The sequence below is a fragment of the Streptomyces sp. NPDC048566 genome, from assembly GCF_043199735.1.
Taxonomy (GTDB): Bacteria; Actinomycetota; Actinomycetes; order Streptomycetales; family Streptomycetaceae; genus Streptomyces.
The window spans coordinates 707,084-764,609 of the sequence record NZ_JBICWL010000001.1 but is presented as its reverse complement, the minus strand read 5'-3'; the positions used below and the strand labels follow the sequence as shown (position 1 = coordinate 764,609).

Below are 57,526 nucleotides of genomic sequence, written 5' to 3'. Positions count from 1 at the left end.
GCGGAGCCGCTCATGTACGCGATGACGATCTTGTCGTCGGACGTCTTCTGCGGGGTGGCGGCACAGATCTTCTGCGGGAACGTCAGCGGGTCCCAGGCGGGCTTGCCGCTGCCGGTCTCGAAGGCGAAGACCTGCTTGTACGCGGCCTTGACCGCCGCCTTGCCGGTGATCCACAGGCCGGGGGCCTCCGCGCCCGAACCGGGGGCGTCGGGCGCCGACTTGTACCAGAGCACCTTCGCCTCGCCCGGATTGCGGCCGGCGTTGAGGTCCTCGTCCTCCTCACGGCCGTCCCCGCTGCCGTCACCGGGGTTGACCGGGTCGTCCGACACGGTCGGCTTCGGGCTCGGGCTGTCCTGGGCGACGGGCTTCTTCGGGTCGTCGCCACCGCTGCCGACGGCCCACACGGTGCCGACGACGACGAGCAGTCCGGCGACGGCGGCCGCGATGACGAGGCCGGGCCGCCCCTTGAAGGGGTTCTTCGAACCGCCGGGCGGCGGGGTGCCGGGGCCGGGCTGCTGCGGGTGACCGTAGGGACCGGGCTGGCCGTACGGGCCGGGCTGGCCGTAGGGGCCGGGCTGACCGTACGGTCCCGGCTGCTGCGGCTGACCGTAGGGACCGGGCTGCGCGTACGGGCCCGGCTGCGCGTAGGGGCCGGGCTGCTGCGGGTACCCGTAGCCGGGCTGCGGGGCGGGCGGCGCGCCCTGCGGCGGCGGGGGCGTGCCGGGGGGTGCGCCCGGCGGCGGGTTCTGCGGGGCGGCCGGCGGGTTCTGCGGGGCGCCGAAGCCGCCCTGCGAACGCGGGTCCTGCGGCGCGCCGGCGGCGCCCGGCTGGTCCTTCGGCGGCTGGTCCTTCGGCGGCTGGTCCTGCGGTGCTCCGAACCCGCCCTGCGGCGGCTGACTCGGCGGCTGACTCATCAGCGCTTCCCCCTCTGTCACTGATGTGGCGCCCATCGGCGGCGTTGGATCCCCGCCACACCCGGTGGTTCTCAGATTGTTTCCAGACGGCTCTTTCTATCACTGAGGGGGGCGCGGGCCGGGGGCCGGTGCGCGCCCTGTTCCCAAGGGAGGACCGGGCTGTGATGCCGTCGTTACGCGCCTTCACGGGGCCTTCACCCCGGGCGCGCGGAGTGCGCCCGGGCCGGTGACGGGCCCCTCCCCCGGCCCGGCGGCGGGGGCGCCGGCCCGAACGGGGCCGCGCTCGCGACACCGGCGCACGCCGCCCCGGCGGGCCGTGCGCGCCCGGTGATCACGCCGGGCGGGCGCCCCCGTCGCTCACGCGTCCTCGGCCAGTTCCAGCCAGCGCATCTCCAGCTCCTCGCGCTCCCCGGCCAACTCCCGCAGCTCGCCGTCGAGTCGGGCGACCTTCCCGAAGTCGGTCGCGTTCTCCGCGATCTGCGCGTGCAGCCCGGTCTCCTTCTCGGAGATCTTGTCCAGCTGCCGCTCGATCTTCTGGAGCTCCTTCTTCGCGGCCCGGGCGTCGGCGGAGGAGGCGGACTTCGCGGGGGCCGGGGCGGCGGCGAGGACGGCCGCCGCGGCGACCTCCTCCATCTTCCTGCGCCGCTCCAGGTACTCGTCGATCCCGCGCGGCAGCATGCGCAGCGTGCCGTCGCCGAGGAGCGCGAAGACGTTGTCGGTGGTGCGCTCGACGAAGAAGCGGTCGTGGGAGATCACGATCATGGAGCCGGGCCAGCCGTCGAGGAGGTCCTCCAGCTGGGTGAGGGTCTCGATGTCGAGGTCGTTGGTCGGCTCGTCGAGGAACAGCACGTTCGGCTCGTCCATCAGCAGGCGCAGCAGTTGCAGCCGCCGGCGCTCACCACCGCTGAGGTCGCCGACCGGCGTCCACTGCTTCTCCTTGTTGAAGCCGAACGTCTCGCAGAGCTGGCCCGCCGTCATCTCCCGGCCCTTGCCGAGGTCGACGCGGTCGCGGACCGACTGGACGGCCTGGAGGACCCGCCAGGAGGGATCGAGTTCGGCGACCTCCTGGGAGAGGTAGGCGAGCTTGACCGTCTTGCCGGTGGTGATGCGGCCCGCGGCGGGCTGGCGCTCGCCGTCGCTGCGGGCGGCCTCGGCCAGGGCCCGCAGCAGGGAGGTCTTGCCGGCGCCGTTCACCCCCACCAGGCCGACCCGGTCCCCCGGGCCGAGCTGCCAGGTCAGGTGCTTGAGCAGCACCTTGGGCCCGGCCTGCACGGTCACGTCATCCAGTTCGAAGACGGTCTTGCCCAGCCGGGTGCCGGCGAAGCGCATCAGCTCGCTCTTGTCGCGCGGCGGCGGCACGTCGGCGATGAGTTCGTTGGCGGCCTCGACGCGGAAGCGCGGCTTGGAGGTGCGGGCGGGCGCGCCGCGGCGCAGCCAGGCCAGTTCCTTGCGGACCAGGTTCTGCCGCTTGACCTCCTCGGTCGCGGCGATCCGCTCGCGCTCGGCGCGGGCGAACACGTAGTCCGAGTAGCCGCCCTCGTACTCGTAGACCGCGCCCTTCTGCACGTCCCACATGCGGGTGCAGACCTGGTCGAGGAACCAGCGGTCGTGGGTCACGCAGACGAGGGCGGAGCGGCGCTCGCGCAGGTGCCGGGCGAGCCAGGCGATGCCCTCGACGTCCAGGTGGTTGGTCGGCTCGTCGAGGACGATCAGGTCCTGCTCCTCGATGAGCAGTTTGGCCAGCGCGATGCGGCGCCGCTCACCGCCGGAGAGGGGGCCGATCACGGTGTCGAGACCCTGCGGGAAGCCCGGCAGGTCCAGGCCCCCGAAGAGGCCCGTCAGCACGTCCCTGATCTTGGCGTTGCCGGCCCACTCGTGGTCGGCCATGTCGCGGATGACCTCGTGCCGGACGGTGGCCGTGGGGTCGAGCGAGTCGTGCTGGGTGAGCACGCCGGTGTGCAGGCCGCCGGAGTGCGTGACGCGCCCGGTGTCGGGCTCCTCCAGCTTGGCCAGCATGCGGATCAGGGTGGTCTTGCCGTCGCCGTTCCGGCCGACCACGCCGATGCGGTCCCCCTCGCTGACGCCGAGGGAGACCCCGTCGAGCAGTGCACGGGTGCCGTACACCTTGCTGACGGACTCGACATTGACCAGGTTGACGGCCATTTCTCTCCTGACAAGGGGGACGATCGACCCTCAAGGGTAGTCCGCGCGCCGGGCGCCGCCGCCCACGCGTGCCCCGGCCCCCCGGCGCCGCGCCCGGCCGGCACCGGGGCACCGCTCCGGGCGCGCCCGGCACCCGCCGGGCGCGGGGCGTGCGGGTCGGTCCGCGCGGCCGGCCGGGGACGGTCGCCGGCGGGTCAGCGCAGGACGTGCGCTCCAGGGGCCGGAGAGCGGGTGACGCGGACCTGGCGGCAGGTGCCGGACGCGTCGAGCGCCTCGGCGACGGCCCGCGCGGACACCGCGTCCGCGGCGAGGAACGCGGTGGTCGGTCCCGAACCGGAGACCAGCGCGGCGAGGGCGCCGGCCGAACGGCCCGCGACCAGGGTGTCGGCGAGCGCCGGGAAGAGGGAGAGGGCGGCCGGCTGGAGGTCGTTGGAGACCGTCCGCGCGAGCGCGCCGGCGTCCCCCTCGGCCAGCGCCGCCATCAGGTCCTGCGAGGCGGCCGGAGCGGGGACCGGCGTCCCCGCGTGCATCCGGTCGAACTCCCGGAAGACCGCCGGGGTCGACAGTCCGCGCTCGGCCATCGCGAACACCCAGTGGAAGGTGCCGCCGACCTCCAGCACGCGCAGCCGCTCGCCGCGGCCGGTGCCGAGCGCGGCCCCGCCCACCAGGCTGAACGGCACGTCGCTGCCCAACAAGGCGCAGATGTCCAGGAGTTCCTCGCGCGAGGCGCCGGTGCCCCACAGCGCGTCGCAGGCCAGCAGCGCGCCGGCGCCGTCCGCGCTGCCGCCGGCCATGCCGCCGGCGACGGGGATGTCCTTGGCGATGTGGAGGTGGACGGCGGGATCGAGGCCGTGGCGGCGCGCGAGTTCGAGGGCGGCGCGGGCCGCGAGGTTCGTGTGGTCCAGCGGCACCTGGCCGGCGTCCGGGCCCGCGCAGGTGACGCGCAGCTCGTCGGCCGGGGTGACCGTGACCTCGTCGTACAGGCCGACCGCCAGGAACACGTTAGCGAGGTCGTGGAAGCCGTCGGGGCGGACGCCGCCGACCGCGAGCTGGACGTTGACCTTGGCAGGGACGCGTACCGTCACCGACTCCGTCACGGCTGACCCGACTCCTCGTTCTCGGTGTGCGCGGACCGGTCGGCCCGCTCGGCGTCGTCGGCCCCTCCGGCCGCGGCCGGACCCTCGGCGTACCGGCGGGCGCCCGGGGGCCGCGCGCCGGCGCCGTCACCGCGGTTCTCCGCGATCCGGGCGAACTGCTCGACCGTCAGGGACTCCCCGCGGGCCTGCGGCGAGACGCCGGCGGCGACGAGCGCGGCCTCGGCGGCCGGGGCGGAGCCGGCCCACCCGGCGAGGGCGGCCCGCAGCGTCTTGCGGCGCTGCGCGAAGGCGGCGTCCACGGCCGCGAACACGGCGTTCTTGGGCGCGGCCGTGGAGATCGGCTCGGTGCGCCGGGTGAGCGAGACCAGTCCGCTGTCGACGTTGGGCGCCGGCCAGAAGACGTTCCGCCCGATCGATCCGGCCCGCTTCACCTCGGCGTACCAGTTCGCCTTCACGGACGGGACGCCGTACACCTTCGAGCCGGGCGCCGCGGCGAGCCGGTCGGCGACCTCCGCCTGGACCATCACGAGGGTGCGCTCGATGGTCGGGAAGGTGTCGAGCATGTGCAGCAGGACGGGCACCGCGACGTTGTAGGGCAGGTTCGCGACCAGCGCGGTCGGGGGCGGGCCCGGCAGCTCCCGGACGTGCAGGGCGTCGGAGTGCACCAGCGTGAACCGGTCGGCCCGCTCGGGCATCCGGGCCGCCACGGTGGCCGGCAGGGCGCCCGCGAGGACGTCGTCGATCTCGACGGCGACGACCCGGTCGGCGGTCTCCAGCAGGCCGAGGGTCAGCGAGCCGAGGCCGGGACCCACCTCCACGACCACGTCGTCGGACCGCACCTGCGCGGTCCGCACGATGCGGCGCACCGTGTTCGCGTCGATCACAAAGTTCTGGCCGCGCTGCTTGGTGGGCCGTACGCCGAGCGCCGCCGCGAGATCGCGGACGTCGGCGGGGCCCAGGAGGGCGTCGGGGGTGGGGCTCGTCACGCCCCAAGGGTACGGGTGCCGGCCGGCCCGTCGGGATCACGCCCCTCGGCGGGCGCGGGGCGCGCCGCGCGCCCGGCCCGGGCGCGGGGGCCCGCGGCACGGGGCGGCGGGGGCCGGCGCCGCCCGCCCGCCGGCGGCCTCAGCCGTGCAGGCGGGCTCCGCAGTGCGGCCAGGGGCCGGCCCCTCGGCGCACGTACAGCTTCTTCGCGCGCAGGGTCTGCTCCTCGGCGGACGCGTCCTGCGGCCGGCCGCTGCCGCCGAGGGCCTGCCAGGTGCGGGTGTCGAACTGGTAGAGGCCGCCGTAGGTGCCGGAGGGGTCGACCGCTCCGGGACGGCCGCCCGACTCGCACGCGGCGAGCCCGGCCCAGTTCAGGTGGTCGGCGCCGCCGACGGACGCCGGGCGCGGCTTCGTCCCGACGCGGACCAGCCGGTCCTGCGGCTCCCGCACCACCTCGGCGCGGATGCGCCGCGGCCTCTCGCGGACCCCGTTGACCGTGCGCAGCGCGTACGTCACGCGCCGGGCGCCGGGGCGGCCGGGGCGTTCGACGACCTCGGTGCCCCGGAACAGCGTGGCGTCGTCGCGGCGCCGGACCTCGAAGGGGATCGGCTCCTCGCGGACCTCCCGGGTCCCGGTGATGCGCAGGACGGTGACCGTCTGCCCGTCCCTCGGGAAGCTCCCGGCCGGGACGGACGTGGTGTCCTGCCCGTGCAGCGTGACGCCCGCCGCCTCGACGGCCTCGCCGACGCTGGCCGCGTTGGTGCGGATGGTCCGGGCCCGGCCGTCGGCCATGATCGTGACGGTGCGTTCGGTCCGCACGTCGATCTCCAGCCCCGCTCGCCCGATGGTCCGCGAGCGCGACGCCGACAGGTAGGCGCCCTCGGCGCGCACCCCGAGCTGCCGGAGCGCCTCCTCGACGGTGTCCCCGGTCGTCCACACCTGGCGCCGGGTGCCGTCGAGGGTGAGGCCCAGCGGGCGTCCGTAGCGCACCGCCACCTCGTCCCCGTCGGCCAGCGGGGTGCCGGGCGCGGGGGCGACCACGTCGTGCGGGCCCACCTCCACCCCCTGGTCGTCGAGCAGCTCCGTCACGTCGTCCGCGAAGGTGTGCAGCGTGCGCGGGTGTCCGTCGACGCTGAGCTCGATCGCCTTGTCGTCGGCCACGAACGCGGACGTGCCGCCGGCCAGGAAGGCGACGACCAGGGCCTGCGGGAGCAGCCGGCGCAGCGCGTCGGGCCGGTCGGTGACGCGTCTGCGGCGGGCCGCGCGGCGGGCGTCGGCCCGTCCGCCCCCCGGACGGGCGGCCTCGCCGGGCGGGCCGGCCGCCGGGCCGGGCAGGGTGACGGCCACGGTCTCGGCGCCGGCGATCGCCTCCGCGAGGACGACCGTGTCCGCCCACGCGGGCGCGCTCCCGTCGGCGACGGTGGCCGGCCACGCGCGCCCCGCGCCCTCCGCGGGGGCCGCGGTGCCCGTCCGGCCGGGTGCCTCGGCGGCCGGGCGCGGCAGGCGCGGCCCGCCGGTCGCACCGGGCCCGGGGAAGGCGGCCGGCCCGCCGGGTGCGTGCGCGATGTCCGGCGCCGGGTGTCCGGGGGTGCGGGCCTCGTAGGCGGGGCGGTAGGTGTCGGCGTACCCGTGGCCGAAGGGGTCCCGGCCGTCCGGGGCCCCGGCGTTCCGGGCCCGGACCCGGGCGAAGGCGGCGCCGAGACCGGGGCCGGAGCCCGCGGCGGTCCCGCCACGGAAGTCCCCGTCGGCGCCCGGGCCCGCGAACCCGGAGCGGAAGTCCCCGGCGGACCCGGTTCCAGGACGGACGTTCCCGGCGGATGCGGAGCGGACGTCTCGGGCGGACCCGGGACGGAAGTCCCCGGCAGCCCCGGTCCCGGGACGGAAGCCCCCGGCGGACCCGGTTCCAGGACGGACGCCCCCGGCGGATGCGGAGCGGACGTCTCGGGCGGACCCGGACCCGGAGTCTGCGGGGGACACGGGACGGAAGTCCCCAGCGGACCCGGGACGGAAGTCTCCGGCGGACCCGGTTCCAGGACGGAAGTCTCCGGCGGTTCCGGGGCGGACGTCCGGGGCGGGCCACGCGGGGTCCGCGCCGAAGCCGGGGTGGTCTCCGCGCGCCGCGTGCGCCGCGGGGGCGCCGTGCACTCCGCGTGGCGCGTGCACCCCGGGCGGCGTCCCGCGCGGCCCGTACCCCTCGTACGCCCCGTACGCCCCGTACGCCCCGTACGCCTCGTCGGCGGCGCCGCTCCGCGCGGGGGACGCGGCCGGGGACACGGCGGTGGCGCCGTCGGCGTCGGCGACCGTGGCGTCGGCGCCACCGGTCGGTCCGTACGTCTCGTATTGCTCGTAGCGCGAGCTGCTCACGACGACACGCTCCAGGGTCCGGATCGGGCGACCAGAACCTAGCGGAGCGGCCGCCACTCTCCCAAGCAACGCGGCTACGCTGTGTCGCGACACTCCCCCCGCCGAGCCCCTCCGCCGACCAGGGAAAACGCCGGGGACCGTTATCGCTCAGTAATCGAATGCGCGCGCGGTGTTGGCGGAGAGCGAGGTCGCGAGGGTGTCCTCGTCGATGCCGCGGACCGCGGCCATGGCGCGCACCGTGACCGGAACGAGATAGGGCGCGTTGGGCCGTCCGCGGTACGGCGCGGGGGTCAGGAAGGGCGCGTCGGTCTCGACCAGGACGAGGTCGAGCGGGGCCACGGCGAGCGCGTCGCGCAGCGGCTGGGCGTTCTTGAAGGTCATGTTGCCCGCGAAGGACATGAAGTAGCCGGCGCGGGCGCACACCTCGGCCATCGCGGCGTCGCCGGAGTAGCAGTGGAAGACGGTCCGCTCCGGGGCGCCCTCCTCCTTCAGGACGCGCAGCACATCGGCGTGGGCGTCGCGGTCGTGGATGACCAGGGCCTTGCCGTGCCGCTTGGCGATCTCGATGTGGGCGCGGAAGGAGCGCTCCTGGGCCGCCTTGCCCTCCGGGCCGGTGCGGAAGTAGTCGAGTCCCGTCTCGCCGACGCCCTTGACCTGCGGGAGGGCGGCGAGGCGGTCGATCTCGGCGAGCGCCTCGTCCAGCGCGGCGTCGCCGCCGGGCTGCCGGGCGGCGCCCCGGGCCCGGGGCCCGGCGGCGTCCGCCGGGTCGCCGTGCACGATGCGGGGCGCCTCGTTGGGGTGCAGGGCCACGGTGGCGTGGACGGCGTCGTGCGCCGCGGCCGTCTCGGCCGCCCAGCGGGAGCCGTCCAGGTCGCAGCCGACCTGGACGACCGTGGTGACACCGACCGACGCGGCCTTGGCGAGCGCCTCCCCGACCGTGCCGGACTGCATGTCGAGATGGGTGTGCGCGTCGGCGACGGGCACCCGCAGGGGCTCGGGGAGCGGGGGCGCGGCGTTCTTGTCGGAGGCGGCGGAGGCGCCGGAGACGGAGGAAGGCATGCCCCGATCCTACGAAGGGGGCATGCCGTCGCTCACCTCACCGCCCGCTCCGGCCGGTGCCGCGGGACGCGGCCGTCACCGCTGCCGGACGCGCCGGTCAGCTCGCCCTGCGGTGCTGGAAGGGATGCAGGAGGTCCGACAGGTGCCAGTGGTGCGGTTCCTTCGGCGTCTCGGCGGAGTCGTCGGGAGCCGCCCCCTCGGCTCCCTCCCCGGACTGCCGCGGCACCGGGGCCGCCTTGGCGACGGGGTGCAGCGAATCGAGGACGGAGGACACCTGGCCGGCGCGCATGATGCGCACCAGGTGACCGTCGCAGTTGCGGCAGCTCGGGCTGCTCAGCGGCGACGGCACCACCCGGCCGTCCGCCACGTACGTCACGAACTCCGTGCCGTCCGCGTCGTGGTGGTGCTCGATCGCGAAGGACTGCTCCCATCCGTGCCCGCAGCGCATGCAGGCGAAGGCGTACGACTCGTGGACGACCGCCGTCGCCGCACCGCGATCCTCGGTCCGTCCGGTGACCCGACCGTCGGCGCCGCCGCCGGTCCGTGCTGTGGTCTCACTCATTCCGACTGCTCCTCTTGTCCGCCGGACAAGCACCTCCGGCACACCCGTCGACGGGATTCCCCCTGGAGTCCGCCGGTGCGTCGAAGGCGAGGGACGGGTGCGTCCCTTCATCCAGTGGACGCCTCTCCCGGCGCGAACGCATCCGCCCTGTCGACTGTTGGAGCCGTTTTGGTCCTTCCCTTGCCGGGAGGTCCCGTCACGCGGCCCGCGCTTTGCCTTTGGCCGCGGCCCTTTGCCCTTCTATGGGGCGGTTCGGGCGGCGTTCTTTGCCGCGACGACGGCATCGAAGACGTCCCGTTTGGGAATCCCGGCCTCCGCGGCGACGGCGGCGATCGCCTCCTTGCGCCGTTCCCCCGCCTCCTCGCGCACCCGCACCCGGCGCACCAGCTCGGCGGCGTCCAGCTCCTCGGGCCCCTGGTCGGGGGCGCCCTCGACGACCACGGTGATCTCGCCGCGGACGCCCTCGGCGGCCCAGACGGCGAGGTCGCCGAGCGGGCCGCGCTTGACCTCCTCGTACGTCTTGGTCAGTTCGCGGCAGACGGCGGCCCGGCGTTCGGCGCCGAGCACCTCGGCCATCGCGGCGAGGGTGTCGTCGAGCCGGTGCGGCGCCTCGAAGTAGACGAGCGTCCGGCGCTCCCCGGCGACCTCGCGGAGCCGGGAGAGGCGCTCGCCGGCCTTCCTCGGCAGGAAGCCCTCGAAGCAGAACCGGTCGACGGGCAGCCCCGACAGGGCGAGCGCGGTGAGCACCGCGGAGGGCCCGGGGACGGCCGTGACCTTGATGTCCTGCTCCACGGCCGCCGCGACCAGCCGGTAGCCCGGGTCCGACACCGACGGCATCCCGGCGTCGGTCACCAGCAGCACCCGGGCCCCGCCGGCGAGCGCCTCGACGAGTTCCGGCGTGCGGGCGGCCTCGTTGCCCTCGAAGTAGGAGACGACCCGGCCCGTCGTCTGGACGCCGAGCGCCTGGGTGAGCCGGCGCAGCCGGCGCGTGTCCTCGGCGGCGACGACGTCGGCCCCGGCCAGTTCCGCGGCGAGCCGGGGCGGCGCGTCCGCGATGTCACCGATGGGGGTGCCTGCCAACACAAGGATTCCTGTCACGGGCCCATCCTCGCAGGGGTGCCGCCGGGCAGGCTCATCCGGCCGGAAGGGCCCGGGCACGGGACTCCCACAGACGGGTTCCCTACGATGGCGCGGTGACCAGTACCGCGTCCTCCACGGACACCCGGCAGGGCCAGGCCGCCGACGATCAGCGGCCGTCGTGGCAGCGGCGGCTGCGCCGATTCGGCTACACGGCGCCGCCCCGAAGCGATGTGCGCGACCGGCTCGTGCCTCCGTACCCCGAGCCGGGGTCGCGGATGTGGGGGGCCCTCGGACTGCGCCGGGAGGTCGCCGACCGCTTCCACCGCTGGTCGGGATGGGCCGGTCCGCTGCTGGTGACCCTGTTCGCCGGGCTGCTGCGGTTCTGGAACCTGGGCAACCCCAAGGCGGTGATATTCGACGAGACGTACTACGCGAAGGACGCCTGGGCGCTCATCCACCGCGGATACGAGGTCAACTGGGCGAAGGACGCCAACGACCTGATCCTCCAGGGGAACGGCAACGTCCGCATCCCCGGCGACGCCGCCTACGTCGTGCACCCGCCGGTCGGCAAGTACGTCATCGGGCTCGGCGAGTGGATGTTCGGCTTCAACCCCTTCGGCTGGCGGTTCATGACGGCGGTGCTCGGCACGCTGTCGGTGCTGCTGCTGTGCCGGATCGGGCGGCGGCTGTTCCGGTCGACGTTCCTCGGCTGCCTCGCGGGCACGCTCATGGCGGTGGACGGCCTGCACTTCGTGATGAGCCGCACCTCGCTGCTCGACGGCGTGCTGATGTTCTTCGTCCTCGCGGCCTTCGGCTGCCTGGTCGTCGACCGGGACCGGGCGCGGGCCCGGCTGGCCGCCGCCCTGCCGGTCGACGAGGACGGCGCGGTCCGCCCCGACGCGGACGCCGCCGAGAACACCCGCCTGGGCCTGCGGCCCTGGCGCTGGGGGGCCGGGCTCCTGCTGGGCCTGGCCATCGGCACGAAGTGGAACGGCCTGTACATCCTCGCCGCGTTCTGCGTGATGGCGGTCCTGTGGGACGTGGCGTCCCGCCGGGTGGCCGGCGCCCGGCACCCCTGGACCGCGGCGCTCAAGCACGACACCGGCCTCACCTTCCTCGCGACGGTCCCGGTCGCGGTGGCGGTGTACCTGGTCTCCTGGACCGGCTGGATCCTGTCCCCGGCCGACGGCAGCGGCGGCTACTTCCGCAACTGGGCGGCGACGGACGGCAGGGGCGGCAACTGGACCGTCCTCCCCGACTGGCTGCGCAGCCTGTGGCACTACGAGCACGAGGTGTACAAGTTCCACGTCGGCCTCTCCTCGCCGCACACCTACCAGTCCAACCCGTGGAGCTGGCTCGTCCTCGGCCGCCCGGTCTCCTACTTCTACGAGTCCCCGCTGCCCGGCAAGGACGGCTGCCCCGCGGACGCCGGCGACAAGTGCGCCCGGGAGGTCCTGGCCCTCGGCACGCCCCTGCTGTGGTGGGCGGCCTGCCTCGCGGTGCTCTACGTGCTGTGGCGCTGGGCGTTCCGCCGCGACTGGCGCGCGGGCGCGATCGCCTGCGGCATCGCGGCCGGCTACCTCCCCTGGTTCCTGTACCAGCAGCGCACGATCTTCTTCTTCTACGCCATCGTCTTCGTGCCGTTCCTGTGCCTGGCGGTGACGATGATGATCGGCGCGATCCTCGGCCCGCCGGGCTCCTCGGAACGCCGCCGCGTCGTCGGAGCCGCCGCGGCGGGCGTCCTGGTCCTCCTCATCGCCTGGAACTTCATCTACTTCTGGCCCCTGTACACCGGCACCGCGATCCCCATCGACCAGTGGAGATCGCGGATGTGGCTGGACACCTGGGTCTAGCCGCACGGACGGGACGCGACGGCGCATGGGGCCCGGCACACCGCCGGGCCCCATGCGCCGTCGACGGCCACCGGCGGTCGCCGTCGGGCCCCCGCGGTCGTCGCCGGCCCTCCTCGCGCCGCCCGTCGCGCAGCCTCCCCCCGGCACGGTGGGCCGCTCCCATCCGTCCGCCCGCCGGGCGTCGCCGGGCCCGGTCGGCGACGAGGGCCGTCTTCGACGGGTGGCCGAGATCAACTGGCCTGATTCCAGCGGCCGTTGACGGCGCCCGGAGAGGAGGACGGCTCCGGGCGGGCGGACCGGGCACCCCCGTACCGCCGCGCACCGCCCTCCGACGAGGGATGTTCTCCCACCTGAATCCGGTTCACATTCCTGACAGCTGGTCTGGGCTAACGATTCGGCGACACCCCTGTCACCTGCACCCCGCACGCACTTAGGGTGCACCCGAGTCCAGATTTTCTGAACGCGTTCAGAAGTTCGGGAGAGGTTCACGGGGAGGGGATCGCGCGATGCGCAAGGGGGCAAAGGCTGCCGTGATCGGCAGTGCGTTCGCCGTCATGCTGGGAGGCGCCGGATACGGCGCGTACAACTTCGTCACGGCGGTCAGCGGGGGCACCGGGTCGGGGACGGCCGGACCCGCGCCGGTCAGGACGGGGCCGCCGAGCGGCTCCGAGGTCAAGGAGACCAGCCGCGCGTTCTTCGCGGCCTGGGAGAAGGGCGACGCGGCGAAGGCCGCCGGATACACGAACTACGAGGCGGCCGCCGAGAGCCTGCTCTCCGGCTACGGCGACGCCGCGCACATCGGCCACCTGCGCATCACCCCCGGCAGGGCGACCGGCGCGACCGTGCCGTTCTCGGTGAAGGCGACGGTTTCGTACGAGGGCAGGAGCAAGGCGCTCGCGTACGACTCGTCCCTGACCGTGGTGCGCGGGGAGACGACCGGCAAGGCGCTGGTGGACTGGAAGCCGGCCGTGGTGCACCCGCAACTGAAGGACGGGGACACTCTGGTCACGGGGGAGTCGGAGAGCCCGGCGATCGAGGCGGTGGACCGGAACAACGTTGTCCTGACCAAGGACGACTACCCCTCGCTCGGGCCGATCCTGGACGCGCTGCGCGACAAGTACGGCGACAAGGCCGGCGGCAGCCCCGGCATCGAACTGGCCGTCCACCACGGGAACGCCGACACCCCCGACACCTCCCTCGTGACGCTCGCCGAAGGGCGCCCCGGCAAGGTCAAGACCACGCTCCAGGCGAGCGCGCAGGCCGCCGCGGAGAAGGCGGTGCAGCGGTACGCGGAGTCGTCGGTCGTCGCGGTCAAGCCGAGCACCGGCGAGGTGCTGGCCGTCGCCAACCACCGCCGGGACGGCTTCAACGCCGCCTTCCTCGGCAAGCTCGCCCCCGGCTCCACGATGAAGATCATCAGTGCGGCGACCCTCATCGACAACGGCATCACGACCTCGAACGGGCCCGCGCCCTGCCCGAACACCGCCACCTGGCAGAGCCAGACCTTCCACAACCTCAAGGGCATGCAGCCGCAGGCGAACGCGACGCTCTCGGACAGCTTCTCCCGCTCCTGCAACACGGCGTTCGTGAAGTACGCCGACGAGGTCAAGGTGGACTCCCTGACGAACGAGGCGCAACGGCGCTTCGGGCTCGGCAGGAACAACTGGAAGACCGGCATCGACTCCTTCGACGGCTCCGTTCCCGCCTCCGGCGGCCCCGACACGGCGGCCAACATGATCGGCCAGGGCCAGGTGCAGATGAGCCCGCTCGACATGGCCTCGGTGACCGCGACCGCCATGACGGGCGCCTTCCGGCAGCCGGTCATCGTGGCGCGCTCCCTCGACGGCCGCGAACTGGCCACCGCCCAGGGCCTGTCCGGCGGCACGGTCGCCCAGCTGCGCGCCATGATGAACCGCACGGCGGTCAGCGGGACCGCGTCGCAGGTGATGGCCGGTCTCGGCGGCAGCGTCGGCGCCAAGACCGGCTCCGCCGAGGTCGACGGGCAGGCCGTGTCCAACAGCTGGTTCACCGGCTACCGCAACGACATGGCCGCCGCCGCCATGACCCAGGAGGGCGGCCACGGCGGCGAGGCGGCCGGGCCGATCGTCGCAGCAGTGCTACGAACGGGTGGCTGAGGCCGCCGCACCCGGATCGGGACCCTAGGGTGGGGCATCTCGTCGAGGAGCGAGAGGCGCGGGGGCGCCACCGGGCAGCGCGGGACAGCCGAGGACGGTCAGCCATGGGCAAGAGAAGACGCGTCGCCGAGCGGCGGAGGACGAGGCGGCCCGCCGTGCTCGGCGGGGTCGCCGCGGTCGTCGTCGCCGGCGGCGCGTTCGGGGCGTACAGCCTCTACGGGGGCACCGCGGCCGGGGACGGCACCTCCCCCGGGACCGCGCACACCCGGGTGAGGACCGGCCCGCTGACGGCGAAGGAGATCCGCACCGCGTCCACCGCCTTCCTCGCCGCCTGGCAGCAGGGCGACGTCGCGAAGGCCGCCGCCGCCACCGACGACGCGACCGCCGCGAGGACCGCCCTCACCGGCTACGCCGAGGACGCCCGCATCACCGGCGTCGAACTGACCGGCGGCGCGCCGTCGGGCGCCGACGTCCCGTTCACCGTCAAGGCGAGCGTCGCCTACCGGGGCACGGCCAAGCCTCTCGCCTACTCCTCGGAACTGACCGTCGTGCGGCGCCCCGAGGACGGCGCGGCGCGGGTCGGCTGGAAGCCCTCCGTGCTCCACCCGGACCTCCGGGACGGCGACCGGCTCGTCACGGGCGCGTCCGGCACCCCGCCGGTCACCGCTCTCGACCGGGACGGCGGGGAGCTGACCGCCGCCCGCTATCCGTCCCTGGGCACCGTCCTGGACGGGCTGCGCGAGAAGTACGGCAAGACGGCCGGGGGCAAGGCCGGCATCGAGCTGCGCGTGGTGCGCAAGGCCGCGAAGAAGGGCGGCCGCAAGACCCCCGACAAGACGCTGCTGACCCTCACCGAGGGCAGGGCCGGCAAGGTGACCACCACGCTGAGCCCCGCCCTCCAGGCCGAGGCCGAACGCCTGGTCGCCGCCGAGAGCCGGGCCTCGGTGGTGCTGCTGCGCCCCTCCACCGGCGAGATCCTCGCGGTCGCCAACAGCTCCCACGGCTTCAACACCGCCTTCCAGGGCTCCCTCGCACCGGGCTCGACGATGAAGGTGATCACGGCCTCGCTGCTGTTCGACAAGCACCTGGCCTCCGCGGACAAGCCGCACCCCTGCCCGAAGACGTCCACGTACGGCGGGTGGAAGTTCCACAACGACGACGACTTCGAGATCAGGAACGGCACCTTCAAGGCGAGCTTCGCCCGGTCCTGCAACACCGCCTTCATCACCCAGGCGAAGAAGCTCGGGAACGACGACCTGACCAAGCAGGCCCAGCAGGTCTTCGGGCTGAGCCGGAACAACTGGTCGATCGGCGTGCCCTCGTTCGACGGCTCGGTGCCGGTGCAGAGCGCGGCGCCGATGGCCGCGTCGCTGATGGGCCAGGGCGGCGTCCGCATGAACCCGCTGAACATGGCCTCCGTCGCCGCCACGGTGAAGTCGGGCAGCTTCCACCAGCCGTACCTGGTCTCCCCCGACGTCGACCACCGCACCCTGGCCACGGCCTCCCGCACCCTGTCCGCGTCCACGCTCGCCCAGTTGCGCGAGGTCATGCAGTACACGGCCGCCGCGGGCACCGCCGCCGAGGCCATGTCCGGCCTCGGCCCCGACTACGGCGCGAAGACCGGCTCCGCGGAGGTCGACCACCAGAAGGAACCGAACGGCTGGTTCACCGCCTGGAAGGGCGACCTCGCCGGCGCGGGCGTCGTCCAGCAGGGCGGCCACGGCGGCGACACGGCGGGCCCGATCGTGGCGGCGCTGCTGAAGGCGGGCGGCTGAGGGCTGTCCCGTCATCCCCGGTGGATCGGCGCGCGGCGCCGGATGCGGTGCATCGCACGGCGCAGAGCCGTCCTCCCACCGGGTGCACTCGGGCGGTCCGACAACGCGGCGAGGTGCCGTGGCCGTCGCCGTGCGCCCGCCGGGGAGGACGGGACAGCCCTTGGGGTGAACCGGCGTGCCGCGCTCGCCCTCCGCTCCCCGGTGGCACCGGCCGGACCGCGCCGCGACGGGCAGGCCGGGCGCCGGTGCGCTGCACCGGCGCCGGTACCCGCTCGCGTGCCGCGCGTGCCGCCCGCAGCGGCCGCGGCGTCGCGCCGCTGATCGTCACCGTCCTCGATCGTCGCGGGCATCGGGCTGATGCTGCACGCCGGACATCCGCCGGCACGGCGCGGGTCGGCGGCGGACCCGGCCTACCGGCCGACCACCGCCGCCACCGCCCGCACCAGCGCCTGGGCTCGCGCGTCCGCCGTCACGCTGGTGCGGAAGCCGTTGGTGACGTAGCCGAAGCCGATGCCCGATCCGGGGTCGGCGAAGCCGAGGGCTCCGCCGCGTCCGGGGTGGCCGAAGGATTCCGGGGAGAGCAGCGGCGAGGCCGGGCCGTGCAGCATGTAGCCGAGGCCGAAGCGGGTGCCGACCACCAGGACGCGGTCCGGGCCGGCGGAGTGTTCCGCGCGCGCCGCGGCCACGGTGTCCGGGGAGAAGAGGCGGACGCCGTCCACCTCTGCGACGAGCCCGGCGTAGAAGCGGGCGAGGCCGTCGGCGGTGGCGATGCCGTTCGAGGCGGGCAGGACGGCGGCCCGGTGGGCGGGGTCGTTCTCGTCCGGCGTCGGGGTGATCGCGGCGAAGGCCCGGCGGGTCAGGCTCCGCGGGTCGGCGTACGCCTCCACCACGGCCCGCTTGGGGCGGGTGTGCAGGCCGCCGGGTGCGGGCAGCGCCTCGATCTGCGCGACCCGGCCCACCCGGTCGGCCCGCTCCGGCGGCAGCCCGATCCACAGGTCGAGGTCCAGCGGCCGGGCGATCTCCTCGGCCGTCCACGCGCCGATGGTGCGCCCGGTGACCCGCCGGACCAGCTCGCCGGTCAGCCAGCCGTACGTGTGGGCGTGGTAGCCGTGGTCGGTCCCCGGCTGCCAGGCCGGTGTCTGCGCCGCGACGGCCGCCGCGGCGATGTCGGGGTCGGCGGCCTCGGCGGGGGTGAGCGGGCGGTCCAGGGCCGGCACGCCCGCCCGGTGCGCGAGCACGTGCCGCACCCGGGTGTGCTCCTTGCCGCGCGCCTTGTAGGCGGGCCAGTGGGCGGCGACGGGCGCGTCGAGGTCGAGCAGGCCGCGCTGGGCGAGCAGCAGGATCACGGCGGCGGCGACGCCCTTCGTGGCGGAGCGCACGATCTGCGCGGTGTCGTGCCGCCAGGGCTCGGTGCCGTCGACGTCGCGGGTGCCGCCCCACAGGTCGACGACCTTGCGCCCGTCGCGGTACACGGCCACCGCGGCGCCCCGCTCGCCGCGCGCGGTGAAGTTGCGGGCGAACGCCTCCCGGACCGGCTCGAAGCCCTCGGCCACGGTGCCGTGGACCTCCACGGCCTGGCCCGGCGACCCGGCCGCGGCGGGGTCGGCGGTGTGCGGCCCGGCGGGCGCTGCGGCGTCCTGTCGTCTCGTCACGCCCCCATTGTCACGGACCGCGGATCGAAGCCGAACGGCAGCTCCAGGCGGTGGGTGCGCATCAGTTCGTCGTCGGAGAGGAGGTCTCCGGTCCGCCCGTCGGCGGCGATCACTCCGTCGCTGAGCACGAGGGCGCGGGGGCACAGTTCGAGGGCGTACGGCAGGTCGTGGGTGACCATGAGGACGGTGACGTCCAGCGAGCGCAGGATGTCGGCGAGTTCGCGCCGCGAGGCGGGGTCGAGGTTGGAGGAGGGCTCGTCCAGGACGAGGATCTCCGGTTCCATCGCGAGGACCGTCGCGACGGCGACCCGGCGGCGCTGCCCGAAGGACAGGTGGTGCGGCGGGCGGTCCGCGAAGGACTCCATGCCCACGCGCTCCAGCGCGGTGCGCACGCGCGCCTCCAGCTCGGCGCCCTTCACCCCGGCGGCGGCCGGACCGAAGGCGACGTCCTCCCGCACGGTCGGCATGAACAGCTGGTCGTCCGGGTCCTGGAAGACGATGCCGACCCGCCGGCGGATCTCGGCCATGTGCCGTGCGCCGACGGGGAGTCCGGCGACGGTGACCGTTCCCGCGCCGCCGGTCAGGATGCCGTTGAGGTGCAGGACGAGGGTGGTCTTGCCGGCGCCGTTGGGGCCGAGGAGCGCGACCCGCTCCCCGCGCCGGACGGTGAAGTCGACGCCGAACAGCGCCTGGTGGCCGTCGGGGTAGGCGAAGGCGAGGCCGGACACCTCCAGGGAGGCGGGCGCGGCGGCGCCGTCGGCGGGTGTCGCGGGGGGTTCGGCAGCTGTCACAGCGTCCATCCCAGCACACAGACGACCAGGGCGGCGAACGGGAGGGCGAGGGCGTACGACCACTGCGCCCGGGACGCGGTCACCTCGTCGATGACCGGCATGGAGCCGGCGTAGCCGCGGCTGACCATGGCCAGGTGCACGCGCTCCCCGCGTTCGTAGGAGCGGATGAAGAGGGCGCCCGCCGACTTCGCGAGCACGCCCCAGTGGCGCACCCCGCTCGCCTCGAAGCCGCGGGACTCGCGGGCGATGCGCATGCGGCGCATCTCGTCGGTGATGACGTCGCCGTAGCGGATCATGAAGGAGGCGATCTGGACGAGGAGCGGCGGGAGCTTCAGCCGTTGCAGGCCGAGGAGCAGTTCGCGCAGTTCGGTGGTGGAGGCGAGGAGGACGGAGGCGGCGACGCCGAGGGTGCCCTTGGCGAGGACGTTCCAGGCGCCCCAGAGCCCGTTGACGCTGAGGGACAGGCCGAGGACGTCGACGCGCTCGCCCTCGGCGACGAAGGGCATGAGCACGGCGAAGGCCACGAACGGGATCTCGATCAGCAGCCGTTTCAGCAGGAGGCCCGCCGGGACGCCGGCGCGTCCGGCGACGACGGCGAGCAGCGCCGCGTACAGCGCGAACGCCCACATGGCCTCGCGGGGCGTGGAGACGACCACGATCACGAAGGCGAGGGTGGCGGCGAGCTTGGTGTGCGGCGGCAGGCCGTGCACGGGCGAGTTCCCGTGCCGGTAGAGCTTGTGCGTGTGACCCGCCCCCATCCCTCAGACCCCTTCGGGCAGCGAGGTGGGGGAGGTGTCGGCGGAGCGGCGCCTGCGGACCGCCCAGAAGACCCCGGTGCCCGCGACGATCGTGACGCCGACGCCGATCACGCCGGCCAGGCCGCCGGAGACGCGCGCGTCGGCGACGTCCTTGACGCCGTATCCGGCGAGCGGCGAGGAGTCCTCGGTGGCGTGCTTCTCGGTCTTGGCGTCGATGCCCTTGTCCTGGGCGACCTTCTCCAGGCCGTCGGGGCTGGCGGAGGCGTAGAAGCTGACGAACCCGGCGAGGACGAGGGAGGTGACCAGGCCGGTGATCCAGACCGTGCGGTGCGAGGAGCGGGCCGCCGCCGGGGCGGCCGCGGGGGCGGCCGGGGTGTCGACGAGTTCGCCGCCGACGCGCAGCTTGAGCGGCTGCCCGAGGCCGCGGGCGCCGTACACGAGGTCGGGGCGTACGGCGATGACGGCGCCGACGGTCAGCGCGGTGATGACGGCCTCGCCGATGCCGATGAGCACGTGGACGCCGACCATGGCGGTGGCGACCTTGGAGATCGCGACGTCGGTGGTGCCCCCGACCGCGTAGATGAGCGTGAAGGCGACGGCGGCGGCGGGCACGGAGACGAGCGCGGCGGCGAACGAGGCGACGGTGACCGAGCGGCGGGTGCGGGGCAGCACCTTCACCAGGACGCGGAAGACGGCGTAGGCGACGACCGTGGTGACGATGGCCATGTCGGTGATGTTCACGCCGAGCGCGGTGAGTCCGCCGTCGGCGAAGAGGATGCCCTGCATGAGCAGGACGACGGAGACGCAGAGGACCCCGGTGTAGGGGCCGACCAGGATCGCGGCGAGGGCGCCGCCCAGCAGATGTCCGCTGGTCCCGGCGGCCACCGGGAAGTTCAGCATCTGCACGGCGAAGATGAAGGCGGCGACCAGGCCGGCGAGGGGGGCGGTCCGCTCGTCGAGTTCGCGGCGGGCGCCGCGCAGGCTCACGGCGACGGCGCCCGCGGCGACGACTCCGGCGACGGCGGAGACGGGGGCATCGATGAATCCATCTGGCACATGCACCGCTCGATCATAATCCCTTCTTGCGAAGAGGTTGCAAGAGCGAGGAGCCCGCTGAAATTGCGCTCCGGGCGCACTCCCCTCCGCGCGACCGGCGCGAAGGCCTCCGTGCGCGACCGGCGTGACAGGCGCCTCACGGCGCCTGGGACATGCGCCCGCGGCCGACGGGAAGAAGAAGGGGACAGGAAGACCACGCACATGAAGGGGTGGTCGCGGGCGGCCGGAGAGCGGTTTCCGTGAGATGTGCGACATTGGAACGTGTGACGGAATCACAGGTTCCGCACAGGTGACGCAGCGTGAGGAGTCGGTTCATGTACGCCGTCGAACAGTACGCCCGTGCCCACATCGTCACTGACACCGCCGACTCCCTGGACGACGAGCGCCGGGCCGTCCCGGTCGCCCTGCGGTACGACCCGGAGAGCGACCCGCCGCAGGTGCGGATCACCCTGCCGGGCCCCAAGGAGTGGGTGTTCTCCCGGGAGCTCCTGGAGCAGGGCCTGCGCGTGCCGTCCGGCAGCGGCGACGTCCGCGTGTGGCCGTGCGGGCGCGTCCAGGCCGTGCTGGAGTTCCACTCGCCGAAGGGGGTGGCGGTCGTGCAGATGGACACGAAGGTGCTGATCCGTTTCCTCCGCCGCACCTACACGGCCGCCGCCCCGGTGGCGCGCTGAGCGGTCAGACGCGGACCGGTTCCCGGTCCGCGTCGTCGCGCCGGCCCTCCTCCCGCGCGCGCAGGCCCTCGCCCTCGACGTCGACGTTGGGCAGCGCGCGGTCCAGCCACCCCGGCAGCCACCAGGCCCGCTTGCCGAGCAGCGCGAGCACCGCCGGCACGATGGCCATGCGGACGACGAAGGCGTCGAAGAAGACGGCGATCGCGAGGCCGAAGCCGATCATCTTGATCATCGACTCGCTGGAGCCGATGAATCCGGAGAAGACGGCGATCATGATGACCGCGGCGGCGGTGACGACCCGCGCGCCGTGCTTGAACCCGGTCACGATCGCCTGACCCGGCGTCTCCCCGTGGACGTGGGCCTCACGCATCCGGGTCACGAGGAACACCTCGTAGTCCATGGCCAGGCCGAAGACGACACCCACCATGAAGATCGGCATCATCGACATGATCGGGCCGGTCTCCTCCACGCCCATCAGGCCCGACAGCCAGCCCCACTGGAAGACCGCGACGACCGCGCCGAGGGCGGCCATCACGCTGAGCAGGAAGCCCAGCGCCGCCTTCAGCGGGACCAGGATCGACCGGAACACGACGATCAGCAGCAGGAACGCGAGACCGACCACGAGCGCGAGATACGGGATCAGCGCGTCGTTGAGCTTCTGCGAGAAGTCGATGTTCATGGCCGTGGAGCCGGTGACGAGCACGGTGGCGCCGGTGTCGGCCCTGATCTCGCCGCCGGCGTCGCGGATGGCGTGCACCAGGTCCTCGGTCTTGACGGACGAGGGCTTCGAGTCGGGCACCACCGTGATCATCGCGGTGTCGCCGGACTTGTTGGGGACGGCCGGGGAGACGCTGACGACGCCCTTCAGCCCCTTGACCTCGTCGGTCACCGAGCGGAAGGCGGCCTTGGGGTCGTCGCCGGCCTTGGCGTCGACCACGACCATCAGCGGTCCGTTGAAGCCGGGGCCGAACCCCTCGGACAGCAGGTCGTAGGCGCGGCGCTGGGTGGTGGACGTCGGCTGCGAGCCGTCGTCGGGCAGGCCGAGTTCGAGGGAGGCCGCCGGCAGGGCCGCCGCGCCGAGGCCGATCACACCGAGCAGCAGCACGGCGAGCGGGCGGCGGACGACGAAGCTGGCCCAGCGGGTGCCCATGTTGGGCCTGCCCGCCTTCTTCGCGGCGCGACCTCCGCCGAGGAGCCGGCTCTTCTTCCCGGCCGGCTGGACCCGGCGGCCCGCGTAGCCGAGCAGGGCGGGGATCATCGTCAGCGCGATGAGGACGGCGATGGCGACGGTGCCGGCGGCGGCGACGCCCATCTTCGTCAGCATCGGGATGTTGACGACCGACAGTCCGACCAGGGCGATGACGACGGTGAGGCCCGCGAAGACCACGGCGGAGCCGGCGGTGCCGACGGCGCGGCCCGCCGCCTCCTCCCGCTCCCGGCCCTCGGCCAGTTCCGCCCGGTAGCGGGAGACGATGAAGAGGGCGTAGTCGATGCCGACCGCGAGGCCGATCATCATGGCGAGGGTGGAGGTGGTGGACCCGAGGTCGAGGGCGGCGGCGAGCGCGGTGATCGTCGAGACGCCGATCCCGACGCCGATCAGGGCGGTGAGCAGGGGCAGTCCGGCCGCGATCAGCGATCCGAAGGTGACGACGAGGACCACCGCGGCGATCGCGATGCCGATGACCTCGGTGGACCCCGTCTCCGGGGTCGCCTGGAGCGCGTCACCGCCGACCTCCACGGTCAGTCCGGCGTCCCGCGCGTCCTGCGCGGCGGCCTTCAGGGCGTCCTTCGAGGAGTCCTCCAACTCCATCCCGGACACCTTGTACTTCACCGAGGCGTAGGCGACGGTCCCGTCCTTGCTGACGGTGTGCGCCGCGAACGGGTCGTCGACGGAGGAGACCTCGGATCCGGTGCCGAGCACCTTGACGGTCTTCTCGACGGTCGCCTTGTTGGCGGCGTCCGCCATCTTCTCGCCGTCGGGTGCCTGGAAGACGACCCGCGCGGTCGCCCCGTCGGCGCTCATTCCGGGGAAGCGGTTCTCCAGCAGGTCGAAGGCCTTCTGCGCCTCCGTGCCGGGGATCGAGAAGGAGGATGCCCCGGCGACGGGCGCGGAGGCGGCGCCGACACCGGCGAGGGTCAGCAGCGCCACCCATATCAGGGCGACGACGTGCCGTCGCCGGAAGGCGAGTCGGCCGATGGTGTAGAGGAACGTGGCCACGAGGGCGAACTCCCGGTCAGGTCGTGGGATGGCAGGGGCTGGTGCGACCACCCGAGTGGGGGCAGGGGTGGTCAGCCCGACGACGTGAGCGGCGCGTCAGGTGCGCCCGCGCGGACGCGGGCATGGGGAGAGGGAAGGGGAAGAGGGGGGTGAGAGGGTGACGACGGATGGAGGGCCGGAGGATCAGGCGCCGAGAGCGGGGAGGACCACGGCGTCGATGTAGGCGTGCAGGAACGCCTGGGTCGGCGGGAGTTCGTCGATCATGGTGCGGGCCGCGAACGCGCCGATCAGCATGTGCATCACGAACGGCATCGCGGGGTTGTCCGCACGGATCTCACCTCGGTCGACACCCCGCCGGAGCACCCGGCGCAGCTCGTCCATCTCCGGCTCGACCAGCCATTCCCGGAACGCCTTCAGCAGATCCGGGTTCCCGTGCGCCGCCATGGCCAGGCCCCGCATCAGCGCGGAGTCCTGTTCCATCCGGCAGTCGTCCTGCCGGGCGGCCAGGGCGAGGAAGTCGCCCCGCAGGGTTCCCGTGTCCACGTCGGAGAACTTGAGCGGCTTGTGGTGCCGCAGCGCTTTCACGACGAGTTCGGCCTTGCCGCCCCACTGGCGGTAGAGGGTGGCCTTGCTGGCACGGGTGCGGGTGGCGACGGCGTCCATCGTCAGGGCGTCGTAGCCGACTTCCCGAAGCAGGTCGAGCACGGCCGTGTACAGCTCGGCCTCGCGCTCGGGCGTGAGCCGACTGCGACGCACCGCCGCGGCCTCGGTCATCCCGTTCACCTCTGCTTCGTACGACACGGATGTGTATGCCCTCGAAGATACCCTCGCCCCCAACGAAACGAAACCGTTTCGTACGTGGGCTCGGTCACGCCTCCGGCGGGAACCGGCGGGGGCGCCCGGGCGTACGGGACCGGCGGCGGGACGCGGCGCCGCGCGGGGCCGCCGCCGACCGGCCTGGTCCACGAGTTGCCGGGGCCCCGGCGGCGGAAAAGCATGGGGAGGTGAGCGACGCCGACGACACCCCGCCCCGCGACGAGCACTCCCCCGGCTATCTCCGCTTCCCGCACATCAGCGGGGACCGGCTGTGCTTCGTCACCGAGGACGACCTCTGGGTCGCCCCGGTCGACGGGTCCGGGCGCGCCCGGCGGATCACCGTGGACCGCACCAAGGCCGGCCACCCGCGCTTCTCCCCGGACGGCCGGACCATCGCCTACACGAGCTGGCGCAGCCTCGTCCCCGAGATCCACCTGGCCCCGGTGGACGGCGGCCCCGGCAGACGGCTCACCTACTGGGGCAGGGCCGACACCCAGGTGTGCGGATGGTCGCCGGACGGCGACATCCTCGCGGTCGCCTCGCACGGACAGCCCTTCTCCCACTTCACCTGGGCGCACAGCGTGCCCACCGACGGCGACCCCGGCGGACGGCTGCCCTGGGGGCCCGTCACGGACATCGCCGTCGCCGACGTCGACGGCGAGCGCAGGACCCTGCTGCTGACCGGCACGCCGCCGCACGAGCCCGCCGCCTGGAAGCGCTACCGGGGCGGCGCCACCGGCCGCATCTGGTTGCACGGCCGGCACCTGCTCGCCGACATCGACGGCCACCTGGCCTGCCCGATGTTCGTCGGCGGACGGATCGCCTTCCTCTCCGACCACGAGGGCGTCGGCAACCTCTACTCCTGCGCCCACGACGGCTCCGACCTGCGCCGGCACACCGACCACGACGCCTTCTACGCCCGGCACGCCGCCTCCGACGGCACCCGGGTGGTCTACCAGTGCGCGGGCGACCTGTGGATGGTCGACGACCTCTCCGCCACCTCCCTCCCGCGCCGCCTGGACGTCCGGCTCGGCGGTCCGCGGGCCGGCCGGCGGCCCTACCAGGTGCCGGCCGCCCAGCACGTGGACGGCCTCTCCGTCGACGAGACGGGCCGGGCGAGTGCCGTCGTCGTGCGCGGCAGCCTGTACTGGCTCACCCACCGCGACGGCCCCGCCCGCACCATCGCCGACACCCCCGGCGTCCGGGTCAGGCTCCCGGAGATGCTCGGCTCCGGCGGACAGGTCGCCTACGTCACCGACGCCGAGGGGGAGGACGCCGTCGAGATCGCCTACCTGCCCCGCGCGACCGGCGACCGCCCGCCGCGCCGCCTGGCCTCCGGCGCCCTCGGGCGCGTCCTGGAACTGGTCGCCGACCCGCAGGGCGAACGCCTCGCCATCGCCTCGAACGACGGGCGGCTGCTGCTGCTCGACGCGACGGAGGAGTCCACCGGCGAGGCCACCGAACTCATCCGGTCCATCAACGGACCCGTCGCCGACCTCGCGTTCTCCCCGGACGGCGCCTGGCTGACCTGGTCGCACCCCGGCATCGGCCGCTCCCTGCGGCAGATCAAGATGGCGCGCATCAAGGACCGGCTGGTCGTCGACGTCACCAACGGCCGCTTCGAGGACGAGAACCCGGTGTTCACCCGGGACGGCCGCTACCTCGCCTTCCTGTCCTGGCGCGGCTTCGACCCCGTCTACGACGTGCACACCGGGGACCTGTCCTTCCCGCTCGGCTGCCGGCCCTACCTCGTCCCGCTGTCCTCCGCCACCCCCTCCCCCTTCGCCCTCAACCCGGACGGCCGGCCCGTCGCCGGCGGTCTGGACCCGGTCGAGGAGGGCACGGAGGACGGCGCGGCGACGGTCGAACTCGAGGGCCTGGAGAGCCGCGTGACGCCCTTCCCGGTCACCGCCTCCAAGTACTCGGCGCTGCACCCGGTCGCGGGCGGCGGCCTGGTCTGGCTGCGCTGGCCGATCTCCGGGGCGCTGGGAGAGACCTTCGCCAACCCGGACGACACCACCGGCCGTCCCACCCTGGAGTTCTTCAACATCACCAAGGCGAAGAAGTCCGAACTCGTCGACCACCTCGACTGGTTCGCGGTCAGCGGCGACGGATCGCGGCTGGTCGTCGTGGACGAGGGCGACCTGCGCGCCGTCCCCTCCACCGAGTCCGGCGACGGCGACTCCACCGTCTGGATCGACCTGCGCCGCGTCCTGCACGAGGTCGACCCGCCCGCCGAGTGGCGCCAGGCCTACGACGAGGCCGGCCGGATCATCCGCGCCTACTTCTGGGACCCGGACATGTGCGGCATCGACTGGCCTGCCGTGCTGGCCCAGTACCGTCCGCTGGTCGAACGGGTCGCCTCTCCCGACGAGTTCGCGGATCTGCTGCGCGAGGTCCTCGGCGAACTGGGCACCTCGCACGCGTACGTGAGCGCCGCCCGGCGCAACGAGGGACCCGCCCACTACCAGCGGCCGCAGGGCCTGCTGGGCGCCAACCTCGTCCGCCGCGACGGCGACTGGATGCTCAAGCGGATCCTGCCCGGCGACTCCTCCGACTCCAAGGCCCGCTCCCCGCTGGCGGGCACCGGCATCCGCGAGGGCGCGGTCCTGACCCACGTGGACGGGCGCCCGGTGGACCCGGTCACCGGGCCCTACCCGCTGCTGGCGGGCGCCGGCGGCACCACGGTCGAGCTCACCTTCCGCCCGGCCGAGGGCGAGGGCCGCTCCCGCCGGGTCGCCGTGGTCCCGCTGACCGACGAACGCACCCTGCGCTACCAGGACTGGGTGGCCAAGCGCCGCCAGGTGGTCCGGGAGCTGAGCGGCGGCCACTGCGGCTATCTGCACATCCCGGACCTCGGCGGCTCGGGCTGGGCCCAGTTCAACCGCGACCTGCGGATGGAGGTGTCCCGCCCGGCCCTCATCATCGACGTCCGGGGCAACGCCGGGGGCCACATCAGCGAGTTGGTCGTCGAGACGCTGACCCGCACCATCCTCGGCTGGGACCTGACCCGCGGCGCCCAGCCCGTCAGTTACGCCTCCAACGCCCCCCGCGGCCCGATCGTGGCCCTCGCCGACGAGGCGACCTCCTCCGACGGCGACATGATCACCGCCGCGTTCAAGCTGCTCGACCTCGGGCCCGTCGTGGGGCAGCGCACCTGGGGCGGAGTCGTCGGCATGACCGGGCGGCACCGGCTCGGCGACGGTTCGGTCATCACCGTGCCGATGAACGCGGCCTGGTTCGACGCCTACGGCTGGTCGGTCGAGAACCACGGGGTGGCGCCCGACCTGGAGATCCTGCGCACCCCGCTGGACTGGGCGGAGGGCCGGCACGCCCAGCTCGACGACGCCGTCCAGCTCGCGCTCGACCTGCTGCGCACCCACCCCGCCGCGTCCCCGCCGGACTACTCCCGCGTGCCGGACCGGACCCGCCCGAAACTGCCGCCGCGCCCGGAGTGACCCGGGCCGGGCCCGCCGGCCGTCCGGGCCCGACGGGCCGTCGGGCCCGGCCCGGACAGCCGCATCGGGGTGCCCCCGGAACAGGGGCACCCCGACGCGTGCAGGACGCGGGCCGTCAGGCGTCGTAGTCCTGGTCGAAGCGGTCCTGCGCCTCCTGCCGGGCACGGTCCGTGGCCGGCATCGCGTGGTCCCGCTCCTGGCGGGAACGCTCGCCCGCCTCGTCGCGCGTGTCGCCCGCCCGGCCCTTGGCCTTCTGCTGAAGACGCTCGGCCTTGTCCTTGAACTGGTCCTGCATGCCCATGAGATTCACTCCCGTAGTGGGTGAGGGGGGATCGGCCCGATCCCGTTGTGGGGAGCGGGTGTTCGGGCCTCGATCAGACTGACACGCGGCCCGGGGCCCCGCATGTCGATCAGTCACGCTCCGTGACGCCCCCGGGAGGGTCAGGGCGCCTCGGCCCCCCGCTCCCGCTCGTCGGCCGCCCCACCGGCCCCGACCAGCCCCGTGCGCACCGTGCCGAGCCGCGGCTCGAACCGCCGCATCTCCCGCTGCCCGACGGACCCGATGAGCGCGGGCAGGTATCCGCGCACGCCCTGCATCCCGCGCAGCCACCACTGCGCGTACACGTGGCTGGAGCGGCGCTCGATGCCCGCCACGATCCGGTCGACGGCCGGGCCCAGCGGATACGTCCTGTTCGACGGCCACGGCAGCCGCTGCCGCAGCTCCCGCATCACCTCGTCCTGGTCAGCGCCCCGCACCATGTCGGTGTCGGTCCACGACAGGTACCCGACGCCCACCCGGACGCCCTTGTGCCCGACCTCGGCCCGCAGGCTGTGCGCGTACGCCTCCACACCGGACTTGGACGCGCAGTACGCCGTCATCATGGGCGCCGGGGTGATCGCCGCGAGCGAGGCGATCTGGAGCAGGTAGCCGCGGCTCTCCGTCAGCACCGGCAGGAAGGCCCGTGCCGTCACCGCCGAACCGATCAGGTTCACCTCGATCACCCGCCGCCAGGCGACCGGGTCGGAGTCCGCGAAGGGACCCCCGCTCGCCACACCGGCGTTGGCGACGACGATGTCGACCTTGCCGAACCGCTGCTTGACCTCCTCCGCGACCCGCGCCATCGCCTCGTGGTCGGTCACGTCGGCGTGCCAGTGGCCGCTCTCGCCGTGCAGCCGCTCCGCGACCTGCTTGAGCGCGTCGGGCTCCAGGCCGACCAGCGCGACCGTGGCCCCGCGCGCGGAGAGTTTGCGGGCGAGCAGCTCGCCGACCCCGCGCGCGGCGCCCGTGACGACCGCGACCTGCCCTTCGAGACTCACCCTGCTCATGCGCCCTCCTTGATGGCGTCGATCCCGTCGATCCCGTCCGCCCCGCCGGTCCGTCCGGCGGGCCGCGCGTACGCCGTGACCAGTTCCCGTATCCGGGCGGTCACCGCCTCCGGTGCCTCCATCGGGGTCATGTGCCCGACGCCGGCGAGTTCGGTGCTGCCCACGCAGTTCGGCAGCAGCGCCACCAGGGCCCGCGCGTGGACGACCGGCGTCAGCCGGTCGGCGGTCCCCGCGATCACCGCCGTGGGCACCCGCAACTCCCGTACACCGTGGTCGAGATCGAGCGACTCCAGGACGGCCGACCAGGCGTGCCGCACGGACCGCGGGCAGGCGTGCACGATCCGCGCGCAGGCGTCGACCACCAGCGGGGACGAACCGGCGCCCATCGTGGCGTACTTGAGGATGCGGCGGGCGAGCGGCGTGACCGGCCCGAGCGGCGCGCGGGAGCCGAGCACCGCGCCGGTGATGCGGGTCCGGAGCCGGCCGGCCCGCAGCGGGACGACCCGCGACTCGGCGACCAGCCGGGTGCTGCCGGTGCTGCACAGCAGGGCCGCCGCGGCGTGCTCGGTGAAGCGCGGCCGGCCCGAGGCCGCCATCAGCGTCATCCCGCCCATCGAGTGCCCCACGAGCACGGCCCGCTCGCCCCGCTCCAGGGTGGCGGCGAGCACCGCCTCCAGGTCGTCGGCGAGCGCGTCGGTGCTGCACACCGCGCCCGCCGGGCTGCGCCCGTGACCGCGCTGGTCGTAGGCGACGACACGGTGGTCGGCGGCCAGGTCCCGGATCTGCGCCGCCCAGAAGGCCGTCGAACAGGTCCAGCCGTGGGCGAGGACCACCGCGGGCGCTCCCTCGGGGCCGTGCACCTCGACATGCAGGCGGGCGCCGTCCGCGGACGTCGCGAGCAGTTCGCGTACCGGTGCGGGCGGGGCGTACGCCCCGTGCTCCGCGTGCGTCGGCCCCCTCACGCCTCGGCCACCGCCTTCGTCGCCCGGGTGCTCCGCGCGGCCGGGGCGGGAGCGGGTCGCGCCGCCCGGACCACCTCGTACTCCGCCAGGTCGACCCGGCGGGTGGCGCTGCGGAACTCGGTCGTCGTGCCGGGCCAGACGGTGGTGTTGACACCGTTGGCGTCGAGGTACCAGCTCGTGCAGCCGCCGGTGTTCCACACCGTGCGCTTCATCCGTTCCTGCACCCGGTCGTTCCAGGCGTCCACGGCGGCGGGCCGCGGGTCGAGCGCCACGCGCCCGCCGAGGACGTCGAGCTGCCGCACGTAGTCGGCCAGGTAGTTGAGCTGGGACTCGATCATCAGGATCATCGAGGAGTTCCCGAGCCCGGTGTTGGGCCCGATGATCGTCATCCAGTTGGGGAAGCCCGCCGCGGTCGCGCCGCGCAGGGACCTCATGCCGTCCTTCCACGCCTCGGCCAGCGTCCGGCCGTCCGCCCCGACGACGCGTTCGGCGATCGGCATGTCGGTGACGTGGAAGCCGGTCCCGAAGACGATCGCGTCGACCTCGGCCCTGCTGCCGTCGGCGGCGACGAGCGTGGAGCCCTCGACGCGGTCCAGTCCGGAGGCGACGACGTCGACGTTCGGCCGGGTGAGCGCCGGATAGTAGGTGTTCGACAGCAGGATGCGCTTGCAGCCGATGCGGTAGTCGGGCGTCAGCCGGTCACGCAGCGCCGGGTCCTTCACGGCCCGCGCGATGTTCCGCTTCGCCAGCCGCTCCACCAGGCCGAGTTCGTCGGGCCGCTTGGTGAAGGCCTGCACCTGGAGTTCGCGGATGCCCCACAGCATTCCGCGCCGGGCCTGGGTGGTGAACGGCAGCCGCCGGTGCAGCCACCGCTCGGCCCCGCTGATCGCCCGGTCCACGCGCGGCATCACCCACGGCGGGGTGCGCTGGAAGAGCGTCAGCCGGGACACCTCGGGCTGGATCGCGGGCACGATCTGGATGGCCGAGGCGCCGGTGCCGACCATGGCGACGCGCTTGCCGCGCAGGTCGTAGTCGTGGTCCCAGCGGGCGGAGTGGAACACCTTGCCGGTGAAGCCGTCGATCCCGGGGATGTCCGGGATCTTGGGGTCCGACAGCGGGCCGGTGGCCGAGACGACGAGGTCGGCCGTCAGGTGGCCGCTGCTCGTCTCGATCACCCAGTGCAGCTTCTGCGCGTCCCAGGTCATCATCCGCACCTCGGAGTCGAACCGCAGGTGCGGGCGCAGCCGGAAGACGTCCGCCACGTGCTCCAGGTAGGCCCGGATGTGCTCCTGCCCGGAAAAGGTGCGCGGCCATTCGGGGTTGGGCGCGAAGGAGAACGAGTAGAGGTGCGAGGGGACGTCGCAGGCGCAGCCGGGGTAGCTGTTGTCGCGCCAGGTGCCGCCCACGCCGCCGGCGCGCTCCAGGACGACGAAGTCGGTGACGCCCTCGCGGCGCAGCCGCACCGCGGCTCCCAGCCCGCCGAATCCGGACCCGATCACCGCCACCCGTACATGCTCGTGCTCGGTCATCCCGACGCCTCCCAGGTCCGCACGACTCCGCCAGTGAACACTGGCGCAATCGGAGCGTAGAGCAGCTTCGTACTGATGGGTAGGGGTCGTGAGCGGGAAAGTTACCCGGGGTACGACGTAGGGTGCGCAGGTGGCCGAGGGAGCAGCGAAGCGGGGCGCCGGAGCGCCGGCACGGGGCGGGCGGGCGCCGGACGACGGCGCGCGCCGGCCGGGGGCGCGGACGCGCGGAGCCACCGGAGCGGGCGCGGGACGGGTCGCCGAGAGCGGCCCCCCGGAGGCCCGCGGGCCCGAGTACCGCATGGAGGAACTCGCCGAGAAGGCCGGCATCACCGTACGCACCCTGCGGTTCTACCGGGAACGCAAGCTCATACCGCCGCCCCGCCGCGAGGGCCGCATCGCCTGGTACGACGACACCCACCTGGCCCGGCTGCGCACCATCTCGGCCCTCCTGGAACGCGGCCACACCCTCAGCGGCATCGCCGAACTGGCCGAGGCGTTCGACCACGGCCGGGACGTGGGCGAACTGCTCGGCCTGGGCGAGCCCTCCGAGGAGGTCCCGGTCCGCCTCTCCCCCGAGGAACTGGCCGACGTCTTCGCCGGGCAGGCGACACCGGAGAACCTCGCCGCCGCCCTCGACCTCGGCTACCTCGGCACGGACGGCGGCGAGATCGTGCACGTCAGCCGGCGACTGCTGGACGTGTCGGCGGCGCTGGTGCGCGAGGGCATCCCGCTCGCCGACGTCCTGCGGGCCGCGAGCCGGGTCCGCGCGCACACCGAAGCCCTCGCCGAACTGTTCACCACGCTGGTCCTCACACAGGACCGCGGCGCGGAGGACCTCCAGCGCCTGCGCCCGCTGGCCAAGAGCGTGGTGGAGGCGGAACTGTCGATGGCCCTGGACCGCAGGCTGCGGGAGAAGGAGCGGGGCGGCGGCACCGCCCCCGGCTCCGCTCCGGCCTGAGCGCCCCGCAGCCCGTCGCGCCGGTCCGGGGGCCGGGCCGGGCGGGGGGCCGCCGCGGGCCGGCCGCGCTCAGAGGTCGTAGACGACCGTCACCGGCGCGTGGTCGGACCAGCGCTCCTCGTGGCTCGCGGCGCGCTCCACGAAGCCCTTGACCGCCCTGCCCGCGAGGCGCGGCGTGCCGACGTGCAGGTCGATCCTCCACCCCGCATCGTTGTCGAAGGCCCGCCCCCGGTAGGACCACCACGAGTAGGGCCCCTCGGTGTCCGGGTGCAGGGCGCGGACGACGTCCACGTAGCCGCCGTCGGACGCGTCGAGGACCTGGCCGAGCCAGGCGCGCTCCTCGGGCAGGAAGCCGGAGTTCTTGCGGTTGGCGCGCCAGTTCTTGAGGTCGGCCTCCTGGTGGGCGATGTTCCAGTCGCCGCAGACCACGACCTCGCGCCCGTCGGCCGCGGCCCGCTCCCGGAGTTCCTTCAGGTATCCGAGGAACTCCGCCATGAACCGGACCTTCTCGTCCTGCCGCTCGGTGCCGACCTCGCCCGAGGGCAGGTAGAGGCTCGCGACGGTGACGCCCGGCAGGTCGGCCTCGACATAGCGGCCGGCGGAGTCGAACTCCTCGGAGCCGAAGCCGACGCGGACGGCGTCCGGCTCGCGGCGGGTGTAGAGGGACACCCCGGCCCGGCCCTTGGCGGCGGCGGGGGCGTGGACGGCATGCCAGCCCTCGGGCGCCCGCACCTCCTCGGGGAGCTGCCCCGGCTCCGCGCGCACCTCCTGGAGGCACAGCACGTCCGCGGAGGTCTGCGCGAGCCACTCCACGAAGCCCTTCTTGGCGGCGGCCCGAAGCCCGTTCACGTTCACCGAGGTCACAGTAAGCACCCGGGCACGATACTGAACGGGTGCACCCGATCCGAACTCGATCACCGGGCCGGCCCGCCGGGGGGCGAGCCGCTTCCCCGGGCCGGCCCCGCACGACACGCCACCCCTCCCCCGCTCCTCCTGCATAGATGTACGGTATATCGCATGAACATCCGCCAGGTCCCCTTCGACCACCCCGACGCCGTCAAGCTCAACGACCGGGTGCAGGCCGAGTACGCCGAGCGCTACGGCGACGGCGGCGACGCCACGCACCTGGAGGCGCGGATGTTCGCACCGCCCGCCGGCCGCTACCTGATCGCCTACGACGCAGGGGACCTGCCGGTGGCCACGGGCGGCTGGCGCTCCCAGGACGCGAACGACGAGGGCTACACCGACGGCGACGCCGAACTCAAGCGGATGTACGTGGTGCCGGAGGCCCGCGGACTCGGCCTGGCCCGGCGCATCCTGGCCGCCCTGGAGGAGGACGCCCGGGCCGCCGGCCGCGTCCGCATGGTCCTGGAGACCGGGGCCAAGCAGCCCGAGGCGGTGGCCCTGTACACGTCGAGCGGCTACGACCCCTGCACGAAGTTCGGCTACTACCGCTTCCACGAACTGAGCCTCTGCTTCGCGAAGGCCCTCTGAGGCCGGGCCCCGCACGGCCGGAGGGAGGTGCGCCCGGCAGGGGCGACGCCCTCCGGCACGGATCACCACGAGCCGCCGCCGGGGCGGGAGTTGCCCGCGCCCGCGCGCCGGGGCCGGACATGGCAAGAGCCCCAGCCGGATCTCTCCGGCTGGGGCTCTTGGCTGCGGTGGACCTGTGGGGATTTGAACCCCAGACCCCCTCGATGCGAACGAGGTGCGCTACCAGACTGCGCCACAGGCCCTTGCAACGAGTGAAACTCTAGCATCCCGATCAGGGTGCTCGGTAATCCGTTCCGGGCCGGTCGGCCGGGCCCCTCCGGGCACCGGCCGGCCGGTGTGTCACTCGTTGGCGGCGCGCGGCCGTTCGCCGTCCTCGTACTGGTCGAACAGGGGGGTGCGGCCGCGCTCGCGGGCGCGCCGCGCGGACGCGGCCCGGCGGGCGTCGCTGCGCCCGTCGTCCGCCGCGTCCTCGGCGTCCGCGTCCGCCTCGGGGGTCTCCTCGACGGCGTCGGCCGACGGGAGGCCCGGCTCGGCCACGCTGGAGCGCGCGGAACTCCAGGCGTCCTGCGCGCCGAGGTCCACGTCCGCCGTGGCCCGCGGCGCGACGGGCGCCGTCACGTACGTCGGCAGCGGGACCGGCACCGGGTCCCAGCTGTCGCCCTGGCGCGGGCCGTTCCGGCGCTCGCGCTGCTGGTCGACCCACTCGGCGTGGTCCGTCTGCTCGACGAGGGCCCGGCGGTCGGCGGCCAGCGCGGACAGACCGGTCTCGGTGCCCGCGGCTGGGCCTTCCTCCGGTTCGTCCGCCACCGGGTCGGCGGCGGGACGGCGGCGCGGCTGGCGCTCCCGGAGCCGCTGCGCCGCGACCTCGGCCCGCTGCCGGTCCATGGTGTAGGTGAAGCGCCGCCGCTCCTGCACCCGCAGGTACACGATGTACGAGCTGAGCAGCACGGCGGGCACGGCCGGCGCCCAGAGGAACGCCAGGCCGCCGACGGCCGCGACGATCGCGCCGACCGTGAAGGCGAGGAAGAGCAGGACCGTCGTACGCCGGCGGCGCGCGAGGACCTTCACGCGCCGCGCCCGCGCTTCGGCTTCCGCCGACGTCGACCGCCGCACGCCGGCACGGCCCGCGCCGGTCGACGTGGCCTGCCGGGGCGCGGACACGACCGGCCGTCTCGGCGCGGAGGCGGCCGGCTGCTGCGGTACGGCCCGGGAGGTGCCCGCGGTCTCGTACACGTCCCCGTCCCCCTCTCCGCCGGGTGCCCGGTCGCCCGGGACGGGCTCCGCCGGCGCCGGTTCGGGAGGCCGGACCCGCTCGTGGCCCCGGGGCCGGTGCCGGACGGACGTCCGGGACCGGGCCGGAGGCATGGCGAAGGCCCGGACGTCCACCGAGTCGGTGGCGTCGTCCGGGTCGGCGTCGGGCTCCCCCTCGTCGGCGGAGCGCGCCCGCAGGTCCCTGGCGTACCGACGCTCCATGCCCGCCCGTCCGGACAGCAGCCGGATGGCGGTGCTGAAGCGCTCGGTCGGACGAGCTTCGTTCAGCTCGTCCTGCCTACGGAGCCACATCGGCACCAAGTAGGCGGCCCAGGCCCCGACGATGACTGCGTAGATGAGGCCGCTGCTGCTCACGCCTCACACGGTAGAGGGGTTTGTGTGAGGCCATCTGCCAATTGCGCCGGTGTGTCGCACGATCTGGCTGATATTTCGAGCTTTTTTTGTGACCGATGCGATCAACAGGCCGCCGGGAGGGCGAATTTAATGCCCGGAGCCGATCGCAGGACGATCAATTTCGAACACCTATTTCATTTCCCCGTGTTGCCGGGGGTGCTCGGGTCGTGCGATCCGGCCGCGTCCGGTCCGGCCTGTTCCGGACCGGTGCGGAGGGGCCGGTTGCGCCGCCAGCGCGCCAGCAGCCCCTCGGGCACCTCCTCCGCGGTGAGCGCGAAGACGAGGTGGTCGCGCCACGCGCCGTCGATGTGCAGATAGCGCGGGCGCAGCCCTTCCTCGCGGAATCCGAGTTTCTCCGCCACGCGGCGGCTGGGCCGGTTCTCGGGGCGAATGCAGACCTCGACGCGGTGCAGTCCGACCGTGCGGAAGCAGTGGTCGGTCGCCAGCGCCACGGCCGTCGGCATCACGCCGCGGCCCGCCACCGACTGGTCCACCCAGTAGCCGACGTGACCGGAGCACATCGAGCCCCAGGTGATGCCGGCGACGGTCAACTGGCCGACCAGCCGCCCCTGGTACTCGATCACGAAGGGCAGCATCCGGCCCGCGTTGGCCTCGGCCCGCAGGTGCCGGACCATCTGACGGTAGGTCGGCCGGTGCGCGATCGGGCCGCTGGGCGTGGGCGGCGGGATCGTCGCCTCCCAGGGGCGCAGCCAGTCGCGGTTGCGCCGGTTGACCTCACGCCAGGTCCGCTGGTCGCGCAGCCTTATGGGCCGGAGGACGACGTCGCCGTCCGCCAGCTCGACGGGCCAGGACTGGCTGTTCAGCTCGCACCCCCAGTGCCGCCGGGTCTGAGGTGGTCGCCGCCGCGGAGCTGGTCGACGGCGTGGGCCAGCAGGGGCTCCAGGACGGCCAGACCGTCCTTCACCCCGCCGGGTGAACCCGGAAGGTTCACGATCAGTGTCTCGCGGGCGACTCCGGCCAGCCCGCGGGAGAGCGCCGCCGTCGGGACCGCCGCGCGGCCGAACGCCCGGATGGCCTCGGGAATGCCGGGGACCTCCCGGTCGAGGACCCGCCGGGTCGCCTCCGGGGTGCGGTCGGTGGGCGAGACGCCGGTGCCGCCGGTGGTGACGATGACGTCGTAGCCGGCCTCGACCCCGGCACGCAGCGCCGCCTCCACGGGGTCCCCGTCCGGCACGACCTGCGGCCCCTCGACCGCGAAGCCGAAGGAGGTGAGCCCCGCCGCGATCAGGGGACCGCCCCGGTCCTCGTACACGCCCGCGGAGGCGCGGTTCGAGGCGGTGACCACCAGGGCCCGGTAGGGCCGGGAGGCCCCGCGCCCGTCGTGGCCGTCGTGGTCGCCGTGACCGGTGTGGCCTGCATGATCAGCGTGGCCGCCATGGTCTGGGTGACCTGCGTGACCGGCGTGGTCTGCGTGGCCGCCGTGGCCCGCGTGATCGCCGTGACCGGCGTGATCTGCGGGGTCGCTCATGGCCGGCTCCAGTCCCCGGACTTCCCGCCCGTCTTCTCCTCCACCCGGATGTCCGTGACGACCGCCGCCTTGTCGACGGCCTTGACCATGTCGACCAGGGTGAGGGCGGCGACACCGACGGCGGTGAGGGCCTCCATCTCGACGCCCGTGCGGTCGGTCGTCCGGACGGTGGCGAGGATCTCGACGGCGTCGTCCGCGACGGACAGATCGACCGTCACGCCCGACAGGGCCAGCGGGTGGCAGAGCGGGATCAGGTCCGGGGTGCGCTTGGCTCCCATGATGCCCGCGATGCGGGCGGTGGCGAGGGCGTCTCCCTTGGGCACCCCCTCGCCGCGCAGCAGCTCGACGACGCGCGGCGAGACCAGGACCCGGCCGGAAGCGCGCGCCGTGCGCGCGGTCACGTCCTTCGCCGACACGTCGACCATGCGGGCGGCACCCGCCGCGTCGATGTGCGTCAGTCGGTCCTGCGCGGGGGGTCCGGAGGAGTCCCCCCGGGACGGAACAGTCATGTGCGTGGGCGCTCCCGGTCTGGGCCCGTCGCGGTGCGGCGCGTGGGCCTGGTGTGCGCGACACGTTACCGCCCGGCCGGGCGGCCCCACCGCCCCGAGCCGGGCCCGCGGCCCTCTCGTGCCCCGGTGGCCGCGCGTCGCCCGCCCGCCGCGCGCGGGCCGCTCAGCCGAGCAGCACGACCTCGACCTCGGTGCCCGGCTGCACCGAGGTGACGTCCTCGGGGACGACGATCAGGGCGTCGGCGTGCGCGAGGGCGGCGACCAGGTGCGATCCGGCGCCGCCGACGGGAGTGACCGTGCCGTCGGCGACGGTGCCGCGCAGGAACTGGCGGCGCCCGGCGGGCGAGGTCAGCGCCGCGCCGGCGGCGAGGGTGGCCCGGGTGGTGGGCCGGTGGACGTCCCGCAGGCCGGCCAGGGTGCGGATGGCGGGGCGCACGAAGAGCTCGAAGGAGACGTAGGAGGAGACGGGGTTGCCCGGCAGCGCGAGCAGCGGGGTGTGGTCGGGGCCGATGGAGCCGAAGCCCTGCGGCTTGCCGGGCTGCATGGCGAGCTTGCGGAAGTCGATGCCGGAGCCGGCCTCGTCCTCGTCCCCCACGGAGGACAGGGCCTCCTTGACGACGTCGTAGGCGCCGACGCTCACGCCTCCGGTGGTGACGACGAGGTCGGCGCGGATCAGCTGGTCCTCGATGGTGGCGCGCAGCGTCTCGGCGTCGTCGGCGACGGCGCCCACCCGGTAGGCGATCGCTCCGGCGTCGCGGGCGGCCGCGTACAGGGCGAAGCTGTTGGAGTCGTAGATCCGGCCGTCGCCCAGTTCCTCGCCGGGCTGCGCGAGTTCGCTGCCGGTGGAGAGCACCACCACGCGCGGGCGGGGGCGCACGCGGACGGTGCCGCGGCCGATCGCGGCGAGCAGGCCGATCTGCGGCGGGCCGAGGACGGTGCCCGCTTCGAGGGCGCGGTCGCCGGCCCGCACGTCGCTGCCGGCGGCGCGCACGTGCGCGCGGGCGTCGGCGGCGCGGTGGATGTGCACCTGCCCGAAGGAGCCCTCGGGCGAGGCGCTGTGCGCGCGCATCCCGCTGACCGGGCCCTCGCCCAGCCCGCCGTCCGTCCACTCGACGGGGACGACGGCCTCGGCTCCCGGCGGCAGCGGGGCGCCGGTCATGATGCGGGCCGCCTGGCCGGGACCCACGTAGGGGGCGTCGGCCTGGCCGGCCGCGACGTCGCCGACGACGGTGAGGACTGCCGGGTACTCCTCGCTCGCGCCCGCGACGTCCGCGACCCGGACCGCGTACCCGTCCATCGAGCTGTTGTCGAAGGGCGGCAGGGAGACCGGCACCGTGACGTCCTCGACCAGGACGCAGCCCTGGGCGTCGAGGAGCTGCAGCTCGATGGGTTCGAGGGGGCGGACGGTGCCGAGGATGTCCTCCAGGTGGTCCTCCACCGACCAGAGGTGTTCCCGGCCGGTGGTGCGGGTCGCGGCGCTGCTCAAAGTCCTACATCTCCTCGGCTACGTAACTGCGGAGCCAGGCCCGGAAGTCCGGGCCCAGGTCTTCACGTTCGCACGCGAGTCTGACAATGGCACGCAGGTAGTCGCCACGGTCGCCGGTGTCATAGCGGCGGCCCTCGAAGACGACGCCGTGCACCGGGCCGCCGGTCTTCTCGTCGTCGGCGAGCTGCTGGAGGGCGTCGGTGAGCTGGATCTCGCCGCCGCGGCCCGGCTCGGTCTTGCGCAGTATGCCGAAGATGCCCGGGTCGAGGACGTAGCGGCCGATGATGGCGTAGTTGCTGGGCGCGTCGGCGGCGTCGGGCTTCTCGACCAGGCCGGTCACCTTCACGAGGTCGCCCTCGTCGGTGCGCTCGACGGCGGCGCACCCGTAGAGGTGGATCTGCTCCGGCGCGACCTCCATGAGGGCGACGACACTGCCCCCGTGGCGCTCCTGGACCTCGACCATGCGGGCGAGCAGGGGGTCGCGGGGGTCGATCAGGTCGTCGCCGAGCAGGACGGCGAAGGGTTCGTCGCCGACGTGCGGGGCGGCACACAGGACGGCGTGACCGAGCCCCCTGGGGTCGCCCTGGCGGACGTAGTGCATGGTCGCGAGGTCGCTGGACTCCTGGACCTTGGCGAGCCGGCCGGCGTCGCCCTTCTTCTGGAGCGCCGACTCCAGTTCGTAGTTGCGGTCGAAGTGGTCCTCCAGCGGGCGCTTGTTGCGGCCCGTGATCATCAGGACGTCGTCGAGACCCGCCGACACGGCCTCTTCGACCACGTACTGGATCGCCGGCTTGTCGACGACCGGAAGCATCTCCTTGGGAGTGGCCTTCGTGGCCGGCAGGAACCGGGTGCCGAGGCCGGCGGCGGGGATGACAGCCTTGGTGATCCTGGGGTGCGACTCAGTCATGGCGGCAACCATATCCGGTGCCTATGTGCTGGATCTGTGGCTCCGGTTAATTCGCTCTCATATGAGCACATTAGGAAGACCGAGGGAGCGAGCTGTGAACCACCTGGACCCCGGACCGGAGCCTACGAAGCGCATGTTGCGCCGAGGATTCCTCGCGGTGAGGAGCGGGTTGACGGACGATGACGTGCGCGCGTCGGCCGCGGCGCTCGCCGTCCGCGCCCTGGAGCTGCCCGAACTGGCGCACGCGCGCTCGGTGGCGGCGTACGTGTCCGTGGGGAGCGAGCCCGGCACGCTCGCGCTCCTCGACGCGCTCCGCGCGCGCGGGGTGCGGGTCCTGCTGCCGGTCCTGCTGCCGGACAACGACCTCGACTGGGGCGCGTACGAGGGGGCCGGCTCCCTCGGCCCGGTCCGGCACGGCGCGCGGACGACCCTGCTGGAGCCGGTGGGCGAGCGGTTGGGGCCGGAGGCCGTCCGGTCCGCGGACGTGGTCCTGCTGCCCGGTCTCGCGGTCGACGCGGACGGGATGCGGCTGGGCCGCGGCGGCGGCTCCTACGACCGCGTTCTCGCGCGCCTGGCGCGGGCGTCCGCCGACCCCGCGCTGGTGGTGCTCCTGTACGACACCGAAGTCGTCGACCGGGTCCCGGCCGAGGCCCACGACCGGCCGGTCCACGCGGTGGTCACGCCGTCGGGGGTGCGGCGCTTCCGCTGACCGGCGCGCAGAGCGCGAAGTGGCCCTCCACGCACGCGTGGAGGGCCACTTCCGCCGGGCGGCACCGGGGCGTCACGCCCCGGCCGGCCGCCGGGCGGTCACGGCTTGAGGACCAGGGTGTCGCTCGTCCGCTTGCCGACGGCCTCGGCGGAGAACGCCCAGGGCAGCAGTTCGCCCTTGGCCCACAGGTCCGTCTGGTCCGTGTAGTGCGCGCTGTAGGCGTGCCCGCTGGCGCCCGACAGGTTGATCCACTTCGACTTGTCCAGGTCGCCGAGGTTCACGACCATCCGCATCGAGGGGACCCAGACGACGCCGTAGCCGCCCGCCGCGTTCCACCCGGTCGCGTTGACCGCCGCCTCGCCGCCGCCGAGCTTCCACGGGCCGCGGTTGAGCATGTACTGCAGGAAGCCGGGACCCTCGGTGCCCAGGGTCTGGTTCTTCAGGAACAGGCGGTGCAGCCGCCCCCAGCTCCAGGTGTCGATGTCCTTGCCGAGCTTGGCGGTCAGCTCCCAGCGGGCGTCCCGCATGGCGCGCCCGAACAGCTCGTCACGGGTGGTGGTCGCCTCCTGGGTGCGCGTCCTCGGCAGCTTCCACCAGTCGTTGTGCTCGTCGTCGATGATCTTGCGGACGACCTCGAACCAGCGGTCCCCGCCGTCGGGCTGCGCCTGGTCCGCGTCGCGCTCGCCGCACTCGCGCACCCTCTGGTCCTCGTCGGCCGGGCCCGTGCTGTCGACCCGGTCGACGTACAGGCACTGGCCCTTGACCCGCAGTTCCTTGGGCAGCTTGTCGCCGAAGGCGAGCTTGAGGATGTTGCGCCAGGTGGCGTTGAAGTAGGCCGCCGCCGCGGAGTCGGAGTCCTGGGTGTAGTCCCAGCCCTCCAGCAGCTTCTGGGCGTCCCGGACGTCCTTGTCCGCCACGTCGATCTTGAGCAGCTTCGGCACGATCAGCTTGGCGATCTCGCTGCTGTTGTCCAGCTGCATCTGCCGCATGTCGTCGGTGGAGATCTTGCCTCCGCCGTTGATCTTCGACGCGATGAGGTCGTTGATCCGCTGGCTGCGGGTGCCGTAGCCCCAGTCCGTGGTGAGCGTGTAGGGGTAGCTGTCCTTGTCCACGACGGCCTGGTTGGCGGTCACGATGTAGCCGCGCTCGGGGTTGTACTCGTAGGGCAGCGCGGACTGCTTGATGTAGCCGGTCCAGCGGTAGGCGGAGTCCCAGCCCGGCGAGGGCAGCGAGCCGTCGTCGCCCTTGGCGCGCGTGGGGATCTTGCCGGGCAGCTGGTAGCCGATGTTGCCCTCGGTGTCCGCGTAGATCAGGTTCTGCGAGGGAACGTCGAAGGACGTGGCGGCCTTGCGGAACTCCGTCCAGTCGCCGGCCCGGTCCATCTCGAAGACGGCGTCCATCGAGGTGCCGGGGTCCAGCGCCGTCCAGCGGAGCGCGATGGCGTAGCCGTCCCCGCGGTCGGGCGCCTCGGAGTCGACGCCGGCCTTCTTGCCGACCTTGACCAGTTCGTCGTCCCGGTCGGAGAGCAGCGGCATGCCGTCCTCGGTCGAGCGGACCACGATGGTCTTGCTCGCGCCGCCCGCGACCTTGATGGTCTCCTTGCGGGTGGTGAAGGGCAGCACCTTGCCGTCGTACTCGTAGCCGTCGCCGGTGATCTTCTCCAGGTAGAGGTCGGTGACGTCGACCCCGGAGTTGGTCATGCCCCAGGCGATGTCCCGGTTGTGGCCGATGACGACACCGGGCATGCCCGCGAAGGTGTAGCCGGAGACGTCGTAGCGGCACGCGGCCGACACGGTCGTGCAGTGCAGGCCCATCTGGTACCAGACCGACGGCAGCGAGGGCGACAGGTGCGGGTCGTTGGCGAGCAGCGGCTTGCCGGTGATGGTGTGGCTGCCCGCGACGACCCAGGAGTTGGAGCCGATGCCGTTGCCGTTGACGCCGACCGCGGTGGGGACGTCGTCGAGCACGTCGTACAGCCCGGAGAGCTGGCTCTGGAGCCCGGCGGGAGCCTCGGTTCCGCCCGCGAGCCCGCTGCCCGCGGGGGGCGTCGACCCGGCGGCGGTGCCGGTGGGCGAGTACGCGCCGGTGGCGCTGTCGTACGCGCCCTCCTGGACGATCGCCTTGTTCCGACCGTAGGGGTACTCCGGGTAGAGGTCGGCGATCTGCTTCGGGCCGAGCCGGCTCGTCATCAGGGAACGGTCGATCTCGTCCTGCATGTTGCCGCGCAGGTCCCAGGCCATCGCCTTGAGCCACGCCACCGAGTCGACCGGGGTCCACTGCCGGGGCGTGTAGTCGTTGCTGAAGCCCAGGGCGGCGTACTCCAGGGAGATGTCCTTGCCGTCCTTGCCCAACAGATAGGCGTTGACTCCCCTGGCGTACGCCCGGAGGTACTTCTTCGTGGAGGCCGACAGCTCGGTGTCGTACTCCTTCTGCGCCACCCGGTTCCAGCCGAGGGTGCGCAGGAACGCGTCGTTGTCGACCTGGCCCTTGCCGAACATCTCGGAGAGCCGGCCCGAGGTCATGTGGCGGCGCACGTCCATCTCGTAGAACCGGTCCTGCGCCTGGACGAAGCCCTGGGCCATGAACAGGTCCTCGTCGGACGAGGCGTAGATCTGGGGGATGCCGTTCCCGTCGCGCTTGACGTCCACCGGCCCGGACAGGCCGTCGAGCGCTATGGAGCCCTTCGTCTGCGGGAAGGAGGCGCGCACGGTGCTGACACTCCAGTACGCGCCGAAGGCGATGCCCCCGATGACGGCGAGAACCAGGACAATCAAGACCAGTCGGGCTCTGCGCCCCTTCTTCCTGCCGGACTTGCCGGGCTTTTGGCCGGAAGAGGCGGTGGTGTTGGGGGGCATCGCTGTCCTTGCTGTCCTAACGCGAGCGGCAGGCGGTCCTGGAGTGCTGGAGCAACCATAGGCGCAGGGCCGGACGCACCTGGACGCGGAGTCGGGAACCGGGAGGTGCGAGCACGCGATCACGCTTCCCGGAACGTCAAGAAAGCGTCAAGAGTTAGGTAAGGTAACGAAGTAACTTGCACTGAAGTACCCGGCTTCCGGTGCTCGGATCCGCGCCCGTCCCGGCGGGACCGGATCGGCGAGAAAGGAACAGCCCCTGACTGTCCACCACCTCAACCAGCTCCTGCTCGTGTGCGCGCTCGTCCTGCTCGTCGCCGTGGCGGCGGTGCGGATCTCCTCACGCAGCGGGCTCCCCACCCTGCTCGTGTACCTGGGGATCGGCGTCGCCATGGGGCAGGACGGCATCGGCGACGTCCACTTCGACAACGCCGAGCTGACCCAGGTCATCGGCTACGCGGCCCTCGTCGTGATCCTCGCCGAGGGCGGACTCGGCACGAAGTGGAAGGAGATCAGGCCGGCCCTCCCGGCCGCCTCCTCGCTGGCACTGGTGGGCGTCGCGGTGAGCGTCGGCGTCACCGCGGCGGCGGCGCACTACCTGATCGACCTGGAATGGCGGCAGGCTCTCATCGTCGGGGCGGTGGTGTCCTCCACGGACGCGGCGGCGGTCTTCTCCGTGCTGCGCAAGATCCCGCTGCCCGCGCGCGTGACGGGCATCCTGGAGGCCGAGTCCGGCTTCAACGACGCCCCGGTGGTCATCCTCGTCGTCGCCTTCTCCACCGCCGGGCCGGTGGAGCACTGGTACCTGCTCGTCGGCGAGATAGCCCTGGAACTCGCGATCGGCGCCGCCATCGGCATCGCGGTCGGCTGGCTCGGCGCCTTCGGCCTGCGGCACGTCGCGCTGCCCGCCTCCGGCCTCTACCCCATCGCCGTCATGGCCATCGCCGTCGTCGCCTACGCCGCCGGCGCGCTCGCCCACGGCAGCGGATTCCTCGCGGTCTACCTCGCCGCCATGCTCCTCGGCAACGCCAGGCTCCCGCACTGGCCCGCCACCCGCGGCTTCGCCGAAGGGCTCGGCTGGATCGCCCAGATCGGCATGTTCGTGCTGCTGGGCCTGCTGGTGACCCCGCACGAGATGGGCGACGACATCGTGCCCGCGCTCATCGTCGGCCTCGTCCTGACGATGGTGGCGCGGCCCCTCAGCGTCCTCGTCAGCCTGGTGCCCTTCCGCATCCCCTGGCAGGAGCGGGTCCTGCTCTCCTGGGCGGGCCTGCGCGGCGCGGTGCCCATCATCCTCGCCACCATCCCCATGGTGAACGGCGTCCCGGACAGCCGCCGGATCTTCAACATCGTCTTCGTCCTGGTCGTCGTGTACACCCTCGTCCAGGGCCCGACGCTGCCCTGGCTGGCCCGCACCCTCCGACTCGGCGGCCCCTCGGGCGCCTCCGACCTCGGCATCGAGTCGGCCCCCCTGGAGCGGCTCCGCGGTCACCTGCTGTCGGTCGCCATCCCCGAGGGTTCGCGGATGCACGGCGTGGAGGTGGGCGAGCTGCGGATGCCCCCCGGCGCGGCCGTCACGCTGGTCGTCCGCGACGGCAAGTCCTTCGTTCCGCTGCCGACCACGGTGCTCCGACTCGGCGACGAACTGCTCGTGGTGGCCACCGACCCGGTCCGCGACGCCGCCGAGAAGCGCCTGCGCGCGGTGGGCCAGGGCGGCAAGCTGGCCGGCTGGCTGGGCACCGGCGAGAGCGCCACCGGACACCACCGCGACCACACCACGCACCGCAGCGGCGCGTGAGCCCCATCGGGCGGCCCGGCGGCGCGTAGGCCCCTCGGGCAGCGCGGCGGCCCGCGGCCCTCCCGGGGCTTCCGCGCCACCCCCGGGGGCGCGGAAGACGAGGGCATTCGCAGGCCGGGGTCACCACGGTGCTCGTTTTCACAGGAGGCGGGGCCGCCGGCCCCTGTAGGATGAAGGCACACCCAGATCGAACCAACTCTGCCTGACGCAGAGCTGGCGCGACCGTATGGCGGCCGTGACGCCCTCCTGCCGAGGACGCCGGTATCTACCGCAGATCCGCGCAAGAGGACAGCTCTCGGCGCCCCCGCACGGGCGCGCTACCAGGCGGCAGAAAGGCACGGGCCGTGGCATCCACGGTCACCTCCCGTCCTGGATACGGACAGCTGCTGCGCACCCGCGGCGCCTGGACGTTCCTGCTCCCCGGATTCGCCGCACGGCAGCCGTTCGCCATGCTGACGATCTCCATCGTGCTGCTCGTGCAGCACACCACCGGCTCCTACGGCGCGGCCGGCGCCGTCGCCGCCGCCACGGGCGTCTCCATGGCCCTGTTCGCGCCCTTCACCGGACGCCTCGCCGACCGCCACGGACAGCGGGCCGTCCTGCTGCCCGGCGTCCTCGTGCACGCCGTGGCGGGCGTCTCGCTGACCGCCCTGGCGCTGGCGCACGCCCCGCTGTGGGCGCTCTTCGCCGCCGCCGTGCCCACCGGCGCCTCGGTGCCGCAGGTCGGCCCCATGGTGCGGGCCCGCTGGGGTGTGAAGCTCCAGGGCTCCCCCCTGATGACGACGGCGGCGGCCTTCGAGTCGGTCACCGACGAGCTGACCTTCGTCCTCGGCCCGCTCCTCGCCACCGCCCTGTGCACGACCGTCGACCCCGCCGCCGGCCTGCTCGCGGAGGCCACGCTGACCCTCGTCGGCGGACTGCTGTTCGCCGCCCGCCGGAGTACGCAGCCGGCCGTCTCCGCCGAGCGGCACACGCGCGTGGAGCACGGTTCCGCGCTGCGGGTCCCCGGGGTGCGCGTCCTCGTCGTCACGTTCCTCGGCATCGGCTCGGTCTTCGGCGGCATGCAGGTCTCGCTGGCCGCGTTCAGCGAGTCGATCGGCGAGCCCGGCCTGAACGGCGTCCTGTACGGCGTGTTCGCGGCGGGCAACATGATCTCGGGCATCGTCTGCGGTGCCGTCGCCTGGAAGGCGGCACCCCAGCGGCGGCTCGTCGTCGGGTACACCGCCCTCGCGCTGGCCGCCTCCGGGCTGCTGGCCGCGCACTCGGCGGTCGTGCTCGCCGGCGTCGGCCTCCTGGTCGGCATGTGCATCGCCCCGGCGCTGATCACCGGCTACACGCTGGTCGAGAACCTGGTCCCGCAGGGGGCCCGCACCGAGGCCTTCACCTGGCTGACCGGCGCGGTCGCCCTCGGCCAGGCGGCGGCCGTCACGGTCGCCGGCCAGTTGGAGGACCGGGCGGGAGACGGTGCCGGCTTCCTGGTGCCCATGGGCGGTACGGTCCTCGCGCTGGCGACCCTCCTGGCCCTGCGGTCACGCCTCGCCGCGAGCGCCCCGAGCCGGACGGTCGCACGTGGCGTCGGTCACCGCGTGCCGGTGACAGTGGACTGATGCCGCGGAATACGTCACTATGGACCATCGTTAGCACTCACTGAGTGAGAGTGCCAGGAGGAAGACAAGTGCCGACCTACCAGTACCAGTGCACCGAGTGCGGCGAGGGCCTCGAGGCGGTGCAGAAGTTCACCGATGACGCCCTGACCGAGTGCCCCAGCTGCAGTGGCCGCCTGAAGAAGGTGTTCTCCGCCGTCGGCATTGTCTTCAAGGGCTCCGGCTTCTACCGCAACGACAGCCGCGGCTCCTCGTCGAGCAGCTCGCCCGCGTCGAAGCCGTCGACGTCCGCCGCGGCCTCCTCCTCCGACGCCAAGTCGGCGTCCGCGCCGTCCTCCTCGTCGTCCTCGGACACGAAGTCGTCGAGCACCGGCTCGGCCGGCAGCTCCGCCGCCTAAGGACGCCTCCCGCCGGGGCCCGCTCCCCGGCCGGACCCGCTCGATCCCGCCCGGCCCCGCCGCCTCACGGCGACGGGGTCCTCGGCGTTTCCGCGGCCCGGTTAGGGTGCCGTTCATGGCGAACACGGACAACACCCAGACCCCGGCCGGGGAGCAGGCGACCGACCGGGCCGAGATCGGTGTCATCGGCGGCTCGGGCCTCTACTCCTTCCTCGACGACGTGACCGAGATCCAGGTCGACACCCCTTACGGGCCCCCCAGCGACTCCCTCTTCCTCGGCGAGATCGCCGGCCGCCGGGTCGCCTTCCTGCCCCGCCACGGCCGCGGCCACCATCTGCCGCCGCACCGCATCAACTACCGCGCCAACCTGTGGGCGCTGCGTTCCGTCGGCGCCCGCCAGATCCTCGGCCCCTGCGCCGTGGGCGGCCTGCGCGAGGAGTACGGGCCGGGCACGCTCCTCGTGCCGGACCAGTTCGCCGACCGCACGAAGGCGCGGGCCCAGTCCTACTTCGACGGACTGCCGCTGCCCGACGGCTCGGTGCCCAACGTGGTGCACGTGTCCCTGGCGGACCCGTACTGCCCTGCCGGGCGCCGGGCCGCCCTGGACGCGGCGCGCGGCCGGGCCTGGGAACCGGTGGACGGCGGCACGCTCGTGGTCGTGGAGGGCCCCCGGTTCTCCACCCGGGCCGAATCGCTCTGGCACCGGGCGCAGGGCTGGTCGGTGGTCGGCATGACCGGCCACCCGGAGGCCGCGCTGGCCCGCGAACTGGAGCTCTGCTACACCTCGTTGACGCTGGTCACCGACCTGGACGCGGGCGCCGAGAGCGGCGAGGGCGTCTCCCACGACGAGGTGCTCAAGGTGTTCGCGGCGAACGTGGACCGGCTGCGCGGCGTGCTCTTCGACGCCGTCGCCGCCCTCCCGGACAACGCCGCGCGCGACTGCCCGTGCACGACGGCGCTCGGCGGGATGGACCCGGGCTTCACACTGCCGTAGCGGCCGGGGCGGTGGGCGAAGGGCCCTCCCGACCGCGCGGAACCACCCGTTCGGGCAGGCGAGTTGTCCACAATCGGGCGGCGGTGCACAGGCTTCGGCACGGTGCGCCGCGAGGCCCCATCGTGGGATCGCACGCCGGTCCCTCGTCACAGGTGGTGGTCTCCATGACTCGGCACATCCTCCTCCCTCCGCACCACGGTCAGGCGCCCCCTCCCTCCGGGCGGGAACAGGCGGCACGGCCCGATCCGCGGCCCCGGCCGGCGGCGCCCTCCCGGCGTCCGGCCGAGCCGCGGCCCTCGGGGCCGGACGGCCCGGCGGGCGCGGACGCACCGCCGACGTGCGCCGTGCCGCACTTCGCGCCCGTCCGGCTGGGCGGCGGCTGCCGGCTGCGGCGCCTGGCGCGGCACCGGAGGCGGGCCGTGGCCGCGGGCCTGGCGATGACGGCCGCCGCCCTCGTCGCGGCCGGACCGCAGGCCGCCGAAGGGGCGCGCGGCCATCCGGCGGCCACCGCCTCCGCACCCGCCGCCACCGTGTCCCGGGACTCCGCGGCCTCCCCCGCCGGTCCGGCCCCGGACCACGCCCCCACCGTGACGGCCCCCGTCCGGATCGCCGACGGCGCGACGGTGGGGCTGCTGCGCCCCGGGGACCGGGTGGACGTGGTGGCGGCGGACACCGGCGGTGCGGTGCGGGTCGTGGCGGCCGGCGCCCGGGTCGCCGAGGTGCCGGACGTCGGCGGCACCGAGACGGGGGCGCTGGTGGTTCTCGCCGTACCGCGCCCGACGGCCGTGCGGCTGGCCGGCGCGGGCACGACGTCACGACTGGCGGTGACGGTGCGGTGAGGGGTGGAGAAACCGTGTCAAGTCCCTCGTTGGAGCGACCCAATTGGACAGGCCCGTCGGCCCCTGCCGTAGGTTTCGGAACTGTTTGTTCCACGACTTGTGCAGAGGGGCCTCCTGGTGAGCGACAAGCAGCAGCCCGGCGTCTGGGAGGGCTTCAAGGCCTTCCTGATGCGCGGCAACGTCATCGACCTGGCCGTCGCGGTGGTCATCGGTGCCGCCTTCACCAACATCGTCAACTCCGTGGTGAAGGGGATCATCAACCCGGTGGTCGGGGCGATCGGGACGCAGAACCTCGACGGTTACTACTCCTGCCTGAAGGCACCGTGCACCGGCAGCGGGGACGATACCGACGGCATCCGCATCATGTGGGGTTCGGTGCTGGGCGCCACGCTCAGCTTCGTGATCACGGCGGCGGTCGTGTACTTCCTGATGGTGCTGCCGATGGCCAAGTTCCTGGCCCGTCAGGCCGCCCGCCAGAAGGCGAAGGAGAACACCCAGGAGGTGCTGGAGGTGACCGAGCTGGAGGTGCTCAAGGAGATCCGCGACGCGCTGGTCGCCCAGCGCGGCAGCGGACAGCAGGGGAACGGACAGCGCGAGGGCTGACGGCGGGGGCCGCCGCCGCTCAGATGTGGTGGGGCGGCTTCTCGTCGAGGAAGCGCTTGAGGTCGGCGGCGCTGTCACCGGTGCCCTCGGCCTGCTCCCCCCAGCCGTGGTCCGTGTCGTCCGAGGACTGCCGGTCCAGCGGGTCGTCGAAGACCAGCGCCGGCTTCGGGTCGCGCGGCTGCTGCGGATCGCGCGGTCCGGGGGCGGGGGCGGTACTCATGACCCCAGGGTACGACGCGGCAGGCGGCGCCCGCCCGGGTACCGCCCCGCACCCCGCCGACGGCGGTCGATGGTCGGCGGACGGCGATCGACGGACGGCGGTCCGCGGTCGGCGGCGCCACGCGACCGGCGGACGGCGGCACCACGGGCGCCCGTGGCCCGCTTCACCCGATTTCGCGCCGGTCATCTGCTGTGCTGGGTCCCATGACCTCCCGTTCCACTCCCCAGTCCAGCGCGACGGCCCGGCCCGCGCGCCGTCACCTGCGCAGAATGACGGCCCGCGGACGCGACGAGGCCCATCGGGTCGCATCGCCCCTGGAACTCTTCTTCGACCTGTGCTTCGTGGTGGCCATCGCGCAGGCGGGCGCCGAGCTGGTGCACGCCATGGCGGAGGGGCACGCCGGCGAGGGCATCCTCGACTACGCGATGGTCTTCTTCGCCATCTGGTGGGCGTGGATGAACTTCACCTGGTTCGCCTCGGCGTACGACAACGACGACGTGCTCTACCGCGTCGTCACCCTGGTCCAGATCGCCGGTGTGCTGGTGCTCGCCGCCGGAGTGTCGCAGGCGTTCGCGAGCCACGACTTCCTGGTCGTCTGGCTCGGCTACGCGATCATGCGGTTCGCGATGATCGCGCAGTGGCTGCGGGCCGCGCGCTCCACCGAGGGCGCCGAGAGAACGACGGCGCTGCGGTACGCGGGCGGGGTGCTGCTCTGCCAGGCCGGCTGGCTCGGCCTGCTGTTCGCCCCCGAGGGGGCCCGTCCCTGGGTGTTCCTCGTGGTGGCGGTCGCGGAACTGTGCGTGCCGCTGTACGCCGAGAAGGACCACGGCACGGCCTGGCACCCGCATCACATCTCCGAGCGCTACGGCCTGTTCACGATCATCGTGCTGGGCGAGACGGTCGCCGCGGCCACCGTCGCGGTGAAGTCGGCGGTGGACGAGCACGACGCGCTCGGGGAACTCCTGCCCATCGCCGCGGGCGGGCTGCTGATCGTGTTCGCCGCCTGGTGGATCTACTTCGTGGTGCCGATCCACGGGCACCTGCGCTCCAACGGCCAGGCGTTCCTGTGGGGATACGGCCACTACCTGATCTTCGCGTCGGCCGCCGCGATCGGGGCGGGTCTGGAGGTGGCGGTCGAGCAGGCGGTCGGCGCGGCGCACATCTCGACGCTCGCGGCGTCCGCGGCGGTGACGCTGCCGACCGCGCTGTACCTCCTCTCCGTGTGGGTGCTGCACTCGCGCTATTTCAAGGTGGGCATCGTGCAGCAGCTCGTCCTGCCGACCACCGCCCTGCTGGTCATCCTGTGCACGTTCCTCGGGGACTGGGCGGTGCCGGCGGCGGGCCTCGTCACGGCACTGGCCGTCGCGGTCGGGGTGGTGCTCACGGCGCGGACGGCCGCCCGGGGGACACCGGCACCGGAGTAGGCACCGAGCCTCCGGATCTCGCGGCGGCCGGTGCTGCCGGTGCTGCCGGTTGGGCGCGGGGCCGGGGAAGACTGGGCGCATGACAGTTGACGCTCTGACGGATGTGGCCGGCCTGCGGGTCGGGCACGCGACGCGCACCGGCGACGGATGGCTCACGGGCACCACGGTCGTCCTCGCCCCCGAGGGCGGCGCGGTGGCCGCGGTGGACGTCCGCGGCGGCGGGCCCGGCACCAAGGAGACCGACGCGCTCGATCCGCGGAACCTCGTGCAGAAGGTCGAGGCGGTGGTCCTGACCGGCGGCAGCGCCTACGGGCTGGACGCGGCGGCCGGGGTGATGGCCTGGCTGGAGGAACGGGGCCGGGGTGTGCGGGTGGGGCCCGACCCCCTGCATGTGGTGCCGGTCGTGCCCGCGGCCTGCGTCTTCGACCTCGGCCGGGGCGGAGCCTTCCGGTGCCGCCCCGACGCCGCCACCGGGCGGGCCGCGGTCGAGGCGGCCGACGCGAGCGAGCCGGGCGGCGAGGTGCCCGAGGGAGGGGTGGGCGCCGGCACGGGAGCGGTGGTCGGCGACATCAAGGGCGGGATCGGCACGGCGAGCGCGCTGCTGCCGTCGGGGATCACGGTCGGCGCGCTGGTGGTGGCCAACGCGGCGGGCTCGGTGATGGAGCCGGACAGCGGCGCGCTGTACGGGGAGTTGTTGCGGGGGCGGACGACGTGCCCGTCCGGACCGGTGCACGAGGCCGCCCGGAGCCGGCTCGCGCAGAGCGCCGCGCGGAACGCGCCACCGCCGCTGAACACCACGCTGGCGGTGGTCGCGACGGACGCCGACCTGACCCGCGCGCAGGCGCAGAAGCTCGCCGGCACGGCCCATGACGGCATCGCCCGCGCCGTGCGCCCGGTCCACCTGCTCAACGACGGCGACACGGTGTTCGCGCTGGCCACGGGCACCCGGCCACTCGACGCCGGGAACCCTCTCGCGTTGAACGAGATCCTCGCGGCGGGGGCGGACCTGGTCACCCGCGCCATCGTGCGGGCGGTGCGCGCCGCCCGTCCGGTGGAGGGCCCGGGCGGCGCCTGGCCGTCGTACGAGGAGCTCTACGGGAAAGGGTGACGCTCTCCACCTCGTACGGCTCGTCGCCCCGTCCGGCGTGAGATCCCGTCGGCACGATGGCCTCGTCCGGCACCGCGATCCCTCCGGAGTGACGGCCCCGACCGGCGCCCCGGTCTCGTTCGGTGCGACGGTCCCGTCCGGCGCCATGGTCGGCTGTCGCCGGGGCCGGTGCGGTCCCGTCCGGCACGGTGGCCTTGTCCCCGCGATCCCGTCGGGTGCCATGACCCCGTCCGGCACCGCGATCCCGGCCGGTGCCATGGTCCCGTCCGGGCCATGACCGGTCGTTGCCGGGGCCGGTGCCGGCGGACCGGAGCCGCCCGTCGTAGCCGCGGCCGGGGTTGATCGCGGCGGGCGCGGGCGGGATTGACCGCGGTGGCCGCGGCAGGAGTTGCTCTTGGCGGCCACGGCCGGGGCCGCTCGCGGCGGGCGCGGCCGGTGCCGCTCGTGGCGGCCGGGAACGGAGTTGTTAGCAGCGAGCGCGACCGGAGTTGATCGCGGCGAGCGCGGCCGGGGTTGATCGTCGCGGGCGCGGGCGGGGATTGTCCTGGTTCTGTCACGTGGCCGTCCCCGGCCGGCGTCGGCCGGAACCCCGGGCGGTGCCCGCTCGCTCTCTCTCACCGAACCGCAGCGGACGCCGCACACGACGACACCGGGGAGCAGCCGTGACAACGCCGAACAGGACAGCGCGCGCACTGGGGGCCTGTGCCGCCCTGATGGTCGGCGCCCTCACCCTCACCGCGTGCGGCGGCGACGCCAGCGCCGACACGGCCGACGGCAAGGACCGCAAGGGGGGCGGGAGTTCCGCCCGGACGTCCGGGGCCCGCATCGTGATCTCGGCGAAGGACGGTTCGACGAACGCGTCCATCAACACGACCGGCGTGAAGGTGAGCCACGGCAGGCTGACCGGGGTGAGGATGACGGTCGCCGGGAGCGGGACGGCCGTGCCGGGGGCGATAGCCGCGGACGGCACCTCCTGGAAGCCGGCGCAGCAGTTGGAGCGGGGCACGAAGTACCGGATCTCGGCGACGGCGAAGGATTCCGGCGGGCGGACCGCGGCGGCCGGCTCGATCTTCTCCACGATCTCGTCGAGCGACAGCTTCATCGGCACGTACACCCCCGACGACGGGACGACGGTCGGCGTCGGGATGCCGGTCTCGTTCGCCTTCGACAAGGCGATCGGCGACAGGAAGGCCGTGCAGTCGCACATCACGGTCACCTCCAGCAGCGGACAGCGGGTCGTGGGCCACTGGTTCGGGTCGCGGCGCCTGGACTTCCGGCCCGAGGAGTACTGGAAGGCCGGCTCCAAGGTCACCATGAAGATCGACCTGGACGGCGTCGAGGGGGCGAACGGCGTCCACGGGGTGCAGCGCAAGACGGTCACCTTCACGGTCGGCCGCTCCCAGGTCTCGACGGTGGACGTGAACACCCAGACGATGACGGTGGTGCGGGACGGCCGGACCCTCAAGAGGGTGCCGATCTCGGCGGGCAGCCCCGAACACACCACGTACAACGGGCAGATGGTGATCTCCGAGAAGTTCGCCCGCACGCGGATGAACGGCTCGACGGTCGGGTACGGCGGCGAGTACGACATCCCCGACGTGCCGCACGCGATGCGACTGACCTCGTCGGGGACGTTCATCCACGGCAACTACTGGTACAGCCGCGGGAACGCGCCCTTCGGCCGGCAGGGCACCAGCCACGGCTGCGTCGGTCTCGCCGACGAACAGGGCGGGCAGAGCGCCACGTCCGCCAAGTGGTTCTTCGACAACTCCCTCGTCGGGGACGTCGTGACGGTCCGGAACTCCCCCGACAAGACGGTCGCGCCGGACAACGGGCTCAACGGCTGGAACATGGCCTGGAGCGCCTGGACGGCCGGAAGCGCCCTGTGACCAGGGGCTTCGGGAGTGCGGTCGGGTCGCAGGGGAACTCCCCGCGCGGCCCGGCCGTTTTCCGTCCGTACGTTTTCTCGGTTCGCGGACATGATGTCCGACCGAGGGGCTACGGTATGCACCCACAAGGTGACATGCAGCAACGCCGGGAGAAACCTTGAGCGTTCCGTACGAGACGGCAGCGTACGAACCACCCGAGTCGCCCGAGTCTCCGGAGGAGCATCTCGAACGGCTTCTGGGCCGCGCCCTGAACTCGTTCGAGCTGCCCGACGAGACGATACGGCTCCTCGACTGCGCGCTGGCGCACGACAGCTCGCTGCACTCCGCGCACCACAGCGCCGGACTGCACCGGGAGACGTACCGGCACACATGGCTGCTCGCCGACGGCTCCGCGGTCACGCTGTGGGAGCTCGTGCACAACACGGCGGTGGGCCGCGACGCCCAGCACGAGGTGTACGTCGACGAGGAGGAGGTGCGCGAGGCCACGGCCCGGCTCGCCCTCCCGCCGGACGCCCCGGACTTCGAACTGCCCGCGTTCGTCCAGTTGTCGTCGATCCCGGAGCCGCGGCACACCTATGTGCCCGACGACTCCGCCGATCACGCGCGCCGGCTGGTGCGCCGCGCCGAGAACGCGGACGGTCCGGACGGGGAACTCGTGGCGCTGCTGCTGCGGGAGGCGTTCGCCCACCAGATCACCCAGGCGTTCGGCCGCCCCGGGCGCACCGGGCGGACCGGCCTGTCCTTCTCGCTGTACGAGCACGCGTTCCTGCTGCGGGACGGCCGGGAGGTCTCCCTGTGGGAGGTCGAGCACACGGCGACTCCGGACCGCCGCCACATGTGCGAGGTCTACGCGTCGCAGGACGCGGCACGGGACGCGATCGAGCGGCGGGCCGCCCGGCTCGGCTGACACCGTCCGCTTGCCCCGGGCCCGGAACCGGGCCGGGGCCAGGGCCCGCGTCGGGCATGCCCGTCGCGGTCTGCGGGAGGCGTGGAGGCGCGTTCAGGAGGGCCGGGTGTCGCTGAACCGCCGTACCAGGCGGGCGAAGGCGGCACGTTCCTCGGGGGTCAGTTCCACGGACTCCGCGTCCGGCCCCCGGCGCTGACCGGGCAGTCCGCGCAGCGCCTCGCCCGGGGTCGGCGCCATGGTGGCGGACGGACCGCCGCGCAGCAGGCGCGCCAGGCCGAGGACCCAGACGACGGCCGCCAGCGCGAGGAACGCCACGCCGGCCGACTGGAGGATCGACACGTGCTCGGGCATGCGCCCCAGTAGACACCACGGTCCGGGACTTCGGCCCCGCACCGTGATGTATCTCGCAGAAGCGGTGAACCCCTCACGGTGGCCGCAAAGGGACACCGTGAGGGGCTCTCCGGTCCGGCGGGGCATCCCGCGCCCCGGCAGACCCGGGCGAGGGGCTCAGCCGACGAGTTCAGGCTGCTTCGGCGCACCGGACTCCGGGCGCTCCGGACCGGCGGCGCCGGCCGCCCCGCCCTCCACATGCTGGGCGGGGCGCCTGGGCAGGGCGAACATCAGCAGGAAGATGACGGCCAGCACCGCGGCGACCCAGCCCAGCGCGTGCTGGAAGGCGTGCACGAAGGCGGGGCCCACCTGGCGGCGGGTCAGGTGGTCGCCGATCTCCCCGAAGAACACCACCGACACCAGGCCGAGGCCGAGCGCGTTGCCCATCTGCTGCACGGTGTTGATCAGGCCCGAGGCGGACCCCGCGTGCTCCCGCGGAACCTCCGAGAGCACCGCGTCCGTCAGCGGGGCGACGATGAAGCCCATGCCGACGCCCATGACCACCAGCGGGAGGGCCATCTGCCAGGACGCGATTTCCATGCCGTACCGGTCGGCCTCCCAGATGTAGAGCAGGACGCCGAGGGCCATGAGCAGGGCGCCGGCCTGGAGCACCTTGCGCCCGAAACGCGGGACGAGCAGCTGCACCGACATGCCCGCCGCCGCGGAGACCGCGATGGAGAACGGCACGCCGGTGAGTCCCGCCCGCAGCGCGGTCCAGCCCAGCCCGATCTGCATGTACAGCGTCCAGACCAGGAAGAAGACGCCGAGGGCGACACCGAACACGGTCTGCACGGCGATGCCCGCCGCGAAGCTCTTGACCCGGAACAGCGACAACTCCACGAGCGGCGAGCCGTCCCGCCGCGTCTTGCGCCGCTCGTACGCCACCAGGGCGGCGAACACGAGGACCGAGCCGCCCATCGACAGGTGTCCCCACAGCGGCCAGCCCAGCTCGCGGCCGCGGGTCAGCGGGTACAGCAGCATCAGCAGACCGAGGGTGACGAGCGCGACGCCGACCAGGTCGAGCCGGAGCGCGCGCGGCGCCCGGGACTCGCCGATGAAGCGGCGGCCGAGGACGAGCGCGAGCAGGCCGACGGGCAGGTTGATGAGGAAGATCGGCCGCCACTCCAGGCCGAACAGGTTCCCCTCGGTCAGCAGCGCGCCGAGCAGCGGTCCCGAGACGGCGCCGAGGCCGACGATCGCGCCGAACAGGCCGAAGACCTTGCCGCGTTCGTGCGCGGGGAAGGTGGCGTGCACGATCGAGAGCACCTGCGGCACCATCAGGGCGGCCATGGCGCCCTGGAGGATGCGCGAGGCGACGAGCATCTCCGGGTTCACGGCGAAGCCGCACAGCGCGGAGGCGACGGTGAAGCCGGCCACGCCGAGGAGGAACAGCCGCTTGCGGCCGTGGATGTCGCCGAGCCGGCCACCGGTGACGAGACCCGCGGCGAAGGCCAGCGCGTAGCCGGCGGTGATCCACTGGATCTGGCTGAACGTGGCGCCCGCGTCCCGCTGGATGGACGGGATCGCGATGTTGACGATGGTGACGTCGACCAGGTCCATGAAGGCGGCGGTCATCACGATGGCGAGGGCGAACCAGCGCCGCCGGTCGGCCGCGTCGCGCGCGGCCGGTCGGCCGGCGCCCGGAGCGTCGGACATCTCTGTCCCGGAGGTCTCGGTGGAGGTCATGCGGTCACGCTAGAACGCCATTAGGTCGGATCGTGTCCTAATGGTGCGGCACCCTGGAGGGCATGACGACGGACACGCCGGCCCGGCTCCTCCAGCTCCTCTCCCTCCTCCAGACACCCCGTGAGTGGCCGGGCGGCGAGCTGTCCGAGCGGCTCGGGGTGTCCCGGCGCACGGTCCGCCGCGACATCGACCGGCTGCGCGAGCTGGGCTATCCGGTGCAGGCGACGAAGGGGGCCGACGGCGGGTACCGGCTGGTCGCGGGCAAGGCAATGCCGCCCCTCGTCCTCGACGACGAGGAGGCCGTGGCGATCGCGGTGGGCCTGCGGGCCGGCGCCGGGCACGCGGTCGAGGGCGTGGACGAGGCGTCGGTGCGG

At 73.7% G+C, this 57,526-nt stretch carries 48 protein-coding genes and 1 tRNA gene (2 of these 49 cut by a window edge); 19 read left to right on the top strand and 30 right to left on the bottom strand.

Features of this window, described 5'->3' with window-relative positions; all coding sequences use genetic code 11:
* From ACGFS9_RS03450 to rsmI, 8 genes are all read right to left on the bottom strand, one after another.
* On the bottom strand, positions 1–914 hold the start of the coding sequence (locus ACGFS9_RS03450; protein ID WP_393250315.1) for a PQQ-binding-like beta-propeller repeat protein. It extends 949 nt beyond the left edge of the window; only the first 914 of its 1,863 coding nucleotides appear in the window; the start codon lies at positions 912–914; its stop codon lies off the left edge, out of view.
* Positions 915–1,271: 357 nt separating this feature from the next.
* The gene (locus ACGFS9_RS03445) at positions 1,272–3,077 is read right to left on the bottom strand and encodes an ABC-F family ATP-binding cassette domain-containing protein (RefSeq protein ID WP_393250313.1); all 1,806 of its coding nucleotides are present in this window, start codon (positions 3,075–3,077) and stop codon (positions 1,272–1,274) included.
* 194 nt (positions 3,078–3,271) lie between these two features.
* Positions 3,272–4,174 carry a 4-(cytidine 5'-diphospho)-2-C-methyl-D-erythritol kinase gene (locus ACGFS9_RS03440; RefSeq protein ID WP_393250311.1) on the bottom strand — a complete coding sequence of 301 codons (903 nt, stop codon included), beginning with the start codon at positions 4,172–4,174 and terminating at the stop codon, positions 3,272–3,274.
* Positions 4,171–5,160, bottom strand: a complete 990-nt coding sequence (gene rsmA / locus ACGFS9_RS03435; RefSeq protein WP_393250309.1) for a 16S rRNA (adenine(1518)-N(6)/adenine(1519)-N(6))-dimethyltransferase RsmA — start codon at positions 5,158–5,160, stop codon at positions 4,171–4,173. The genes ACGFS9_RS03440 and rsmA overlap by 4 nt, the downstream gene beginning before the upstream one ends.
* Positions 5,161–5,299: 139 nt before the next feature.
* Positions 5,300–6,724 carry a ubiquitin-like domain-containing protein gene (locus ACGFS9_RS03430; protein ID WP_393250535.1) on the bottom strand — a complete coding sequence of 475 codons (1,425 nt, stop codon included), beginning with the start codon at positions 6,722–6,724 and terminating at the stop codon, positions 5,300–5,302.
* 945 nt (positions 6,725–7,669) lie between these two features.
* Entirely contained in the window at positions 7,670–8,581 is a 912-nt protein-coding gene (locus tag ACGFS9_RS03425) for a TatD family hydrolase (protein ID WP_393250307.1), read from the bottom strand.
* A 97-nt stretch (positions 8,582–8,678) separates the two neighbouring features.
* Positions 8,679–9,143: a hypothetical protein gene (locus tag ACGFS9_RS03420; RefSeq protein WP_393250305.1), complete on the bottom strand. Its 465-nt coding sequence runs from the start codon at positions 9,141–9,143 to the stop codon at positions 8,679–8,681.
* A 240-nt stretch (positions 9,144–9,383) separates the two neighbouring features.
* Positions 9,384–10,241 (bottom strand): 16S rRNA (cytidine(1402)-2'-O)-methyltransferase, encoded by an 858-nt coding sequence (gene rsmI / locus ACGFS9_RS03415; RefSeq protein WP_393250303.1) that lies wholly within the window; start codon positions 10,239–10,241, stop codon positions 9,384–9,386.
* A 95-nt stretch (positions 10,242–10,336) separates the two neighbouring features.
* On the opposite strand from rsmI, the gene ACGFS9_RS03410 reads away from it, so the two are divergent.
* The 3 genes from ACGFS9_RS03410 (at position 10,337) to ACGFS9_RS03400 (ending at position 15,986) form a co-directional block, all read left to right on the top strand.
* The gene (locus ACGFS9_RS03410) at positions 10,337–12,076 is read left to right on the top strand and encodes a dolichyl-phosphate-mannose--protein mannosyltransferase (protein WP_393250301.1); all 1,740 of its coding nucleotides are present in this window, start codon (positions 10,337–10,339) and stop codon (positions 12,074–12,076) included.
* Between the two features lie 506 nt (positions 12,077–12,582).
* On the top strand, positions 12,583–14,211 hold the full coding sequence (locus ACGFS9_RS03405; RefSeq protein ID WP_393250299.1) for a penicillin-binding transpeptidase domain-containing protein: 1,629 nt from the start codon (positions 12,583–12,585) through the stop codon (positions 14,209–14,211).
* A 104-nt stretch (positions 14,212–14,315) separates the two neighbouring features.
* Positions 14,316–15,986, top strand: a complete 1,671-nt coding sequence (locus tag ACGFS9_RS03400) for a penicillin-binding transpeptidase domain-containing protein (RefSeq protein ID WP_393250297.1) — start codon at positions 14,316–14,318, stop codon at positions 15,984–15,986.
* Between the two features lie 410 nt (positions 15,987–16,396).
* Here the strand turns inward: ACGFS9_RS03400 and ACGFS9_RS03395 are convergent, their stop codons facing one another.
* The 4 genes from ACGFS9_RS03395 to ACGFS9_RS03380 form a co-directional block, all read right to left on the bottom strand.
* On the bottom strand, positions 16,397–17,557 hold the full coding sequence (locus tag ACGFS9_RS03395) for a serine hydrolase domain-containing protein (protein ID WP_393250533.1): 1,161 nt from the start codon (positions 17,555–17,557) through the stop codon (positions 16,397–16,399).
* A 77-nt stretch (positions 17,558–17,634) separates the two neighbouring features.
* Complete coding sequence (locus tag ACGFS9_RS03390) at positions 17,635–18,438, bottom strand: energy-coupling factor ABC transporter ATP-binding protein (RefSeq protein WP_393250295.1); 804 nt, start codon at positions 18,436–18,438, stop codon at positions 17,635–17,637.
* Entirely contained in the window at positions 18,426–19,187 is a 762-nt protein-coding gene (gene cbiQ, locus ACGFS9_RS03385) for a cobalt ECF transporter T component CbiQ (RefSeq protein WP_393250293.1), read from the bottom strand. The genes ACGFS9_RS03390 and cbiQ overlap by 13 nt, the downstream gene beginning before the upstream one ends.
* A 3-nt stretch (positions 19,188–19,190) precedes the next feature.
* The gene (locus ACGFS9_RS03380; protein WP_393250291.1) at positions 19,191–20,249 is read right to left on the bottom strand and encodes an energy-coupling factor ABC transporter permease; all 1,059 of its coding nucleotides are present in this window, start codon (positions 20,247–20,249) and stop codon (positions 19,191–19,193) included.
* 308 nt (positions 20,250–20,557) lie between these two features.
* On the opposite strand from ACGFS9_RS03380, the gene ACGFS9_RS03375 reads away from it, so the two are divergent.
* Entirely contained in the window at positions 20,558–20,914 is a 357-nt protein-coding gene (locus tag ACGFS9_RS03375; protein WP_393250289.1) for an SsgA family sporulation/cell division regulator, read from the top strand.
* A gap of 4 nt (positions 20,915–20,918) precedes the next feature.
* Here the strand turns inward: ACGFS9_RS03375 and ACGFS9_RS03370 are convergent, their stop codons facing one another.
* Both ACGFS9_RS03370 and ACGFS9_RS03365 read right to left on the bottom strand, forming a co-directional pair.
* Entirely contained in the window at positions 20,919–23,132 is a 2,214-nt protein-coding gene (locus tag ACGFS9_RS03370; RefSeq protein ID WP_393250287.1) for an MMPL family transporter, read from the bottom strand.
* Between the two features lie 183 nt (positions 23,133–23,315).
* On the bottom strand, positions 23,316–23,906 hold the full coding sequence (locus tag ACGFS9_RS03365) for a TetR/AcrR family transcriptional regulator (protein ID WP_393250531.1): 591 nt from the start codon (positions 23,904–23,906) through the stop codon (positions 23,316–23,318).
* A 35-nt stretch (positions 23,907–23,941) separates the two neighbouring features.
* Here ACGFS9_RS03365 and ACGFS9_RS03360 point away from each other — a divergent pair, with 35 nt between their 5' ends.
* Entirely contained in the window at positions 23,942–27,406 is a 3,465-nt protein-coding gene (locus ACGFS9_RS03360; RefSeq protein WP_393250285.1) for a S41 family peptidase, read from the top strand.
* Between the two features lie 115 nt (positions 27,407–27,521).
* Here ACGFS9_RS03360 and ACGFS9_RS03355 read toward each other — a convergent pair whose 3' ends face one another.
* From ACGFS9_RS03355 to ACGFS9_RS03340, 4 genes are all read right to left on the bottom strand, one after another.
* On the bottom strand, positions 27,522–27,707 hold the full coding sequence (locus ACGFS9_RS03355) for a hypothetical protein (protein WP_393250283.1): 186 nt from the start codon (positions 27,705–27,707) through the stop codon (positions 27,522–27,524).
* Between the two features lie 140 nt (positions 27,708–27,847).
* A complete protein-coding gene (locus tag ACGFS9_RS03350; protein WP_393250281.1) occupies positions 27,848–28,732 on the bottom strand; it encodes an SDR family oxidoreductase in 885 nt (294 codons plus the stop codon).
* Positions 28,729–29,694, bottom strand: a complete 966-nt coding sequence (locus ACGFS9_RS03345; protein WP_393250279.1) for an alpha/beta fold hydrolase — start codon at positions 29,692–29,694, stop codon at positions 28,729–28,731. The genes ACGFS9_RS03350 and ACGFS9_RS03345 overlap by 4 nt, the downstream gene beginning before the upstream one ends.
* Entirely contained in the window at positions 29,691–31,223 is a 1,533-nt protein-coding gene (locus ACGFS9_RS03340) for a flavin-containing monooxygenase (RefSeq protein ID WP_393250277.1), read from the bottom strand. Before ACGFS9_RS03340 ends, ACGFS9_RS03345 begins: the two co-directional genes overlap by 4 nt.
* A gap of 298 nt (positions 31,224–31,521) precedes the next feature.
* On the opposite strand from ACGFS9_RS03340, the gene ACGFS9_RS03335 reads away from it, so the two are divergent.
* Positions 31,522–32,181 carry a MerR family transcriptional regulator gene (locus tag ACGFS9_RS03335; protein WP_393250529.1) on the top strand — a complete coding sequence of 220 codons (660 nt, stop codon included), beginning with the start codon at positions 31,522–31,524 and terminating at the stop codon, positions 32,179–32,181.
* Positions 32,182–32,250: 69 nt separating this feature from the next.
* On the opposite strand, the gene ACGFS9_RS03330 is transcribed toward ACGFS9_RS03335, so the two are convergent.
* Entirely contained in the window at positions 32,251–33,054 is an 804-nt protein-coding gene (locus tag ACGFS9_RS03330) for an exodeoxyribonuclease III (RefSeq protein WP_393250275.1), read from the bottom strand.
* 144 nt (positions 33,055–33,198) lie between these two features.
* On the opposite strand from ACGFS9_RS03330, the gene ACGFS9_RS03325 reads away from it, so the two are divergent.
* Positions 33,199–33,675, top strand: a complete 477-nt coding sequence (locus ACGFS9_RS03325; RefSeq protein WP_393250273.1) for a GNAT family N-acetyltransferase — start codon at positions 33,199–33,201, stop codon at positions 33,673–33,675.
* Between the two features lie 168 nt (positions 33,676–33,843).
* On the opposite strand, the gene ACGFS9_RS03320 is transcribed toward ACGFS9_RS03325, so the two are convergent.
* The 7 genes from ACGFS9_RS03320 to galU all read right to left on the bottom strand — a co-directional run bounded on the left by ACGFS9_RS03320 (position 33,844) and on the right by galU (position 39,731).
* Positions 33,844–33,917 (bottom strand) — tRNA-Ala (locus ACGFS9_RS03320).
* A gap of 97 nt (positions 33,918–34,014) precedes the next feature.
* A complete protein-coding gene (gene glpR / locus ACGFS9_RS03315) occupies positions 34,015–35,301 on the bottom strand; it encodes a gephyrin-like molybdotransferase receptor GlpR (RefSeq protein WP_393250271.1) in 1,287 nt (428 codons plus the stop codon).
* A 173-nt stretch (positions 35,302–35,474) separates the two neighbouring features.
* Positions 35,475–36,164, bottom strand: coding sequence for a GNAT family N-acetyltransferase (locus ACGFS9_RS03310; RefSeq protein ID WP_393250527.1), 690 nt, complete (start codon positions 36,162–36,164; stop codon positions 35,475–35,477).
* On the bottom strand, positions 36,161–36,649 hold the full coding sequence (locus ACGFS9_RS03305; protein ID WP_393250525.1) for a molybdenum cofactor biosynthesis protein B: 489 nt from the start codon (positions 36,647–36,649) through the stop codon (positions 36,161–36,163). The genes ACGFS9_RS03310 and ACGFS9_RS03305 overlap by 4 nt, the downstream gene beginning before the upstream one ends.
* Before the next feature lie 176 nt (positions 36,650–36,825).
* Positions 36,826–37,338, bottom strand: a complete 513-nt coding sequence (gene moaC / locus ACGFS9_RS03300) for a cyclic pyranopterin monophosphate synthase MoaC (RefSeq protein WP_393250269.1) — start codon at positions 37,336–37,338, stop codon at positions 36,826–36,828.
* Positions 37,339–37,501: 163 nt separating this feature from the next.
* Positions 37,502–38,824 carry a gephyrin-like molybdotransferase Glp gene (glp, locus tag ACGFS9_RS03295; RefSeq protein ID WP_393250267.1) on the bottom strand — a complete coding sequence of 441 codons (1,323 nt, stop codon included), beginning with the start codon at positions 38,822–38,824 and terminating at the stop codon, positions 37,502–37,504.
* Positions 38,825–38,828: 4 nt separating this feature from the next.
* A complete protein-coding gene (galU, locus tag ACGFS9_RS03290) occupies positions 38,829–39,731 on the bottom strand; it encodes a UTP--glucose-1-phosphate uridylyltransferase GalU (RefSeq protein WP_393250265.1) in 903 nt (300 codons plus the stop codon).
* Positions 39,732–39,864: 133 nt separating this feature from the next.
* Here galU and ACGFS9_RS03285 point away from each other — a divergent pair, with 133 nt between their 5' ends.
* Entirely contained in the window at positions 39,865–40,440 is a 576-nt protein-coding gene (locus ACGFS9_RS03285; RefSeq protein WP_393250263.1) for a 5-formyltetrahydrofolate cyclo-ligase, read from the top strand.
* 98 nt (positions 40,441–40,538) lie between these two features.
* Here the strand turns inward: ACGFS9_RS03285 and ACGFS9_RS03280 are convergent, their stop codons facing one another.
* A complete protein-coding gene (locus ACGFS9_RS03280) occupies positions 40,539–43,295 on the bottom strand; it encodes a penicillin acylase family protein (RefSeq protein ID WP_393250261.1) in 2,757 nt (918 codons plus the stop codon).
* A gap of 208 nt (positions 43,296–43,503) precedes the next feature.
* Here ACGFS9_RS03280 and ACGFS9_RS03275 point away from each other — a divergent pair, with 208 nt between their 5' ends.
* From ACGFS9_RS03275 to mscL, 6 genes are all read left to right on the top strand, one after another.
* The gene (locus tag ACGFS9_RS03275; RefSeq protein ID WP_393250523.1) at positions 43,504–45,090 is read left to right on the top strand and encodes a potassium/proton antiporter; all 1,587 of its coding nucleotides are present in this window, start codon (positions 43,504–43,506) and stop codon (positions 45,088–45,090) included.
* Between the two features lie 344 nt (positions 45,091–45,434).
* Positions 45,435–46,697, top strand: a complete 1,263-nt coding sequence (locus tag ACGFS9_RS03270; RefSeq protein ID WP_393250259.1) for an MFS transporter — start codon at positions 45,435–45,437, stop codon at positions 46,695–46,697.
* 68 nt (positions 46,698–46,765) lie between these two features.
* Entirely contained in the window at positions 46,766–47,092 is a 327-nt protein-coding gene (locus ACGFS9_RS03265; RefSeq protein ID WP_393250257.1) for an FmdB family zinc ribbon protein, read from the top strand.
* Between the two features lie 115 nt (positions 47,093–47,207).
* The gene (locus ACGFS9_RS03260) at positions 47,208–48,086 is read left to right on the top strand and encodes an S-methyl-5'-thioadenosine phosphorylase (protein ID WP_393250255.1); all 879 of its coding nucleotides are present in this window, start codon (positions 47,208–47,210) and stop codon (positions 48,084–48,086) included.
* Between the two features lie 344 nt (positions 48,087–48,430).
* Complete coding sequence (locus ACGFS9_RS03255) at positions 48,431–48,925, top strand: hypothetical protein (RefSeq protein WP_393250253.1); 495 nt, start codon at positions 48,431–48,433, stop codon at positions 48,923–48,925.
* Between the two features lie 117 nt (positions 48,926–49,042).
* Positions 49,043–49,528 carry a large conductance mechanosensitive channel protein MscL gene (gene mscL / locus ACGFS9_RS03250; protein WP_393250251.1) on the top strand — a complete coding sequence of 162 codons (486 nt, stop codon included), beginning with the start codon at positions 49,043–49,045 and terminating at the stop codon, positions 49,526–49,528.
* A gap of 19 nt (positions 49,529–49,547) precedes the next feature.
* Here mscL and ACGFS9_RS03245 read toward each other — a convergent pair whose 3' ends face one another.
* A complete protein-coding gene (locus ACGFS9_RS03245) occupies positions 49,548–49,748 on the bottom strand; it encodes a hypothetical protein (RefSeq protein WP_393250250.1) in 201 nt (66 codons plus the stop codon).
* Positions 49,749–49,951: 203 nt separating this feature from the next.
* On the opposite strand from ACGFS9_RS03245, the gene ACGFS9_RS03240 reads away from it, so the two are divergent.
* The 4 genes from ACGFS9_RS03240 to ACGFS9_RS03225 all read left to right on the top strand — a co-directional run bounded on the left by ACGFS9_RS03240 (position 49,952) and on the right by ACGFS9_RS03225 (position 55,076).
* Positions 49,952–51,172 (top strand): low temperature requirement protein A, encoded by a 1,221-nt coding sequence (locus ACGFS9_RS03240; protein ID WP_393250248.1) that lies wholly within the window; start codon positions 49,952–49,954, stop codon positions 51,170–51,172.
* A gap of 79 nt (positions 51,173–51,251) precedes the next feature.
* Entirely contained in the window at positions 51,252–52,280 is a 1,029-nt protein-coding gene (locus ACGFS9_RS03235) for a P1 family peptidase (RefSeq protein WP_393250246.1), read from the top strand.
* A 713-nt stretch (positions 52,281–52,993) separates the two neighbouring features.
* Positions 52,994–54,169 (top strand): Ig-like domain-containing protein, encoded by a 1,176-nt coding sequence (locus ACGFS9_RS03230; RefSeq protein ID WP_393250521.1) that lies wholly within the window; start codon positions 52,994–52,996, stop codon positions 54,167–54,169.
* A 157-nt stretch (positions 54,170–54,326) separates the two neighbouring features.
* Positions 54,327–55,076, top strand: a complete 750-nt coding sequence (locus ACGFS9_RS03225) for a DUF6227 family protein (protein WP_393250244.1) — start codon at positions 54,327–54,329, stop codon at positions 55,074–55,076.
* Between the two features lie 93 nt (positions 55,077–55,169).
* Here ACGFS9_RS03225 and ACGFS9_RS03220 read toward each other — a convergent pair whose 3' ends face one another.
* Entirely contained in the window at positions 55,170–55,427 is a 258-nt protein-coding gene (locus tag ACGFS9_RS03220; RefSeq protein WP_393250242.1) for a hypothetical protein, read from the bottom strand.
* Positions 55,428–55,583: 156 nt separating this feature from the next.
* A complete protein-coding gene (locus tag ACGFS9_RS03215) occupies positions 55,584–57,152 on the bottom strand; it encodes an MFS transporter (protein ID WP_393250240.1) in 1,569 nt (522 codons plus the stop codon).
* A gap of 62 nt (positions 57,153–57,214) precedes the next feature.
* Here ACGFS9_RS03215 and ACGFS9_RS03210 point away from each other — a divergent pair, with 62 nt between their 5' ends.
* Positions 57,215–57,526, top strand: the 5' end (the start) of a protein-coding gene (locus tag ACGFS9_RS03210) for a helix-turn-helix transcriptional regulator (protein ID WP_393250238.1). It continues 663 nt past the right edge of the window; only the first 312 of its 975 coding nucleotides appear in the window; the start codon lies at positions 57,215–57,217; the stop codon falls past the right edge of the window.

Excerpts from the sequence above, each read along its gene's own strand:
- ACGFS9_RS03445 (WP_393250313.1), bottom strand. The coding sequence starts at position 3,077 with ATGGCCGTCAACCTGGTCAATGTCGAGTCCGTCAGCAAGGTGTACGGC.
- ACGFS9_RS03425 (WP_393250307.1), bottom strand. The coding sequence starts at position 8,581 with ATGCCTTCCTCCGTCTCCGGCGCCTCCGCCGCCTCCGACAAGAACGCC.
- ACGFS9_RS03420 (WP_393250305.1), bottom strand. The coding sequence starts at position 9,143 with ATGAGTGAGACCACAGCACGGACCGGCGGCGGCGCCGACGGTCGGGTC.
- ACGFS9_RS03405 (WP_393250299.1), top strand. The coding sequence starts at position 12,583 with ATGCGCAAGGGGGCAAAGGCTGCCGTGATCGGCAGTGCGTTCGCCGTC.
- ACGFS9_RS03400 (WP_393250297.1), top strand. The coding sequence starts at position 14,316 with ATGGGCAAGAGAAGACGCGTCGCCGAGCGGCGGAGGACGAGGCGGCCC.
- ACGFS9_RS03390 (WP_393250295.1), bottom strand. The coding sequence starts at position 18,438 with ATGGACGCTGTGACAGCTGCCGAACCCCCCGCGACACCCGCCGACGGC.
- cbiQ (WP_393250293.1), bottom strand. The coding sequence starts at position 19,187 with ATGGGGGCGGGTCACACGCACAAGCTCTACCGGCACGGGAACTCGCCC.
- ACGFS9_RS03375 (WP_393250289.1), top strand. The coding sequence starts at position 20,558 with ATGTACGCCGTCGAACAGTACGCCCGTGCCCACATCGTCACTGACACC.
- ACGFS9_RS03365 (WP_393250531.1), bottom strand. The coding sequence starts at position 23,906 with ATGACCGAGGCCGCGGCGGTGCGTCGCAGTCGGCTCACGCCCGAGCGC.
- ACGFS9_RS03360 (WP_393250285.1), top strand. The coding sequence starts at position 23,942 with ATGCCCTCGAAGATACCCTCGCCCCCAACGAAACGAAACCGTTTCGTA.
- ACGFS9_RS03355 (WP_393250283.1), bottom strand. The coding sequence starts at position 27,707 with ATGGGCATGCAGGACCAGTTCAAGGACAAGGCCGAGCGTCTTCAGCAG.
- ACGFS9_RS03350 (WP_393250281.1), bottom strand. The coding sequence starts at position 28,732 with ATGAGCAGGGTGAGTCTCGAAGGGCAGGTCGCGGTCGTCACGGGCGCC.
- ACGFS9_RS03340 (WP_393250277.1), bottom strand. The coding sequence starts at position 31,223 with ATGACCGAGCACGAGCATGTACGGGTGGCGGTGATCGGGTCCGGATTC.
- ACGFS9_RS03335 (WP_393250529.1), top strand. The coding sequence starts at position 31,522 with ATGGAGGAACTCGCCGAGAAGGCCGGCATCACCGTACGCACCCTGCGG.
- ACGFS9_RS03325 (WP_393250273.1), top strand. The coding sequence starts at position 33,199 with ATGAACATCCGCCAGGTCCCCTTCGACCACCCCGACGCCGTCAAGCTC.
- moaC (WP_393250269.1), bottom strand. The coding sequence starts at position 37,338 with ATGACTGTTCCGTCCCGGGGGGACTCCTCCGGACCCCCCGCGCAGGAC.
- galU (WP_393250265.1), bottom strand. The coding sequence starts at position 39,731 with ATGACTGAGTCGCACCCCAGGATCACCAAGGCTGTCATCCCCGCCGCC.
- ACGFS9_RS03285 (WP_393250263.1), top strand. The coding sequence starts at position 39,865 with ATGTTGCGCCGAGGATTCCTCGCGGTGAGGAGCGGGTTGACGGACGAT.
- ACGFS9_RS03280 (WP_393250261.1), bottom strand. The coding sequence starts at position 43,295 with ATGCCCCCCAACACCACCGCCTCTTCCGGCCAAAAGCCCGGCAAGTCC.
- ACGFS9_RS03260 (WP_393250255.1), top strand. The coding sequence starts at position 47,208 with ATGGCGAACACGGACAACACCCAGACCCCGGCCGGGGAGCAGGCGACC.
- ACGFS9_RS03245 (WP_393250250.1), bottom strand. The coding sequence starts at position 49,748 with ATGAGTACCGCCCCCGCCCCCGGACCGCGCGATCCGCAGCAGCCGCGC.
- ACGFS9_RS03240 (WP_393250248.1), top strand. The coding sequence starts at position 49,952 with ATGACCTCCCGTTCCACTCCCCAGTCCAGCGCGACGGCCCGGCCCGCG.
- ACGFS9_RS03235 (WP_393250246.1), top strand. The coding sequence starts at position 51,252 with ATGACAGTTGACGCTCTGACGGATGTGGCCGGCCTGCGGGTCGGGCAC.
- ACGFS9_RS03230 (WP_393250521.1), top strand. The coding sequence starts at position 52,994 with ATGGTCGGCGCCCTCACCCTCACCGCGTGCGGCGGCGACGCCAGCGCC.
- ACGFS9_RS03220 (WP_393250242.1), bottom strand. The coding sequence starts at position 55,427 with ATGCCCGAGCACGTGTCGATCCTCCAGTCGGCCGGCGTGGCGTTCCTC.
- ACGFS9_RS03215 (WP_393250240.1), bottom strand. The coding sequence starts at position 57,152 with ATGACCTCCACCGAGACCTCCGGGACAGAGATGTCCGACGCTCCGGGC.